Annotated in this window: 52 protein-coding genes (1 of these 52 only partly in view); 16 read left to right on the top strand and 36 right to left on the bottom strand. The window is 65.6% G+C overall.

Annotated features, from left to right (window positions below):
- The 4 genes from ACI0FO_RS11300 to ACI0FO_RS11285 all read right to left on the bottom strand — a co-directional run.
- On the bottom strand, window positions 1-499 hold the 5' portion of the coding sequence (locus ACI0FO_RS11300) for a hypothetical protein (protein ID WP_416026708.1). 194 nt of this gene lie to the left of the window's left edge; the window shows 499 of its 693 coding nt (coding positions 1-499); the start codon lies at window positions 497-499; the stop codon falls past the left edge of the window.
- 165 nt (window positions 500-664) lie between these two features.
- Complete coding sequence (locus ACI0FO_RS11295; protein ID WP_416026706.1) at window positions 665-1,114, bottom strand: DUF6389 family protein; 450 nt, start codon at window positions 1,112-1,114, stop codon at window positions 665-667.
- 12 nt (window positions 1,115-1,126) lie between these two features.
- On the bottom strand, window positions 1,127-1,777 hold the full coding sequence (locus ACI0FO_RS11290) for a hypothetical protein (protein WP_416026704.1): 651 nt from the start codon (window positions 1,775-1,777) through the stop codon (window positions 1,127-1,129).
- A complete protein-coding gene (locus ACI0FO_RS11285) occupies window positions 1,777-2,208 on the bottom strand; it encodes a hypothetical protein (RefSeq protein ID WP_416026702.1) in 432 nt (143 codons plus the stop codon). The genes ACI0FO_RS11290 and ACI0FO_RS11285 overlap by 1 nt, the downstream gene beginning before the upstream one ends.
- Window positions 2,209-2,295: 87 nt before the next feature.
- Here ACI0FO_RS11285 and ACI0FO_RS11280 point away from each other — a divergent pair, with 87 nt between their 5' ends.
- Window positions 2,296-2,910, top strand: coding sequence for an ABC transporter ATP-binding protein (locus ACI0FO_RS11280; protein ID WP_416026700.1), 615 nt, complete (start codon window positions 2,296-2,298; stop codon window positions 2,908-2,910).
- A 45-nt stretch (window positions 2,911-2,955) separates the two neighbouring features.
- On the opposite strand, the gene ACI0FO_RS11275 is transcribed toward ACI0FO_RS11280, so the two are convergent.
- Together ACI0FO_RS11275 and ACI0FO_RS11270 are read right to left on the bottom strand one after the other, a co-directional pair.
- Window positions 2,956-3,378 carry a hypothetical protein gene (locus tag ACI0FO_RS11275; protein ID WP_310035533.1) on the bottom strand — a complete coding sequence of 141 codons (423 nt, stop codon included), beginning with the start codon at window positions 3,376-3,378 and terminating at the stop codon, window positions 2,956-2,958.
- A 15-nt stretch (window positions 3,379-3,393) separates the two neighbouring features.
- Window positions 3,394-3,768 carry a glutaredoxin family protein gene (locus tag ACI0FO_RS11270; protein WP_416026697.1) on the bottom strand — a complete coding sequence of 125 codons (375 nt, stop codon included), beginning with the start codon at window positions 3,766-3,768 and terminating at the stop codon, window positions 3,394-3,396.
- A 95-nt stretch (window positions 3,769-3,863) separates the two neighbouring features.
- On the opposite strand from ACI0FO_RS11270, the gene ACI0FO_RS11265 reads away from it, so the two are divergent.
- Window positions 3,864-4,406, top strand: coding sequence for a helix-turn-helix transcriptional regulator (locus ACI0FO_RS11265; RefSeq protein ID WP_416026695.1), 543 nt, complete (start codon window positions 3,864-3,866; stop codon window positions 4,404-4,406).
- Window positions 4,403-4,819: a VOC family protein gene (locus ACI0FO_RS11260; protein ID WP_416026694.1), complete on the top strand. Its 417-nt coding sequence runs from the start codon at window positions 4,403-4,405 to the stop codon at window positions 4,817-4,819. The genes ACI0FO_RS11265 and ACI0FO_RS11260 overlap by 4 nt, the downstream gene beginning before the upstream one ends.
- A 70-nt stretch (window positions 4,820-4,889) precedes the next feature.
- On the opposite strand, the gene ACI0FO_RS11255 is transcribed toward ACI0FO_RS11260, so the two are convergent.
- From ACI0FO_RS11255 to ACI0FO_RS11230, 6 genes are all read right to left on the bottom strand, one after another.
- Window positions 4,890-6,125: an MFS transporter gene (locus ACI0FO_RS11255; protein WP_416026692.1), complete on the bottom strand. Its 1,236-nt coding sequence runs from the start codon at window positions 6,123-6,125 to the stop codon at window positions 4,890-4,892.
- 111 nt (window positions 6,126-6,236) lie between these two features.
- Entirely contained in the window at window positions 6,237-8,276 is a 2,040-nt protein-coding gene (locus ACI0FO_RS11250; protein WP_416026690.1) for an acetyl/propionyl/methylcrotonyl-CoA carboxylase subunit alpha, read from the bottom strand.
- Between the two features lie 62 nt (window positions 8,277-8,338).
- Window positions 8,339-9,946, bottom strand: a complete 1,608-nt coding sequence (locus ACI0FO_RS11245; protein ID WP_416026688.1) for a carboxyl transferase domain-containing protein — start codon at window positions 9,944-9,946, stop codon at window positions 8,339-8,341.
- Window positions 9,947-10,165: 219 nt separating this feature from the next.
- The gene (locus ACI0FO_RS11240; RefSeq protein ID WP_416026686.1) at window positions 10,166-11,347 is read right to left on the bottom strand and encodes an acetyl-CoA C-acetyltransferase; all 1,182 of its coding nucleotides are present in this window, start codon (window positions 11,345-11,347) and stop codon (window positions 10,166-10,168) included.
- Window positions 11,348-11,370: 23 nt separating this feature from the next.
- Window positions 11,371-13,335, bottom strand: a complete 1,965-nt coding sequence (gene aceK / locus ACI0FO_RS11235) for a bifunctional isocitrate dehydrogenase kinase/phosphatase (protein WP_416026684.1) — start codon at window positions 13,333-13,335, stop codon at window positions 11,371-11,373.
- A gap of 19 nt (window positions 13,336-13,354) precedes the next feature.
- Entirely contained in the window at window positions 13,355-14,533 is a 1,179-nt protein-coding gene (locus ACI0FO_RS11230; RefSeq protein ID WP_046803954.1) for an isovaleryl-CoA dehydrogenase, read from the bottom strand.
- A 248-nt stretch (window positions 14,534-14,781) separates the two neighbouring features.
- Here ACI0FO_RS11230 and ACI0FO_RS11225 point away from each other — a divergent pair, with 248 nt between their 5' ends.
- Both ACI0FO_RS11225 and ACI0FO_RS11220 read left to right on the top strand, forming a co-directional pair.
- Complete coding sequence (locus ACI0FO_RS11225) at window positions 14,782-15,960, top strand: M20 aminoacylase family protein (protein ID WP_310035546.1); 1,179 nt, start codon at window positions 14,782-14,784, stop codon at window positions 15,958-15,960.
- Between the two features lie 75 nt (window positions 15,961-16,035).
- A complete protein-coding gene (locus ACI0FO_RS11220) occupies window positions 16,036-17,007 on the top strand; it encodes a Bug family tripartite tricarboxylate transporter substrate binding protein (RefSeq protein WP_416026682.1) in 972 nt (323 codons plus the stop codon).
- A gap of 282 nt (window positions 17,008-17,289) precedes the next feature.
- Here the strand turns inward: ACI0FO_RS11220 and ACI0FO_RS11215 are convergent, their stop codons facing one another.
- Window positions 17,290-17,622 carry a YnfA family protein gene (locus tag ACI0FO_RS11215; protein WP_416026680.1) on the bottom strand — a complete coding sequence of 111 codons (333 nt, stop codon included), beginning with the start codon at window positions 17,620-17,622 and terminating at the stop codon, window positions 17,290-17,292.
- Window positions 17,623-17,632: 10 nt separating this feature from the next.
- Window positions 17,633-18,013 carry a MerR family transcriptional regulator gene (locus tag ACI0FO_RS11210; protein ID WP_006226120.1) on the bottom strand — a complete coding sequence of 127 codons (381 nt, stop codon included), beginning with the start codon at window positions 18,011-18,013 and terminating at the stop codon, window positions 17,633-17,635.
- Window positions 18,014-18,086: 73 nt separating this feature from the next.
- Between ACI0FO_RS11210 and ACI0FO_RS11205 the strand changes: the two genes are divergently transcribed.
- On the top strand, window positions 18,087-19,154 hold the full coding sequence (locus tag ACI0FO_RS11205) for an MBL fold metallo-hydrolase (protein ID WP_416026678.1): 1,068 nt from the start codon (window positions 18,087-18,089) through the stop codon (window positions 19,152-19,154).
- A gap of 391 nt (window positions 19,155-19,545) precedes the next feature.
- On the opposite strand, the gene ACI0FO_RS11200 is transcribed toward ACI0FO_RS11205, so the two are convergent.
- Window positions 19,546-20,172, bottom strand: a complete 627-nt coding sequence (locus tag ACI0FO_RS11200; protein ID WP_416026676.1) for a LysE family translocator — start codon at window positions 20,170-20,172, stop codon at window positions 19,546-19,548.
- Between the two features lie 101 nt (window positions 20,173-20,273).
- On the opposite strand from ACI0FO_RS11200, the gene ACI0FO_RS11195 reads away from it, so the two are divergent.
- Both ACI0FO_RS11195 and metC read left to right on the top strand, forming a co-directional pair.
- Window positions 20,274-21,008 carry a nitroreductase gene (locus ACI0FO_RS11195; protein ID WP_416026674.1) on the top strand — a complete coding sequence of 245 codons (735 nt, stop codon included), beginning with the start codon at window positions 20,274-20,276 and terminating at the stop codon, window positions 21,006-21,008.
- A gap of 96 nt (window positions 21,009-21,104) precedes the next feature.
- A complete protein-coding gene (gene metC, locus ACI0FO_RS11190; protein ID WP_416026672.1) occupies window positions 21,105-22,298 on the top strand; it encodes a cystathionine beta-lyase in 1,194 nt (397 codons plus the stop codon).
- Window positions 22,299-22,355: 57 nt separating this feature from the next.
- Here the strand turns inward: metC and ACI0FO_RS11185 are convergent, their stop codons facing one another.
- The 5 genes from ACI0FO_RS11185 to argS form a co-directional block, all read right to left on the bottom strand.
- Window positions 22,356-23,345: a hypothetical protein gene (locus tag ACI0FO_RS11185; RefSeq protein ID WP_416026670.1), complete on the bottom strand. Its 990-nt coding sequence runs from the start codon at window positions 23,343-23,345 to the stop codon at window positions 22,356-22,358.
- The gene (locus tag ACI0FO_RS11180) at window positions 23,324-24,541 is read right to left on the bottom strand and encodes an ABC transporter substrate-binding protein (protein WP_416026669.1); all 1,218 of its coding nucleotides are present in this window, start codon (window positions 24,539-24,541) and stop codon (window positions 23,324-23,326) included. Before ACI0FO_RS11180 ends, ACI0FO_RS11185 begins: the two co-directional genes overlap by 22 nt.
- 158 nt (window positions 24,542-24,699) lie before the next feature.
- Window positions 24,700-25,332 (bottom strand): thiol:disulfide interchange protein DsbA/DsbL, encoded by a 633-nt coding sequence (locus tag ACI0FO_RS11175; RefSeq protein ID WP_416026667.1) that lies wholly within the window; start codon window positions 25,330-25,332, stop codon window positions 24,700-24,702.
- A 91-nt stretch (window positions 25,333-25,423) separates the two neighbouring features.
- On the bottom strand, window positions 25,424-26,161 hold the full coding sequence (locus tag ACI0FO_RS11170; RefSeq protein WP_416026665.1) for an SPOR domain-containing protein: 738 nt from the start codon (window positions 26,159-26,161) through the stop codon (window positions 25,424-25,426).
- Window positions 26,162-26,170: 9 nt separating this feature from the next.
- The gene (gene argS / locus ACI0FO_RS11165) at window positions 26,171-27,856 is read right to left on the bottom strand and encodes an arginine--tRNA ligase (protein ID WP_416026663.1); all 1,686 of its coding nucleotides are present in this window, start codon (window positions 27,854-27,856) and stop codon (window positions 26,171-26,173) included.
- A 303-nt stretch (window positions 27,857-28,159) separates the two neighbouring features.
- On the opposite strand from argS, the gene ACI0FO_RS11160 reads away from it, so the two are divergent.
- A complete protein-coding gene (locus ACI0FO_RS11160) occupies window positions 28,160-28,498 on the top strand; it encodes a DUF1840 domain-containing protein (protein WP_416026661.1) in 339 nt (112 codons plus the stop codon).
- A 74-nt stretch (window positions 28,499-28,572) separates the two neighbouring features.
- Entirely contained in the window at window positions 28,573-28,890 is a 318-nt protein-coding gene (locus ACI0FO_RS11155) for a hypothetical protein (protein ID WP_054420998.1), read from the top strand.
- Window positions 28,891-28,973: 83 nt separating this feature from the next.
- Here ACI0FO_RS11155 and ACI0FO_RS11150 read toward each other — a convergent pair whose 3' ends face one another.
- The 6 genes from ACI0FO_RS11150 to ACI0FO_RS11125 form a co-directional block, all read right to left on the bottom strand.
- The gene (locus ACI0FO_RS11150) at window positions 28,974-29,774 is read right to left on the bottom strand and encodes a carbohydrate ABC transporter permease (protein ID WP_105559380.1); all 801 of its coding nucleotides are present in this window, start codon (window positions 29,772-29,774) and stop codon (window positions 28,974-28,976) included.
- Window positions 29,771-30,646, bottom strand: a complete 876-nt coding sequence (locus tag ACI0FO_RS11145; RefSeq protein ID WP_416026659.1) for a carbohydrate ABC transporter permease — start codon at window positions 30,644-30,646, stop codon at window positions 29,771-29,773. Before ACI0FO_RS11145 ends, ACI0FO_RS11150 begins: the two co-directional genes overlap by 4 nt.
- A gap of 13 nt (window positions 30,647-30,659) precedes the next feature.
- A complete protein-coding gene (locus ACI0FO_RS11140) occupies window positions 30,660-31,955 on the bottom strand; it encodes an ABC transporter substrate-binding protein (protein WP_416026657.1) in 1,296 nt (431 codons plus the stop codon).
- 62 nt (window positions 31,956-32,017) lie between these two features.
- Window positions 32,018-33,073 carry an ABC transporter ATP-binding protein gene (locus ACI0FO_RS11135; RefSeq protein WP_416026655.1) on the bottom strand — a complete coding sequence of 352 codons (1,056 nt, stop codon included), beginning with the start codon at window positions 33,071-33,073 and terminating at the stop codon, window positions 32,018-32,020.
- 135 nt (window positions 33,074-33,208) lie between these two features.
- Window positions 33,209-34,006: a phosphodiesterase gene (locus ACI0FO_RS11130; RefSeq protein ID WP_416026653.1), complete on the bottom strand. Its 798-nt coding sequence runs from the start codon at window positions 34,004-34,006 to the stop codon at window positions 33,209-33,211.
- Window positions 34,007-34,036: 30 nt separating this feature from the next.
- Window positions 34,037-35,050 carry a LacI family DNA-binding transcriptional regulator gene (locus tag ACI0FO_RS11125; protein WP_105559375.1) on the bottom strand — a complete coding sequence of 338 codons (1,014 nt, stop codon included), beginning with the start codon at window positions 35,048-35,050 and terminating at the stop codon, window positions 34,037-34,039.
- Window positions 35,051-35,372: 322 nt separating this feature from the next.
- Between ACI0FO_RS11125 and ACI0FO_RS11120 the strand changes: the two genes are divergently transcribed.
- Window positions 35,373-36,701: an amidase gene (locus ACI0FO_RS11120; RefSeq protein ID WP_416026650.1), complete on the top strand. Its 1,329-nt coding sequence runs from the start codon at window positions 35,373-35,375 to the stop codon at window positions 36,699-36,701.
- Between the two features lie 132 nt (window positions 36,702-36,833).
- Here ACI0FO_RS11120 and leuA read toward each other — a convergent pair whose 3' ends face one another.
- The 3 genes from leuA to ACI0FO_RS11105 form a co-directional block, all read right to left on the bottom strand.
- A complete protein-coding gene (gene leuA / locus ACI0FO_RS11115) occupies window positions 36,834-38,546 on the bottom strand; it encodes a 2-isopropylmalate synthase (RefSeq protein WP_416026648.1) in 1,713 nt (570 codons plus the stop codon).
- Window positions 38,547-38,940: 394 nt separating this feature from the next.
- The gene (locus ACI0FO_RS11110; RefSeq protein WP_416026647.1) at window positions 38,941-39,918 is read right to left on the bottom strand and encodes a tripartite tricarboxylate transporter substrate binding protein; all 978 of its coding nucleotides are present in this window, start codon (window positions 39,916-39,918) and stop codon (window positions 38,941-38,943) included.
- Window positions 39,919-40,100: 182 nt separating this feature from the next.
- Window positions 40,101-40,745 (bottom strand): hypothetical protein, encoded by a 645-nt coding sequence (locus ACI0FO_RS11105; protein WP_416026645.1) that lies wholly within the window; start codon window positions 40,743-40,745, stop codon window positions 40,101-40,103.
- Here ACI0FO_RS11105 and rpoN point away from each other — a divergent pair.
- The 4 genes from rpoN (at window position 40,744) to bfr (ending at window position 44,567) form a co-directional block, all read left to right on the top strand.
- Window positions 40,744-42,189: an RNA polymerase factor sigma-54 gene (rpoN, locus tag ACI0FO_RS11100; RefSeq protein WP_416026643.1), complete on the top strand. Its 1,446-nt coding sequence runs from the start codon at window positions 40,744-40,746 to the stop codon at window positions 42,187-42,189. The two genes, ACI0FO_RS11105 and rpoN, sit on opposite strands and share 2 nt — an antisense overlap.
- 123 nt (window positions 42,190-42,312) lie before the next feature.
- The gene (locus ACI0FO_RS11095; RefSeq protein WP_105559369.1) at window positions 42,313-42,594 is read left to right on the top strand and encodes a (2Fe-2S)-binding protein; all 282 of its coding nucleotides are present in this window, start codon (window positions 42,313-42,315) and stop codon (window positions 42,592-42,594) included.
- Window positions 42,595-42,799: 205 nt separating this feature from the next.
- Window positions 42,800-43,714, top strand: a complete 915-nt coding sequence (locus ACI0FO_RS11090; protein WP_416026641.1) for a DMT family transporter — start codon at window positions 42,800-42,802, stop codon at window positions 43,712-43,714.
- A gap of 376 nt (window positions 43,715-44,090) precedes the next feature.
- A complete protein-coding gene (gene bfr / locus ACI0FO_RS11085; protein WP_006216785.1) occupies window positions 44,091-44,567 on the top strand; it encodes a bacterioferritin in 477 nt (158 codons plus the stop codon).
- Window positions 44,568-44,733: 166 nt separating this feature from the next.
- On the opposite strand, the gene ACI0FO_RS11080 is transcribed toward bfr, so the two are convergent.
- The 4 genes from ACI0FO_RS11080 to ACI0FO_RS11065 form a co-directional block, all read right to left on the bottom strand.
- Complete coding sequence (locus ACI0FO_RS11080) at window positions 44,734-45,420, bottom strand: hypothetical protein (protein ID WP_416026639.1); 687 nt, start codon at window positions 45,418-45,420, stop codon at window positions 44,734-44,736.
- Window positions 45,421-45,444: 24 nt separating this feature from the next.
- Entirely contained in the window at window positions 45,445-47,052 is a 1,608-nt protein-coding gene (locus ACI0FO_RS11075; RefSeq protein WP_183016908.1) for a peptide chain release factor 3, read from the bottom strand.
- A 109-nt stretch (window positions 47,053-47,161) separates the two neighbouring features.
- Window positions 47,162-47,791, bottom strand: coding sequence for a LysE family translocator (locus ACI0FO_RS11070; protein ID WP_105559365.1), 630 nt, complete (start codon window positions 47,789-47,791; stop codon window positions 47,162-47,164).
- A 59-nt stretch (window positions 47,792-47,850) separates the two neighbouring features.
- Window positions 47,851-49,386, bottom strand: coding sequence for a DEAD/DEAH box helicase (locus ACI0FO_RS11065; protein ID WP_416026636.1), 1,536 nt, complete (start codon window positions 49,384-49,386; stop codon window positions 47,851-47,853).
- A gap of 305 nt (window positions 49,387-49,691) precedes the next feature.
- Between ACI0FO_RS11065 and ACI0FO_RS11060 the strand changes: the two genes are divergently transcribed.
- The gene (locus ACI0FO_RS11060) at window positions 49,692-51,164 is read left to right on the top strand and encodes a YdgA family protein (RefSeq protein WP_416026634.1); all 1,473 of its coding nucleotides are present in this window, start codon (window positions 49,692-49,694) and stop codon (window positions 51,162-51,164) included.
- Between the two features lie 99 nt (window positions 51,165-51,263).
- Here ACI0FO_RS11060 and ACI0FO_RS11055 read toward each other — a convergent pair whose 3' ends face one another.
- Genes ACI0FO_RS11055 through ACI0FO_RS11045 form a run of 3 tightly spaced genes read right to left on the bottom strand, consistent with a single transcriptional unit; the run spans window position 51,264 to window position 55,174 of the window.
- Window positions 51,264-52,472 carry a metal-dependent hydrolase family protein gene (locus tag ACI0FO_RS11055; RefSeq protein ID WP_416026632.1) on the bottom strand — a complete coding sequence of 403 codons (1,209 nt, stop codon included), beginning with the start codon at window positions 52,470-52,472 and terminating at the stop codon, window positions 51,264-51,266.
- 25 nt (window positions 52,473-52,497) lie between these two features.
- Window positions 52,498-54,240 (bottom strand): ABC transporter ATP-binding protein, encoded by a 1,743-nt coding sequence (locus tag ACI0FO_RS11050; protein ID WP_416026630.1) that lies wholly within the window; start codon window positions 54,238-54,240, stop codon window positions 52,498-52,500.
- 7 nt (window positions 54,241-54,247) lie between these two features.
- Window positions 54,248-55,174: an ABC transporter permease gene (locus ACI0FO_RS11045; protein ID WP_416026628.1), complete on the bottom strand. Its 927-nt coding sequence runs from the start codon at window positions 55,172-55,174 to the stop codon at window positions 54,248-54,250.
- Window positions 55,175-55,260: the final 86 nt, after the last annotated feature.

Raw genomic sequence — 55,260 nt, 5'->3', positions numbered from 1 at the left:
GCACCAGCATCAGCGGCCAACGCCGATAGGGCATGGCCGCGCGGATGCCGCGAAAGCCGTATTCGCCCGTTGTTGCGACGCGCGGCAGGCTCAGGCCATACGTCGCAAGCGCGTACAGGACGGGCACCCAGATGACCGCGGCCGAGGCGATCAACGCGCCCCAGAACCCGGTGTCGTTCGCGCCGTTCAGCAGCACATAGACCACAAACGGCAGATTGCCGGTCGCGTGCCCCAGGGCCGCGACCACGATGGCTATCGCGCCAAGCAGGACCAGATGCTTGGCCTCTGCGGTGCCGCCGTGCGCGGTCGTGTTGCGCGGGGAGTCGCCCAGGACGGCAACCCGATGCCAGGCGAAGGTCATGCGCGCGAACGCGATCAGGTTGATCAGCGTCAGCGCGACAAACAGCAGATCCGTCAGCCGGTAGAGCGGCGTGTCCGCCAAGGCGAACGGCAGCGACAGCGTGAACACGGCTAACGACCATGGTGCGGCGGCCAGCATGGCATGCCCCTGGCGTTGAATGACGCCTGCTGTCTCGGCAAGAAAGCGACCTGCCCCGAGTTGGCTCGACACAAGATTCCTTTGTTCTGAATTGACGGGTTTCGTTTTATACCCCAGCCGCGGCATCAGGCCTGGCCGGCGCGTGGGCGTGGACGCCGCGTCGTTTTAAGCCGGCAATGCGCGCGGCATCGTCGTGCCGTAGTCGTCGTCGCCATAGATCAGTCCGGGCAACGGCGATTTGCCACGCCCGACGCTTGTCCACAGTGCTTCGACCCAGTCCGCTGCCGTATCGACGATGACGTCCTGCACGACAAAGTCGGCGCCGTCCGAGGCGAACATCGGTACGGCCGGCGTTACCCCGGTGGCGGTGTGTCGCACGTCGAACAAGGTGCGATGGGCATCCACCGCCTTGTTCAACACATAAAGGTCGGGGCCTTCCAGGCTGACGACGACGGAAAACGTGCCCTCGCCGTCCTGGTCCGGGAAGATGCCAACGTGGATTTCGCGGGCCTTTGCCGGCAGGGCCGCGATCAGCGCGGCCAGGCGGGTTTGCGCGGCGTCGGAATGCTGGTCCAGCACGCGCCGCAGCGCAGCTTGATAGTCCTGCTGGTTCATGCGGCGTCGTCCTTATGGTTGCGCGGGTTCATATTTCACCAGCGGCTGGCTACCCGGGTCCTGACGGAAAAACACGATGTTCTCGAAGGGAATCGGATCGGCATCCCAGCGCCAGTACGGCTTGGTGGCACCGGAAAAGCCGCTGTAGCGATGCTCATACTGGTTGTAGCAACCGACATGCACGGGATCGCGGCCTTTGCCATGCGTTCGCAACGCGATCACCAGGTCGCCCCATTTCGGATCCTGTCCGGATTCCACCACCGACACGGGGGCGTATCGGTCATCTTCGAAACGGCTCCGAGCCGCTTGCGAGAAATGGGCACGCAGGGCTTGCTGAATTTTTTCGCGCAACGGTTCGTCGTCGGGCGACGCGTCGCCGCCCATGTCCGCGATCAGTTCTTCGGCTTGTCGGCAGAGGCTTCCCAACTCCGGGCCGATGCGCTGTTCCAGCCCGGCCGCCAAGTCGCCGCGCTGCATGTTGCCGAAGGACAAGCCGGCGATGGCGACCGCCAGCATCGCGGCGCCCGCGCCAAACGGCCACGCGGGCGTGCGTCGGCCGGCATAGCGCAACGCCGCCAAGACCAGCAGCAAATGCACCGCCACGAACAGCAGCGCGTAACCGGTCACCATCCCGTAGTGATAGAGCGTGAATCCGGCAAGCATCACTGCACCGCCTTGCCAGCCCGGCGATATAGTCTTGCGCCGCCGACACTGGCTACGATCAACGTCAGGCTTGTCAGCGTAGCGATGCAGAACAGCGGAAAGAGATCGTCGGTGATGATCCAGTTCAGTTGCTCGCCCAGGCCATACGGCCCGAACGCCCGCGCACGTTCGCGGTCTGCGCCCGCGACGATGCGGGTCCAGAAGCACGCGGCCAGTGCGCCATGCAGCCACAACGCCAGCGCATAGCGCTTGATGTAAAGCAGGCAAAGCGCGGCCAGCGCGCCCGCCCAGACGCTGATCACCGATATCCGGCTGGCGTCGAAGAGCTGCGCACCGGGCTTGGAAAGCAGCCACACCAGGGCGAAGATCGCCGCTGCACTGGCTGCGCCGATGGGCCAGGGAATCGGCGTCAGGTTGATTTTTCGGGTCATAGGTGCGACGAATATACCTGATCCGAAACGGCCAAAATCCGGACGCAGGATCTGGCCGCACGCCGCATTCGTGCGTACACTTTCGGCATGCTACGCATCGACAATCTCACCAAGCGCTACGGCGACTATCTCGTCTTCCAGGGGCTGACTCACACGTTCGGCCCGGGCTGCGTGGCGCTGTGCGAAGAAGACAGCACCGGCAAATCCAGCCTGCTTAATATCATTGCGGGCGTGGTCGCGCCGGATGCCGGAGATGTCTGGATCGACGGGCATTCGCTCATCCAGGCGCCGCAACAGGCCAAAGCCCGGCTGGCGTATGTGCCCGACAATTGCCTGGCCTTTCCGGCGATGACGGGGCGCGGGTTGTTGGAGCAAGTGGCCGCGGAAAAGCAGGTATCCGTGGACGACGCCGTGCTTGACCTGGCTTACCGGCTGGGCCTGGAGCCGCACCTGGACAAGCGTTTCGAACAGATGTCGACGGGTACGCGCCGCAAGGTATTCGTGACGGCAGCCGCCTTGGGTCATCCGGCCGTGGTGATCGCAGACGGACCCAGCAACGGCTTTGACGCACAGGGCCGTGCCGTGCTGGCCGAGGTGTTCAAGGCGTGGGCGAAAGACCGCGTGGTGCTGTTCGCCAGTCATGACCCCGAATTGGTACAGGCGTGCGAGGCCAGATCGGTCAATGTTTCCGACCTGCGCTGACTAAGCGTTGCCGCGGCCCATATAGGGCAGCAGGCCTGAAACCTGTCAGTGTGGCTTCCAGGTGAGCCCGTCTTTCGAACGGTACTCGGGCTGGCCCGAGCAGCACCCGCCTGCGCCGAACGCCTGACGCCCGATGAAGGCCGTGATAAAGCCTTTGCCTTCGGTCAGCGATTGGTTGACGCATATCGTGGGCAGCGGATAGAACTCACCTTCCAATACGAGCGTCCAGCTTACGTTCTCGCCTTCGGCCGCATCTACCTTGTAGACCTTGCAGTTATTGACGAGCAAGTGAATCGGCTTGCCGGCCAACACGCCTTTGAACTGCAGTCGCTCCGGCGTTTCGCGCGTGGCGATGGTTTCGGCGGTGAGTGTCGACCCGGGCGGCGGCGGCGGAAGCGACGGGTCGCAACCCGCCAGCACGCCGGCGGCGCATAGCGTCAATGCCAATCGGCGGGCAAGGCGCGTCATCTTGGAAAACTCCGATCAGGCTACGTTGGCGAAGCGCTTTTCAAGATAGGCGATGATCTCGCTGGACTCGTACATCCAGCGCGTACCGCCCGCCTCTTCGATACGCAGGCAAGGCACCTTGACCTTGCCGCCGCCGGCCAGCAGTTGTTCGCGCGCCTGCGGATCGGCTTTGGCGTCGTGCAGGGCCACCGGCACATTCAGACGATGCATGGCGCGCCGCGTCTTGACGCAAAACGGGCAGGCGTGGAATTGGTACAGCGCAAGCCCGGCCGCTTCCTTGTTGACGGTGGCCTGGCCTTGCGGCGAACGCTTCTGCGGACGCGGGCGGGTCAGGGCGTCGCCCGCGACGATCAATTGACCCAGGCCGACACGCAAGGCTTTAACAATCATGGATATGGACTCGAAAGGGCAAAGTAAGGCGCTCAGTCTACTCCCTGCACGTGTTCTACACTGGAACGCTCCGATTCTTGCCCGCGCCGAAAGTCATGGGATCTCGTGTCATACGACAAGCACAGCCGCCTGCGTTCCCTCCGGCCCCGGCCTTAGTCGAACCCTTGCAGGACGCCGCCCTGCTGCGCCGTTTGCTGCGCGCCAAAGACCGCATGGATGCCGCCTCGCACGAAGCCTGGCCGGTCAGCCGCCTTGCCGAGGTCAGCGGCGTTTCCGCGGCCTATTTCGCGCGCTCTTTCAAGCGGGCGTTTGGCCTTCCGCCGCACCGTTATCTGCTGACACGCCGGATCGAGCAGGCCGTCTCGTTGCTGCGCGACACCGAGCTCAGCATCACCGACATCGCCTTCTCGACCGGCTGGCAAAGCCTGGGCACGTTCGGCCGCATTTTCCATGACGTTACGGGCTCAAGCCCCAGCGCCCTGCGCGTCGAGGTCCGGGCGAAGACGGTTGAACTCGGCCGCGTTCCCGCTTGCGTGCTGAAAGCCGCGCAACGCCCTGATCTGGGCACCGCAGTTTTGGAGAAGCGCCGCCGCAGCGCCAAGGATAAATTGGCGGCATCCACCAAGGAGAAGCCATGAACGAAGGTATCAGTGTGATGGGCGTGTACGTCGACGATCAGGACGAAGCGCTTGCGTTCTACGTAGACAAATTGGGATTCCGCATCCACACGGATGTGCGCAATGGCCCGTACCGCTGGCTGACGGTCCAGAACCCGGAGCAGCCTGGGCTTCAGCTTGGCTTGTTCGCGCCGGGGCCGCCCGTCCACGACGAAGCCACCGCGAAAACCCTGCGTGCGATGGTCGCCAAAGGCGCCATGCCGCCGCTGGTGCTGTCGGTGTCTGACTGCCGCGCTACGTACGCCAAGCTGAAAGCGCTGGGGGTGGAGTTCACGCAAGAGCCTACGGACCGCTACGGCAACGTCGACGCTGGCTTTCGCGACCCGGCGGGCAGTGGCTGGAAGATGATCCAGGCGCCTCGCGGCACCGCGTAAGCCATGGATGAAGGGGAATCGACGGCATGGCGGGCGCAGCCGTTGATGCGCCCGCCATGCAACGCGCCCTTCAGGTGGGCGCCGTTTCGTTCCCGTGCAGCGTTCTGAGCTTCCTTAGTTCCGGGAACCACCGCATCCACAATCCCGCCACGGCGATCGTGCCCATGCCGCCGATCACCACCGCCGGCACGGCCCCGAACAGTTCCGCCGTCACGCCGGATTCGAACTCGCCCAGTTGGTTGGACGCGCCGATGAACAAGGTGTTCACGGCGCTGACCCGGCCCAGCATGTGGTCGGGCGTATTCAACTGCACCAGCGACGAACGCACGACGACGCTGATCGAGTCCGCGGCGCCCAGCACGACCAGCGCGCCTACCGACAGCGGAATCGAGGTCGACAGGCCGAACACGGTCGTCGCCAGCCCGAACAGGATTAGCGAACCGAACAGCAGACGCCCGACGTTTTCGCCAAGGCTCAGGCGCGCCAGCGTCAGCGACATCAGCGCCGCGCCGCAGGCGGGCGCGGCACGCAAGGCGCCCAGCGCCCACGGCCCCGCATTCAGGATGTCTTTGGCGAAGATGGGCAGCAAGGCGGTCGCCCCGCCCAGCAGCACGGCAAACAGGTCCAGTGACAAGGTGCCCAGCAGCAGCCGGCGCTGGAAGATGAAGGTGATGCCGGCGAACAGCGTGCGCCACGTGGTTGGCTCCTTGCGCGGCGGGGCACGGTCGATGACGAGCGTGGCGATGGACGCGAAGGCCGTCAGGTACAGCGCCGCCGCCACGCAATAGATCCACCCGGCCCCCAGGCTATAGCCGATGCCGCCCAGCGCGGGGCCGGCGATCTGCGCGATCTGCCCGCCGGAAGACGCCAGGGCGGTGGCGCGCGGCAGCCACTCGCGGGGCACGACAGCGGGAATCAGCGTGGACAGGGTCGGCGCTTCGAAGGCGCGCGCCGAACTCATGATGATGATGGTGGCGTAGATCAGCGTCTTGCCGCCCACGCCGTGCAGCGCCGCGATCGCCAGGACCAGCGTGGCCAGGGTCTCCAGCGCCATGCACAGGGCAACGATCTTGCGGCGGTCGTAGCGGTCGGCCACGTGGCCCACCACCAGCGTCAGCGCCGCCATGGGCAGAAACTGCGCCAGCCCGATCAGCCCCAGGTCGATCGCGCTGCCCGACAGCGCATAGATCTGCCAGCCGACCGCCACCGAGACAATCTGGAAGGCCAGCGACGCGCTGATGCGCGCGAACAGGAAATGCAGAAACGGGGGGCGGGTAAGCGGACTGGGGGAGTCGGGGGCGGGCATGGGAGCTTGCGCGGCAGGCGCGCGGACGGTGCCGGAATCCGCCATTCTAGTGACAGCCGGCTGACGCCAAACTAAAGCGCCAGCCGGCAGCAGGGGCAATCCGCCGCAGGGTTATTCGCCGATCGACACCAGTTCGGCGCCTTCGGTGACCTGGTCGCCCACGCCGTAGAACACTTCCTCGACGCGACCGTTGGCCGGCGCCGAGATCGTGTGCTCCATCTTCATGGCTTCCATGACCAGCAGGGGTTGGCCCTTTTCGACCGTGTCGCCTGCCTTGACCGAGATCGAGATGATCTTGCCGGGCATCGGCGCCGTCAGGCCGCCGCCGTGTTCGCCCTGCGTGTCCTGGGCATGCGCCAGGGGGTCGTAGAGCTCAAGCACGTGCACGCCGCCTTCGCCGAACACATGGGCGCGGTCGGCATGCAGAACGACCGTACCGGCGTTCTCATGGCCTGCCAGCGTCACGCGCAGGCCATAGGCCAGATTGGGATTGGCGCTGGCGTGCGAGCGCCACAGGAACGGCTGCGGGCCCGAGCCGGTATCCAGCGTCCAGGCGCCGCCTTGGCGGGCGACGGTCACGCGGCGCGTTTCGCCGTTGTCCACCCACTGCAGATGGCGCTGGTACTGGTTGCCCAGGCGCCAGCCGTCGCGGGCATCCCAGGGGTCGGACGGACCCTTGGCGGCGGGTTGTGCGCCGGTTTGCGCGCCGGGCTGGGCCAGGCCCTGGCGCACCAGCACGGCGGCCGAGGCCAGCGCCAGCGTGGCGGCGCTGGCGGCCTGCGGTTCCGGCAGCAGCGTGGCGCGCTGGCGTTCGATCAGGCCGGTGTCCAGGTCCGCGGCGGCAAAAGCGCTGTCCTGCATCAGGCGCGACAGGAATGCCACGTTGGTCTGCACGCCCACGGCCTGCGTCTGGGCCAGCGCCTGCAGCATGCGGGCGCGGGCCTGATCGCGGTCGGCGCCGTGCACGATCAGCTTGGCGATCATGGGGTCGTAGAACGGGGTGATCGTGTCGCCCGTGCGCACGCCGCCGTCCACGCGGATGTCGGCGTTGGCGAAGGCGGTGTGCGGGGGCAAGCCCAGGTAGGCCAGCGTGCCGATCGACGGCAGGAAGCCCTTCTCGGGGTTCTCGGCGTAGATGCGGGCCTCGATGGCGTGGCCGTTGATGCGCAGGTCTTCCTGGCGCGCCGGCAGCGGCTGGCCGGCGGCCACGCGCAGCTGCCATTCCACCAGGTCGTGGCCCGTAATCATTTCGGTGACCGGGTGCTCGACTTGCAGGCGGGTGTTCATTTCCATGAAGTAGAAGCGGCCGTCGGGCTCGGCGATGAACTCCACCGTGCCCGCGCCCACGTACCCGACGGCGCGCGCGGCGGCGACGGCGGCTTCGCCCATGGCGCGGCGGCGGTCTTCCGTCATGCCGGGGGCCGGCGCTTCTTCGATCACCTTCTGGTGGCGGCGTTGCACCGAGCAATCGCGCTCGAACAGGTAGACGCAGTTGCCGTGCGTGTCCGCGAACACCTGGATTTCGATGTGGCGCGGCTTTTGCAGATAGCGTTCGATCAGGACGCGGTCGTCGCCAAAGCTGGACGCGGCTTCACGCTGGCAGGAGGCCAACGCATCCAGGAACGCGCCCGACGATTCCACCACGCGCATGCCCTTGCCGCCGCCGCCGGCGCTGGCCTTGATCAGCACGGGGTAGCCGATGCCATCGGCCTGGGTCTTGAGGAACTGCGGGTCCTGGTTGTCGCCGTGATAGCCGGGCACCAGCGGCACGCCGGCTTTTTCCATCAGCGACTTGGCGGCCGACTTGCTGCCCATGGCGGCAATGGCGGACGCAGGCGGGCCGACAAAAGCGATGCCGGCTTTTTCAGCGGCTTCGGCAAAGGCTTCGTTTTCCGACAGGAAGCCGTAGCCGGGGTGGATCGCGCCCGCGCCGGTGTCGATCGCGGCCTGCAGGATGGCGTCGGCGCGCAAGTAGCTGGCGCGCGGTTCCGATCCGCCGATGTACACGGCCTGATCGCAGGCGGCCACATGGCGCGCGTTGGCGTCCGCGTCCGAATACACGGCGACGGTGCGCAGTCCCATGCGGCGGGCGGTGGCGGCGACGCGGCAGGCGATCTCTCCGCGGTTGGCAATCAGCAAAGTGTCGAACATGAATGTCATCCTGGCTGTAATTCTTCTTGAACTGCGGTGCTGCAAGCGGGAGGGCGGGCGCCCTACATCCGGAACACGCCGAACTTCGTGTCTTCGATCGGCGCGTTCAGCGCGGCCGACAAGGCCAGCCCCAGCACGCGGCGGGTATCCGCCGGCGCGATGATGCCGTCGTCCCACAGACGCGCCGTGGCGTAGTACGGGTGACCCTCGTGTTCGTACTGTTCGCGGATGGGCGCCTTGAAAGCGGCCTCTTCGTCAGCCGACCACTGGCCGCCGCGCGCTTCGATGCCGTCGCGCTTGACCGTGGCCAGGACGCTTGCGGCCTGTTCGCCGCCCATCACCGAGATGCGGGCGTTGGGCCACATGAACAACATGCGCGGCGAATACGCGCGGCCGCACATGCCGTAGTTGCCGGCGCCGAACGAGCCGCCGATCAGCACGGTGAACTTCGGCACGGCGGCGGTGGCCACGGCCGTCACCATCTTGGCGCCGTGGCGCGCAATGCCTTCGTTTTCGTACTTGCGGCCCACCATGAAACCGGTGATGTTCTGCAGGAACACCAGCGGGATCTTGCGCTGCGCGCACAGCTCGATGAAGTGCGCGCCTTTCTGCGCGGACTCGGAAAACAGGATGCCGTTGTTGGCGACGATGCCGACGGGCATGCCCTGGATATGGGCAAAACCCGTCACCAGCGTGGGGCCGAAGCGCGCCTTGAATTCGTCGAATTCGGAACCGTCCACGATGCGTGCGATGACTTCGCGCACGTCGTAGGGTTTGCGCGTGTCGGCAGGGATGATGCCGTTCAGTTCGCTGGGATCGAAGCGCGGCTCACGCACGGGGATCGTGGCCAGGGGCGCGGGTTTCTTGCGGTTCAGGCGGGCGACCGCGTTGCGCGCCAGTTGCAGCGCGTGCATGTCGTTGGCGGCCAGGTGGTCCACCACGCCGGACAGGCGCGTGTGCACGTCGCCGCCGCCCAGGTCTTCGGCGCTGACTTCTTCGCCGGTGGCGGCCTTCACCAGCGGCGGGCCGCCCAGGAAGATGGTGCCCTGGTTCTTCACGATGATGGATTCATCGCTCATGGCGGGCACGTAGGCGCCGCCGGCGGTGCACGACCCCATCACCACGGCAATCTGCGAAATGCCCTGCGCGGACATCTGCGCCTGGTTGTAGAAGATGCGGCCGAAGTGTTCGCGGTCGGGGAACACTTCGTCCTGCTGCGGCAGGTTGGCGCCGCCCGAGTCCACCAGATACACGCAGGGCAGATGGTTCTGCGCGGCGATCTCTTGCGCGCGCAGGTGCTTCTTGACCGTCATCGGATAGTACGTGCCGCCCTTGACCGTGGCGTCGTTGCAGACGATCACGCATTCGGTGCCCGACACGCGGCCGATGCCGGTGATGACGCCTGCGCCCGGCGCGTCGCCGTCGTACATGCCGTGCGCCGCCATGGGCGACAGTTCCAGGAACGGGCTGCCCGGATCGATCAGGTTCTCGACGCGGTCGCGTGGTAGCAGCTTGCCGCGCGCCACGTGCTTGGCGCGCGCGGCTTCACTGCCGCCCAGCGCCGTCTGCGCCAGTTTCTGATTCAGGTCATCCAGCTGCGCCTGCATGGCGCGCGCATTGTCGGTGAAGTCCTGCGACCGCGGATTGATGCGGGATTCGATGATGGGCATGGGGTTCCACCCGTCCTGCTTGATTGGAATTTGAAGGCGCTCTGGTCGAGCGGTTTGTCTCGCTGCCCGGTGGGCCGGGCATTCTTGTCGATATGGGTTTTCGTTGCGCCTTTCGCGACACGGCCCGCGACGGACCCGTCGCGTCCGGAAGCCATGCAGGAAAGGCGCAGCGAAAACCCGCTTGGAAGACGGACGCCCGTCCGTCCCCCAAACGTTTTCTTAGACCATCTCGATCGCCATCGCCACGGCTTCGCCACCGCCGATGCACAGTGTGGCTACGCCGCGCTTGCCGCCGGTCTTGCGCAGCGCGCCGACCAGCGTGGCCATCAGGCGGGCGCCCGACGCACCGATCGGGTGGCCCAGGGCGGTGGCGCCGCCGTTGACGTTGACCTTGTCGTGCGGCAGCTTGAAGTCGTTCATGGCGGCCATGGTGACCACCGCGAAGGCTTCGTTGATTTCGTACAGGTCGACGTCCTCGGCTTTCCAGCCGGTCTTGGCGAACAGGTTCTTCAGCGCGCCGACGGGGGCGGTGGTGAACCAGCCCGGCTCTTGCGAGTGCTGGCTGTGGGCCACGATGCGGGCCAGCGGTTTCACGCCGAGCTTTTCAGCGGTGGAGGCGCGCATCAGCACCATCGCGGCGGCGCCGTCGGAAATCGACGACGAGTTCGCGGCGGTGATGGTGCCGTCTTTCTTGAAAGCGGGCTTCAGCGTGGGGATTTTTTCCGGCATGGCCTTGGTGGGGGCTTCGTCGGTGTCGATCACGGTGTCGCCCTTGCGGCCGGCAACGGTCACGGGGGCGATTTCCCACTTGAAGCTGCCGTCTTCCGTGGCGGCGCGGGCGCGGCGCAGCGATTCCAGCGAGAACGCATCCTGCTGTTCACGCGTGAATTCGTATTTGGCGGCGCAGTCTTCGGCGAACACGCCCATGGCCTTGCCCTTGTCGTAGGCATCTTCCAGGCCATCCAGCGCCATGTGGTCATACACGGTGTTGTGGCCGAAGCGGTAGCCCTGGCGGGCTTTCAGCAGCAGGTACGGCGCGTTGCTCATGCTTTCCTGGCCGCCCGCTACAACTACCTGCGCGCTGCCGGCCGCCAGCAGATCGTGGCCGAACATGGCGGCCTTCAAGCCCGAACCGCACACCTTGTGGACCGTGGTGCAAGCCACGCCCAGCGGCAGGCCAGCGCCCAGCGCTGCCTGGCGCGCGGGCGCCTGGCCCTGGCCGGCTTGCAGCACGTTGCCCATGATGACTTCATCGACTTGCTCGGGCTTGATGCCGGCGCGTTCGATGGCGGCCTTGATGGCCACCGCGCCCAGCTCGTGCGCGGCCAGGCCGGACAGGCTGCCCAGCATGCCGCCCATGGGCGTGCGGGCGATGGAAACGATAACAATGGGATCTGACATGGCTAGCTCCTGTGAGGGTCGGGTCAGCGTCTGGGGATCGGCACGGCGCGGTCGCTTGAAGGGCGTGCCGATCGCAGGCGTCTGTCCGTATCGTAAGGGAAAAATTCTTCAATCCTGCCCTGCGCCACCTGGGCACGGCAGGCTTGCCACCAATCCGGTTCCAGCAGGTCGGCGTGGTGGCGCATGAAGGCGCCGCGCACGCGCGCGTCGCCTAGCAGGAAGCGGCCGAATTCTTCTGGGAATACGTCGTTCGGTCCAATGGCGTACCAGGGTTCGGAGGCCATTTCCGCTTCTTCGTTGGGGGCCGGCGGAATACGCCGGAAGTTCATTTCGGTCATGCGCTGGATTTCGTCGTAGTCATAAAAGACGACCCGGCCCAGCCGCGTGACGCCGAAGTTCTTGTAAAGCATGTCGCCAGGAAAGATATTGGCGGCCGCCAGTTGCCGGATCGCGTCGCCGTACTCGCGCACGGCGGGTTCCAGCAGCGCGTCGGACGCCTGGCGCAGATAGATGTTCAGCGGCGTCATCCGCCGTTCGATGTAGACATGGCGGATGACGACCGTGTCCCCGGTTTCCTCGATCAGGCTGGGCACCAGGCGGCGCAGTTCATCCAGCAATGCCGGGGCGAAACGGCTGCGCGGTAGCGCTACCTGCGAATACTCCCAGGTATCGGCCATGCGGCCCACGCGGTCGTGCAGCTTCACCATCTGGTACTTGCGGCGCACGGTGGCGTGGTCCATGCCGTCTTTGTCGATGCGGTCCTTGATCAGCTTGAACACGTAGGGGTAGGACGGCAGCGTGAACACGCACATCACCATGCCCTTGATGCCGGGCGCGATGTCGAACGCGTCGCGCGAGTGGGCCAGGTGATGCAGGAAGTCGCGATAGAACAGCGTCTTGCCCTGCTTCTGCAGGCCGATCATGGTGTAGAGCTCGGCCTTGGGCTTGCGCGGCAGCAGCGTCGCCAGGAAGTTCACCACGGCGGCCGGCGCTTCCATGTCCACCAGGAAATACGCGCGCGTGAAGCTGAACAGCGTGCTCAGGTCATCCGCGCCCAGCAGCAGCGCATCCAGCGTCACCTGCCCCGCCGGGTTGCGCGTCAGCGCCACGGCAAAGGGATAGACGGTGGTCTGGTTGATCAGGCGGCCGACGATATAGGCGCCCTTGTTACGAAAGAACAGCGAGCCCAGCGCATGCACCTGGCAATCGCTGGCGATGCGCCGGCCGACGTGGCGCGGCAACAGTTGGCGCAACTGCGCGACCGCGGCGCGCGCCAGCATGCGGGTGTCGCGCGGCAGGTCTTCGAAGGGCAGTGCCAAGCCGAAGTCCGCCACCATGCGGATGAGGCTTTTCTCCAGCCCGTCGGTGGCCGGGTAATACACCCGGTACGACGGCGTGCTGCTGTCCAGGTAGTCGGTCGCGACGGCCGGGCGCACGAACAGGAAATCGTTATGGAAATAGTCGCGGTGCAGCAGCCGGCACGACACCGAATTGAAGAAGGTCTCGGCGCATTCCGGCTGGCGGTGGTCGCCCAGCAGCCCCACGAATTCCTGCTTGATCTGTTGCCAATATGCGGTTTGGGCGTCGGTCAGCGCGGGTGCTTCGGCCCCATTCGCGCCGTTGTTGCCGTTGTTGCGGTTTGTGCCGTTTGTGCCATTTGTGCCGTTCCCTCCGCTTGTGCCATTCGTCCCGCCGCAGTTCTGGCCCGAGGCGCCCAGCGCGCCCTCCGGGCGGCCGCGCAGCACGCTTTCCAGCTGCGTGGCGCATTCGCGCACCCGCATGTCGTAGTACTCGATGCGTTCGCGGGACAGATGCTGGATGCCGTGCCAATCGCCCGATTCGAACAGCGCCTTGGCGCGCTGCGCGCTGTAGCGGAACAAAGCGTAGTGGCGGTCGAAGCCCGCCAGGATCAGCCGCGCGACGTCCAGCGGCGACGGCCCCGGGACGGGAGCCTGCTCGATATGCTGGACATCGGACATGCGGATCATGGCGGCGGCGTCCCGGGCGTCAGGCGGTCTCGTTGAACAGTTCGCGGCCGATCAGCATGCGGCGGATTTCGCTGGTGCCGGCGCCGATCTCGTACAGCTTGGCGTCGCGCCACAGGCGGCCCACCGGGTACTCGTTGATGTAGCCGTTGCCGCCCAGGATCTGCACGCCCTCGCCTGCCATCCACGTGGCTTTCTCGGCCGTGTACAGAATCAGCGCGGCGCAGTCCTTGCGGACCTGGCGCACGTGTTCGGCGCCCAGCTTGTCCAGGTTCTTGCCCACCTGGTAGCAAAAGGCGCGGCTGGCCTGCAGCGTGGTGTACAGGTCGGCGACCTTGCCCTGGATCAGTTGGAATTCGCCGATGGCCTGGCCGAACTGCTTACGGTCGTGGATATAGGGGACGACGACGTCCATCACGGCCTGCATGATGCCCAGCGGGCCGCCGGACAGCACGGCGCGCTCATAGTCCAGGCCGCTCATCAGTACTTTCACGCCGCCGTTGACTTGGCCCAGCACGTTTTCTTCAGGGATCTCGCAGTCCTGGAACACGAGTTCGCCCGTGTGGCTGCCGCGCATGCCCAGCTTGTCCAGCTTCTGCGCCACCGAAAAGCCTTTGAAGCCCTTTTCCACCAGGAACGCGGTGATGCCGCGCTGGTGCGCTTCAGGGTCGGTCTTGGCGTAGACGACCAGCGTGTCGGCGTCCGGGCCGTTGGTGATCCACATCTTGGTGCCGTTCAGCACGTAGCGGTCGCCTTTCTTGTCGGCGCGCAGCTTCATGCTGACCACGTCCGAACCGGCGCCCGGCTCGCTCATGGCCAAGGCGCCCACGTGTTCGCCGGAAATCAGCTTGGGCAGGTACTTGGCTTTTTGCGCCGCCGTGCCGTTGCGGTTGATCTGGTTCACGCACAGGTTGGAGTGCGCGCCGTAGGACAAGCCCACGGAGGCGCTGGCGCGCGAGATCTCTTCCATCACCACCATATGGGCCAGATAGCCCATGTTGGCGCCGCCGTATTCCTCATCGGCCGTCATGCCCAGCACGCCAAGTTCGCCGAATTTGCGCCAGAGGTCCATGGGGAACTGGTCGCTGCGATCGACTTCCGCCGCGCGGGGCGCGATCTCGGCCTGCGCGAAATTGCGCACCGCGTCGCGCAGCATGTCCAGGTCTTCGCCCAGGTCGAAGTTCAGGCCGGGAAGATTCATCGATGTCTCCGTGATAGTGGGTACTTACATTCTTATGGACGCCTGCCATCGGCGCGATGCCGCCACCGGAGGCTCATCATGCGCCGATCGCGTCTTGCTGCGCAATGATGCAGTGCAAATATTACGTTTACGTAAACGTAAATTGGAGTCGGGTTATCCCTAGGACATTGCGTCCTTGGCTGAGTGCGCGGCTGAGTAATATTCCAGCCGATCCCTTGAATCCCCGCCTTGGCGCTATGGAGTTTGCCGTGCTCGAACTATCGAATCTGGACGAAATTGTGGCGCTGCGGCGCGATATCCACATGCACCCCGAGCTTTGCTATGAAGAGCACCGGACCGCCAAGGTGGTGGCGGACACGCTGCGCGGCTGGGGCATCGAAACGCATACCGGCATCGCCAAGACCGGCGTGGTCGGCGTGATTCGCCACGGCGCGTCCGACCGGGCCATCATGCTGCGCGCCGACATGGACGCGCTGCCCATGCAGGAAGAGAACCAGTTCGAACACCGTTCGCGCCACGACGGCAAGATGCACGGCTGCGGCCACGACGGCCATACCGCCATGCTGCTGGCCGCGGCGCGGCACCTGCAAAGCGCGGGCGGTTTCGACGGCACGGTGTACCTGTGTTTCCAGCCCGCCGAGGAAGGCGGCGCGGGCGGGCGCGCCATGATCCAGGACGGACTGTTCACGCGCTTCCCGTGCGAAGCGGTGTTTGGCATGCATAACTGGCCGGGCCTGCCGGCCGGGTCGTTCGGCGTGTGCGCCGGGCCGATGATGGCGGCGGCCAACGGTTTCAAGATTACGGTGAAGGGCAAGGGCGGCCACGCCGCCGCGCCGCAGGATTGCGCCGACCCGGTGCCGGCGCTGTTCGCCATCGGCCAGTCGCTGCAAACCATCCTGACGCGCAGCAAGCGGCCGCTGGACGCCGCGGTGCTGTCCATCACGCAGGTCCAGGCGGGTGGCAGCGTCATCAACGTGATTCCGAACAGCGCCTGGCTGGGCGGGTCGGTGCGCGCCTACAGCACGGACGTGGTGGACCTGATCGAACGCCGCATGAACGAGATCGCCGGCAACATCGCCGCCGCGCACGGCTGCGAGGCCGACGTGTTCTTCGAACGCCGCTATCCCGCGCTGGTCAACACCGTGGCCGAGACCGAGTTCTGCATGGGCGTCATGCGCGACGTGGTCGGCGAAGACCGCGCGCTGACCATCGAACCCGCCATGGCGTCGGAAGATTTCGCCTTCTTGCTGCAGGAAAAGCCGGGCTGCTACGTGTTCCTGGGCAACGGCGACGGCGAACACCGCATGGCCGGCCATGGCCTGGGCCCATGCATGCTGCACAACGCCAGCTATGACTTCAATGACGCCCTGATTCCGGCGGGCGCGTCGTACTGGGTTCGCCTGGCGCAACGCTATCTGGCGGCCTGACCGCCGCGCCCGCGGGATGTGTTTCACGATTCACGCTTGACTCAACGCAGTGCCACGCAACATCACCAGGACGATATGAAAAAGAAAACAGTGCTGATCAAGGCCGCGGGGGCGGCCCTGGCAATCATGGCAAGCGGCGCGATGGCCCAAAGCTGGCCCGCCAAGCCCGTTACGCTGGTCGTGCCCTACACCGCGGGCGGCAGCGCCGACGCGATCGGGCGCCGCCTGGGCGACGTGCTGCGCAAGGAAACCGGTATTACCGTCATCGTTGAAAACAAGCCGGGCGCCGGCGCGTCGGTGGGCACGGACTTTGTCGCCCGCGCGCAGCCGGACGGCACCACGTTGCTGCTGGCCTCGACCAGCCCGCTGACGATCTTTCCGCATCTGGCCAAGACCAACTATGACCCGATGAAGGACCTGACGCCGGTGACCAGCGTGGCCGTGGCGCCGGTCGCTATCGTGGCGACCAAGGCGCTGCCGGTGAAGGACTTCGCCGGTCTGGTGGAGTACGCCCGGGCGCACCCCGAGGGTGTGCGCTACGGCACGCCGGGCCAGGGCACCGTCGCCCACATCGGCATGGCCGCCGTCACCGCGCAGACCGGCACGAAAATGCTGCACGTGCCTTACCGCGGCAACAGCCAGGCGCTGACCGACGGCCTGGGCGGCGTGGTCGAGTTGCTGGTGGTCAATAGCGACGTCGTGCTGCCGCATGTGGCCAATGGCGCGCTGCGGCCATTGGCGGTGATGGCGCCGCAACGCCTGGCCGCCTGGCCGGACGTGCCCACGATGGCCGAACTGAAGCTGCCGCAGGCGCAGTACTACTCCAACTTCGGCGTGTTCGCGCCCGCCAACCTGCCGCCGGCCGTGTCGCAACCGCTGCTGGCCGCGTTGACGAAAGCGATCGCCAGCGCCGACTTCCAAGACCTGCTGGCCAAGTCGTACCTGCAACCTGGCACGGCATCGGGCGAAGCGTTCGCCAAGCAGGTGCAGGCCGAGTTCACGAACAACGCCCGCCTCATCAAGGAAGGCAATATCAAGGCGGAGTGATCGGGATTCGCGGGCGGGTTGATGGGTGCCGCGCGGTTCGCCGCGGCCGGCTTTGATACGGTTTCTAGCGCGCTACCCCGCCTACCGCAGTCCGTCCGGAACTGGACGTAGGATGGGTGGAGCGCGAGAGTTCTTAAGCAAGAACATTGCCGCCCAGCGCGCGTAACCCATCAAGCATCGGTTGCGTTGTGGCTGATTCGGCCAAGAAATCACCGCTGCTTGATGGGTTACACGCGCTGGGCGGCAATGTCCTTGCCAGGAAGCGTTCGCGCTCCACCCATCCTACGTGCCCCTGGGCCCGAACATGATCACCAGCATGCCGGCCAGGCACAGGCCCACGCCGACCCAATCGCTGGTGCTGGGCCGCACGCCGTCCACCGCCCATAGCCACAGCAGCGCCATGCCGATGTAGACGCCGCCATAGGCAGCGTAGACGCGCCCGGATGCCGTTGGGTGCAACGTCAGCAGCCAGGCGAACAGCGCCAGGCTGGCGGCGGCGGGCGCCAGCAGCCAGATGGAATGGCCCTTGCGCAGCCATAGGTACGGCAGGTAGCAGCCGACGATTTCGGCCAGCGCGGTCAGGATGAACAGCGCGAGGGTCTGCAGGGCGCCCACGTGCCAGCCTTCAGGGCTTTTGCGCCAACAGGGCGCGGCATTCGCGCTCCTGCTGCGCGATCTCTTGCAGCGTGTCTTCGATGTCGCGGCGCTGCTGCTCCAGCGTGGCGCGGTGCTGTTCCAGTACGCTCAGGTACTGGCGCAGCTGCACCTCGGTGTCGCCGGGGCCGTCGTACATGTCGATCAGGGTCAGGATTTCAGACAGCTGCAGCCCCAGCCGCTTGCCCCGCAACGCCAGTTTCAGGCGCGTGCGGTCGCGCGGACCGAAGATGCGGTTGCGCCCCTCGCGCGCCGGGCTGACGATCCCCTGGTCTTCATAGAAGCGGATCGTGCGGGGCGTGACGTCGAACTCGCGGGAGAGTTCAGAGATGGTCCAGGTTGACGAGGGCATGCGGCGTGTGGCAGTTTACGTAAACGTAAATTATGATGACTTGACGTCAACGTCAAGCGTGGAGCGAGAGGCAATGAACCCCAACGAACAGAAACTGAACTATCCCTGGGCGGACTTCCAGCCCGAAGCCGGCCGGGCGCACATCGTGGCGGAGGGGGTGAAATGGATCCGGATGCCGCTGCCGTTCGCGCTGGATCATATCAACCTCTGGCTGCTGCGCGACAACATCGACGGCCGCGACGGCTGGACCATCGTCGACTGTGGCATCTCGCGCGATGAGGTCAAGTCGCTGTGGGAAGACGTTTTCAAGAACGAACTGGAAGGGCTGCCTGTGCTGCGCGTGCTGGTCACGCACATGCACCCCGACCATATCGGCTTGGCCCACTGGCTGTGCGAACGCTGGGACGCGCGGCTGTGGATGACAATGACGGACTTCATGGTTGCGTCGCTGTGGTCGTCGCGCCGGAACGAGGCCGGCGCCGGCCCCGGCGGCCAGTCGGCCGTCGATCACTTTGCCCGCCACGGGCTGACCGACCCGGACGCGCAAGCGCAGATCCGCCAGCGCGCCAATTATTTCCCCAATCTCGTACCCGCCGTGCCCTCGCGCTACACGCGCATCATGCACGGCGACCAAGTCCGCATCGGCGGCCGCGACTGGCGCGTGATCGTGGGCTATGGCCATGCGCCGGAGCACGCGTCCCTGCATTCGCCCGGCCTGAACGTGCTGATTTCGGGCGACATGGTGCTGCCGCGCATCTCCACCAACGTCAGCGTGTTCGACTACGAACCCGACGCCAACCCGCTGCCCCTGTACCTGCGTTCGCTGGACGGCTATGACGGCCTGCCGGACGACACCCTGGTGCTGCCCTCGCATGGTCGTCCCTTCACCGGCCTGCACGAGCGTATTGCGCAGCAGCACGAGCATCACCGTGACCGCCTGGCGGAGGTGCTGGAGGCATGCGCCGCGCAGCCGCAGTCAACGTCCGACATCGTGCCGGTGCTGTTCAAGCGCAAGCTGGATCTGCACCAGCTGACGTTCGCCATGGGCGAGGCGCTGGCGCACTTGCACGCGCTTTATTTCGAAGGCAAGCTCAAGCGCGCCACCGGCACAGACGGCATCGTGCGTTTCACGGCCGTCTGATCACAAAGCAAGCCGGGTTGCGCGCGACGAAATTCCGACGTTCTTGTTTAACGACCCTTGCGCGTCATCCGTCCACGCAACCTGCGCAGGGGGCGGGGCGTAGGATGGGTGAAGCGCGAGAGTCTGTGCGCAAGAACACCGGCCTCCAGCGCGCGCAACCCATCAAGCAGCGATTGCGTCCTGGCTGGCGTTGCCAGGCATCCACGGTTGTTTGATGAGTTGCGCGCACAACCGATCAAGCGGCGATTGCGCTGTGGTTAACGTTGCCAGGAGATCATCGTTGCTTGATGGGTTGCGCGCGTTGTATATCGAGGTTCTTGCGGCCAGACTCTCGCGCTCCACCCATCCTACGGAAAGGGCCGTCGTTTGTGCGTGGCGTGTGTCCGGTCCGTCACCGCGTCGCGGTCGCCAGGCGCACGGCCAGGCCTACGAACACCAAGGCGGCGATGCGGTTCAACCAGCGCTTGGCCGTCACCGACCGCTGCAGCAATTCGCCGAACGCACCCGAGAAGAACGCGATGGCGCCGAACACCAGCAAGGTCGACACCATGAACACGGCCCCCAGCTGCAAGGTCTGGATGCCGACCGGGCCCCGCGCCGGCGAGGTGAACTGCGGCAGGAAGGCGAAGAAGAACAGCAGCACCTTCGGGTTGGTCAGGTTCATCACGATGCCGCGGCGATACAGCGCGCCGGGCCTGAGCGGTTCGGGCGGCTTGCCGGCTTCCGATTCCACCGGCGCGCGCAGGATCTGCCACGCCAGATACGCCAGGTAGGCGGCGCCCGCCAGTTTCAGCACGGTGAATGCCATCGGCGACGCGGCGAATACCGCGGCCAGGCCGAACGCGACGGCGGCGGTGTGGCCCAGCAGGCCGGTGCACAGCCCCAGCACCACCAGCATGCCCGCCTTGCGTCCCCAGATGGCTGATTGCATCAGTACGAACAGGTTGTCGGGTCCGGGCGTCAGGGCCAGCAGGACGGCAATGCCGAAAAACGCGATCAGGGTATCGAAGGGCAGCATGGGTCTCGCCTGGAACGGGAAGGCTCCGGTCAGCCGGAGAATGGCATCATAAGGGCAAAATCCACCGGCCTTGCGTGCCGACAACCGGAGACAGACGCCCCATGACCGCTCACGCCCCGCAGGATCCGCAAGCCCGCGACGACAACGACTCCCGTCCCGACGCCGCGTTGGAAGCCTGGCTGCGAGCCCGGCACAGTTGCCGGGCTTTTCTGCCCGCGCCGGTGCCTCGCCCCACGATCGAACGCATCCTGACCCTTGCGCAGCGCACGGCGTCCTGGTGCAACTGCCAGCCCTGGCAAGTGGCGATCACCGAAGGCGCGGGCACCGAACGTCTGCGCGCGGCGCTGCAAGCGCGGGCGGAACAAGCGGCGGTCACCCCCGGCTTCACGCCCGACTTTCCCTTCCCGCGCGAGTACCGCGGCGAGTATCCGGCGCGCCGCCGCGAATCGGGCTTCCAGCTGTATGGCGCGGTGGGCGTGGAACGCGGCGACCGCGAGGCCTACCGCCGCCAGGAAATGCGCAACTTCCAATTGTTCGACGCGCCGCACGTGGCCATCATCACTACCGACGAGGCGCTGGGCGAATACGGCGCGATGGACTGCGGCGGCTACGTGGCGAATTTCCTGCTGGCGGCCCAGGCCAACGGCGTGGCGACCGTGGCGCAAGCTTCGCTTGCGATGTACCCCGAGGTGTTGCGCGACGTGCTGGGCATCGGCCCGGGCCGTCGCGTCGTCTGCGGCATTTCCTTCGGCTACGCCGACGCCACGCATCCCGCCAACGGCTACCGCACCCACCGTGCCGGCCTGTCGGACACCGTGGCGTGGGTCACGGCCTAGGGACAGCGGGCCGCGCGCCTGATATGGTTCACCCTGTCCGCCCTTGATCCCGCCTGTTCATTCCGGCCCTGTTCATTCTTAAGCAGTCCCTTGAAGATGACCACCAAACACATCGATACGGTTTTGCAGCACGCGGGCACCGCCCCGTTCCACCCCGAAACCGGCACGGCGCCGGTGCCGCTGCCGCCCATGCGCGCCAGCACGGTCCGCTTCGAAAACCTGGCCGCGCTCGAGCAGGCGCAACGCACCAAGGCGGCCGGCGGCCGCGCCACCACCTATGGCCGCATGGGCATGGACACGCATGCCGCGCTGGAAGAAGTGTTCACGCAGCTGGAAGGCGGCACGCATTGCTATCTGGCGTCGTCGGGGCTGTCGGCGATGACGATGGTCATGATGGCGTTGTGCTCGGCGGGCGACCACGCGCTGATCTCCGACTGCGTGTATGGCCCGATGCGCGAACTGGACGATGCCGTGCTCAAGCGCATGAATATCGACATCACGTATTTCGCGGCCGGCGACGACCTGGATGCGCTGGTGCAGCCGAACACGAAGCTGCTGTATGTGGAGTCGCCCGGTTCGCTGCTGTTCGAAATGCTGGACATGGGCGCGATGGCTGCGTTCGCGAAGGATCACGGGCTGGTGCTGGCCACCGACAACACCTGGGGGTCGGGCTACATCTATCGCCCGCTGACGCTGGGCGCGCAGGTGTCGGTGATCGCGGGCACTAAATACGTGGGCGGTCACTCCGATCTGATGTTGGGGGCCGTGGTCACCAACGACGAAGCCATCGCCAAGAAGCTGAACCGCACGCAGTACGCGATGGGCTATTCCATCAGCGCCGATGACGCCTGGCTGGCGCTGCGCGGCGTGCGCACCATGCCCATCCGCATGGCCCAGCACGCGCGCCATGCGTTGCAGGTGTGCGAGTTCTTCAAGAGCCGCCCCGAAACCGTGCGCCTGTTCCACCCGGCCTGGCCGGCGGATCCTGGCCATGCGTTGTGGCAGCGCGATTGCACCGGCTCCAACGGCATGCTGTCCGTGGAACTGCGCCTGTCGCCCGCGGCCGCGCGCGCCTTCGTGGATGCGCTGACGCTGTTCGGGATCGGCTTTTCCTGGGGCGGCTACGAAAGCCTGGTGCAGCTTGTGTCGCCCAATGATCTGTCCAAGCACCGCTATTGGGGGGATGGCGACAACGCGGTCGTCCGCCTGCACATCGGCCTGGAATCGCCGGAAGACATCATCGCCGACCTGACTCAGGCGTTGGAAAAGGCCGCGGCGGTACGCGAGTAACGCCGCAGCTTGCGGTGCCGGCAGGGCATGGCGCCATCGGCGCGCCGCGCCCTGCTTTCACACCGCCGCGCTTCGGATCCAGCCGCCGATGCGCCCGGCGATGTCATCGCTGTTGTCGTCCATCATCGGCATGTGGGAGTTGCCCGCAACGCCCTGGTCCGCCAGCCGCCATACCTCTACCCGCGCGCCATGCCGCGTCAGCGCTTCCGCATAATCCTGGCCGGCGGCGCACAAGCGCTGCCACAGCGGCGTGGCGTCCAGATAGTCGCCATAGACGAACAGAAACGGCTTGTCCGCCACCGCGGCGGCCACGACATCGCTAGAGAAGCCCGACGGTTCGACGCCGATCACGCCGCGCACCAGGTCCGGCCGCGCATGCAGCGCCCGGTAGGCCACTTCGCCGCCATGGCTGTGCGCCAGCACCAGGCAGGGGCCCACGCGGTCCAGCACGGCACAGAACCCGCGCAAGGCCGCGTCGTTGTTGCCCAGCCAGCGCGGCACCGCGTGGCGGATGAAGTCGTCGAACGCGCCGACGGGAAAGCGCTGCCCGGTGAACGCGCGCCGCGCCTCGAAATCCTCGGCACGCCCAAAGCGGAACAGCGACCAGCTTTCTTCCGCGTTGCGGATGATGGGCGGCTCGGGCCAGACCTGCTGGAACGGCGCCCAGCCGGCGCGGCCGCGTTCGACGTTGTCCACCACATACACCGCATGGCCCTGGCGCAGGAAATGCTGCATCCACCCCGGCCGGCCGTCCGGCGTCTGTTCCCACATGGCGCCCGTCATGCCGCCGCCGTGCAGCAGCACGACGGGCAGCGGATGGGCCAATCGGGCCGGGATGAAATACTGCACGTAGGCCTGCTCGAAGTGGTACAGGCCGTTGGGGTCGTATGCCAGCGACGCACTTTGCGTGAAAGCGATCTCGCGCTGCGGCAGGCCAGCCACGCGCACGGGCTTGCCGCCCGCGTAGAAGCTGCCAAAGTCCGCCAGCGCGACCGGCGCCTGTGCCGACGTCGAGCCGACCGGCCTCATTTCTTGACCAGCGGGCATTGGCTGTCCGATAGCGGCCAGGCCAGCGTAGCGCCGGGGATGGTGCGCACGATGTTGTAGTAGTCCCATGGTGCCTTGGACTGCGCGGGCGTCTTCACCTGCGCCAGCATCATGTCGCGCACCATCAGGCCGTCTTCGCGGATACGCGCATTCAGGCTGAACGGGTCGTCGATGGGCAGCGCCTTCATCTTCGCCATCACGGCGTCAGAATCCGCCGTGCCAGCCGCCTTCACGGCTTGCAGGTAGTGGCGCACCGAACTGTAGACGCCCGCTTGCAGGAAGGTGGGCGGGCGGCCGACGCGCGCTTCGAATTTCTTGGTGAAGGCGCGCGTGCCATCGTTCATGTCCCAATAAGCGGGCACGGTCAGATAGGTCTTCTGCGCCGCTTGCAGGCCCAGGCTGTGCACGTCGGTGATCAGCAGCAGCATGGCGGCCAACTGCTGCGCACCGCCGATGCCGAATTCCGCGGCTTGCTTGATGGCGGAAATGGTGTCGCCGCCGGCGTTCGCGATGGCGATGATCTGCGCCTTGGTGCCCTGCGCCTGGAGCAGGAAGGACGCGAAGTCGGAGGCGTTCAGCGGGTGAAACACGGTGCCCACCACTTCGCCGCCATTGGCCTTGACGACGCTTTCGGTGTCGGCGGCCAACTGCTTGCCGAACGCGTAGTCGGACGCCAGGATGAACCAGCGCTTGTTGCCTTCGTTGACGACCGCGGTGGCGGTGCCGCGCGACAGCGCATAGGTGGTGTAAGTCCATTGCACGCCGTAGGGCGAGCATTGCGCCTGCGACAGCGCGGTAGTGCCGGGGCTGGAGAACAGCACCAGCTTTTTCTTTTCGCGCGCAATGCCCTGCACGGCCAGCGCGACGGATGAATTGGGCACGTCCACCACGACATCCACGCCATCGGTGTCGTACCACTTGCGAACCATGCTGCTACCGATGTCGGGGCGATGCTGGTGGTCGCCCGATACCAGTGAAATGGGTTTGCCCAGCACCGAGCCTCCCATTTCCTCGATGGCCAGGCGGGCGGCTTCCACCGACCCCTTGCCCGTGGCGTCAGCGGTAACGCCCGCCATGTCCGTCAGAACGCCGATCTTCACGCCGTCGGCCGTGCTGGCGTGCGCGGCAAGCGCGCTGAACGCCAAGCACAGGCCAGCGCCCAATGCCGCGCGGCTGCGCAGGGATTGCTGTTTCATTTGTCTTCCACCCGTTTGATGCCGTCGTTGCGGCGAATTTTTGTGGCGAAAGTGTAGCGCCGGCGTTCAGGGGCCGGGCGCTGCTGAAACATCTTCTCCAAAAAGAAAGCGCCCCGGCCTGATGGCCGGGGCGCCTTGCCGTGAACCGTGGGCGCGGATTACTTGTTGCGCGCCATCGGGATCAGTTGGTTGACTTCCTTCAGGGCGCCTTCGTAGCTGTTGCCCGCCATGACCGGCGAGGTCATGAACTTGCCGCCCACGGCGAACGAGGGCGTGCCCTCGATGCGGTAGGCTTCGGCCAGTTGGTTGGCGCGCTGCACCTGGGTCTGCACGCTGAACGAATCGAACACCGAGTCGAACTTGGCGCGATCCACGCCTTGGGATGCGGCCCACTCGCCCATGGCCTTCTTGTCGAACAGGCGTTTGTGTTCGCCGTGGATGGCGGTGAAGAACTTGGCGTGCAGGTCCGGGCGGTCCAGGGCCAGGAACGTGTAGTACACCTGCTGCAGCGGCTTCATGCCGGCGTTGAAGGCGATCGGCACTTGCTTGAGCAGGACGTCCGACGGCGCGGTCTTGGCCCAGTCTTCAACCATGGGTTCCATGGCGGCGCAATGCGGGCAGGTGTAGGCGAAGAACTCCAGCACTTCCACCTTGCCCGGGGTGTCCGACGGCAGCGGCGGGTTGATCGACACATAGGCCGGTGTGCCTTGAGCGTGGCTTGCCTGGCTGAAGAACGCCGTGGCGGTCAGCGCGGCCGCGGCCATGATGCGGATAATCTTGGTGGACAACATGGATGAGAGGTTCCTGGGTAAAAAGTGACAGACAGGCCCGGGGCCGGATAAGTTCAATACCAAGTGCGCAATGCCTGGCCGCCGCTACGCCTTACTGGCGCACCACGGCGGTTTCAATCTTGTTCTCGCCCAGCCTGCCGCGGGCGCGGTTCATGTCGTCCAGCCGCGCGAACGGGCCCACGCGCACCCGGTTGATGGCCTTGCCGTTCACTTCGGCCTTCTGCACGGCTACTGGCAAACCCAGCAGAATGATGCGGGCCTTCAGCGATTCCGCGTCGTTTTCGCCGCGGAAAGCGCCGGCTTGCAGGTAGTACGTGCCCGTTGCCGCCGACGCGGTGGCGGCTTTGGGGGACGGGGCCGGTGCGGCTTTTGAAATCGGCGTGGGCGCCTGCGTGGGCGCCACGGCGACCTGCGCGGGGGCGGAAGACGAAGCCGACGGCTTGGCGGTTGACGGCAGCGTGGCGATCAGCGCGCCCAGGTCGTCCAGCTTGGAAGGCGTTTCGTCCGGCTTGGCCGTACCGCCCGTGCCGGCGCCTGCACCAGGCAGCGGCGCGGGGGCGGTGGCGGTCGGACCGGTGGGCGGCGCGCCCGCCGCGCCGTCGCGGCCGTACAGGCCAGCGTTGGGGTCCGGCGCCTGGCGGGGGTCGGGCAGCTTGCCCGAGTCGCCTTGGCGGCTGGCGCGGTCCACGAAGGGCACCGGCGCCTTGGTGACGTAGAACGCCACGACGGCGGCCACGATCAGGCCGATAAGCAGGCCGGCGAGCGCCCCGTACAGGGTGCTGCCGCTTTCGCCAGAGGAACGGCGGGTGGTTTTGCGCTTGGTTGCCATGTACCGATGTTACATCCGCTCGGGGGCGGATACGCCCAGCAGCTCCAGGCCGTTGGCCAGCACCTGGCGCGTCGTGGCGGCCAGGCGCAGGCGGGCCAATTTAAGGGCCACGTCGTCGATCAGCACGCGTTCGGCGGCGTACCAGGCGTGGAAATCCGAGGCGCAGTCGCGCAGCCAGAAAGCGATGTGGTGCGGCGACAGGTCCTGGGCGGCCAGGGCCACCACGTGCGGGAATTCGGCCAGGCGCTGCATCAGCGCGAATTCGGTCGGTGCGGTCAACAGGGACGCGTCGGCGGCGGCCACGTCGGCGGCCGGCATGCCGGCGTTGTTGATCATCGTGCAGATGCGCGCGTGGGCGTACTGGATGTAATAAACGGGGTTCTCGTCGCTCTTGGACAGCGCCAGATCCACGTCGAACACGAATTCGGTGTCGGCGCGGCGCTGGATCAGGAAGTAGCGCACGGCGTCGCGGCCCACCCAGTCGATCAGGTCGCGCATGGTCACGTAGCTGCCCGCGCGCTTCGAGATCTTGACCTCTTCGCCGCCGCGCATCACCTTGACCATCTTGTGCAGTATGTAGGACGGGTAGTCCTTCGGGATGCCCTCTTCCAGCGCCTGCAGGCCGGCGCGCACCCGGGCCACGGTGCCGTGGTGGTCGCTGCCCTGGATGTTCACGGCGCGGTGGAAGCCGCGTTCCCATTTGGCCTTGTGGTAAGCCACGTCCGGCACGAAGTAGGTGTAGCCGCCTTCGCTTTTGCGCATGACGCGGTCTTTGTCGTCGCCCGTGCCCAGCTCGGTGGTGCGCAGCCACAGCGCGCCGCCTTCCTCGTAGGTGTGGCCGCCGGCGACCAGCGCCTTGACGGTGGCCTCGACGCGGCCCGACGTGTACAGCGAGCTTTCCAGGTAGTAGTTGTCGAACTTCAGGCCGAACGCCTGCAAGTCCAGGTCCTGTTCGCGGCGCAGGTAGGCCACGGCGAAGACGCGGATGTCGTCCAGGCTGTCGATGTTGCCGGTGGCGGTGACGGGCTGGCCGTCGGATGCCTGGAGAGTCTTGCCGGCCTGGAAGTCGCGCGCGATGTCGGCGATGTAGTCGCCCTTGTAGCCGTCGGCCGGCCAGTCGGGGGATTCGGTCGTCAGGCCGCGGGCGCGGGCCTGCACGCTGATGGCCAGGTTTGCGATCTGGTTGCCGGCGTCGTTGTAATAGAACTCGCGGGTCACGTCCCAGCCGCTGGCGTCGTACAGGCGGCACAGGGCGTCGCCCAGGGCGGCCTGGCGGGCATGGCCCACGTGCAGCGGGCCGGTCGGGTTGGCCGACACGAATTCAACCAGGATCTTCTCGCCGGTGCGGGGGGCGCGGCCAAAGCTTGCGCCTTGTTCGGCCACGGTGCCGATGACGGCCTGGCGGGCGGCGGCGGTGACGCGCAGGTTGATGAAGCCTGGGCCGGCGATCTCAGCGCTTTCGACCAGGTCGCGCGCGCCCGGCGCGGCCAGCAACGCTTCCACGATGGCCTGGGCCAGTTCACGCGGGTTGCGGCCGGCGGGCTTGGCCAACTGCATGGCCACGTTGGTGGCGACGTCGCCGTGCGCGGCGACCTTGGGGCGCTCCAGCAGCACATTGGCCTTGGCGTCGGGAAGGCTCTGCGCAACGGCGGCCTGGATCAGGGAGATAAGCTGTTTTTGTTGCTCGGGGAGCATGGGCGTCTGGAGAAGTTCTGGGTGAGCGGCCAAGGCGAAGATCTGGCGGACGGCGTCCGGCCTGGCAAGGCCACGGGAATCCCCTGAATGATAGTTGATTTGGCGGCCGAACCGGCGCCCGGGGGGCCGGAAACCGTCCGGCAAGCGTTCAGCCGGCCGGCGGAACTGTCAATAAAATCAAACTCATAGCCGCATCGTCCCCAGGCGGGGCACCCGGTTCACGGGACTGCGCCGGGCGCCCAGTTGGCATCCCCCGGGCGTTGCGGTAGTGTATGTAACGCATTCAATGAAGGAGACTGCAACATGCTGATTACCTTTCACTCCAAGGTCGTGGCCGAAGTCCTGATGCTGTCCGACCACGCGACAGGCATCTTGCAAGCGGCCGGCAAGTCCGTCGGAGACAAGATTCCGGAACGCGGCGTATTCACCGTCGAACAGCTGGGACCCGCCATCAGCGGCATCGAAAACGCGATCGCAAACGCCGAGCCTCCCGAAGAGGAAGAGGACGAGGACAAGGCGCCCCGTTCGCCGATGGCCCGCGTGGTGGGCCTGAAGGAACGCGCCTATCCTTTGCTGGACATGATGCGGCAATCGAAGGCCGCCGGCGTCGAAGTCACCTGGGAAGCGTCGCGCGGCTGGTAATGTCGCCGGGCGGACATTCCCGCCGGCGGTTTTTGCCTACCCTTCTCGCCTGACGCCCATTCAAGGAATTTCCCATGCGTAGCGACATCACGATTGTTTTCGACCCCCGGCGTTCGCTGGACCTGACGGCCACGGTGGAAACGTCGCCGCAACGCCAAGCGCAAGCGCGCGACTGGTTCGACGGCGCCTGGGAAACCCTGGGCTGCGAACCCTTGCGCCCCAGCGGCAAGGTGCTGCTGCTGGACAAGGTGTTGGGCGTGGCCGACGCCTTGGGCTACGACACCCTGTCCACCGACGAGAAGGAAGCCCGCGAATTCGCCGAGAACCTGGCGCTGGCGCTGGAGCGGCCGCGCATCACGGTCGACCTGCCCGGCCTGACGGTGGGCTACTGACACCGCCTGGCGCTGCCCGGGCATGCGAAGGCCCCGCCATGGCGGGGCCTTTTCCATGAGGCCAGGCAAATGCTGGCCGCGCGTTACCGGATCCCGGCCCGCATGAACGATTGCACGAACTGGCGCTGGAACAGCAGGAAGGCGATCAGCAGCGGCGCGGCCGACATCAGCGTGGCGGCCGTGATGACGGACCAGTCGATGCCCTGGTCGGTCGACGAAAACACTTGCAAGCCCACCGTCAACGGCCGGGACTCGACCGAGTTGGTGATGATCAGCGGCCACAGGAAGTTGTTCCAGTGGTGGCTGACCGACACCAGGCCATAGGCCACGTAGATCGGCTTGGCCAGCGGCACATACACCTTCCACAGGATCTGCATGGCGTTGGCGCCTTCCATGCGCGCCGCCTCCTCGAGTTCGCGGGGCACCGTCTTGAACGTCTGGCGCAGCAGGAAGATGCCGAAGGCCGATGCGAAATACGGCAGGCCGATCGCGAATACCGTGTCGCGGATGCCCAATTGGCTCATCGACCGGTAGTTCTCCACCAGCAGCACGTCCGGCATGATCATCAGCTGCAGCAGCACCAGCATGAAGACAAAGTCGCGGCCGCGGAACTCGAAGCGCGCGAACGCGTAGCCCGCCAGCGTCGACAGCACCAGTTGGGCCGCCAGCACCATCGTGACCAGCAGGAAGGTGTTCAGGAAGTAGCGCGGAAACGGCGCGGCCTGCCAGGCCCGCGCGAAGTTGTCCAACGTCAGCGGGGCAAACAGGTCGAAGCGGGTTGCATAGGCCGGCGGGTGGAAAGCCGCCCACATGGCATAGGCCAGCGGCAGGATCCACAAGAGGCCAAGCGCCCACGCGCCCAGGGTATCTAGCTTGTCTTTCATTGATAGTGCGTCCTGCGGTCCAGCCAGCGGAACTTGATCAGCGCGGTCAGCGCCAGCACCACCAGCAACACGACGGTCAGCGTGGCGGCGTAAGCCGTGTCCCAGAAACTGAAACCCACCTGGTAGATGTAATACAGCAGCAAGGTGCTGGCATTGTCCGGCCCGCCGCGCGTCATGACGACCACGTGGTCCACCAGCCGGAACGCGTTGATCAGCGCGTTGATCAGCACGAAGAGCGTGGTCGGCATCAGCAGCGGCCACAGGATGCGGCGGAAGTACTGCCAGCGCGACGCCCCTTCCAGCATGGCGGCTTCGCGCAGCGACGGCGACACGGTCTGCAGGGCGGCCAGATAGAAGATCATGAAGAAACCGGATTCTTTCCACACCGTCACCAGCATCAGCGCCGGCAACGCCGTGTCGCGGCTGCCCAGCCAGTTCGGGCCGGGCGAACCGAACCAGCCCATCACCTGGGCGATCAGCCCGTACTGCGGCGTGTAGAAGAACAGCCAGATGTTGGCCACCGCCACCATCGGCAGCACCGTCGGCGTGAAGTACGCCATGCGCAGAAAGCCACGGCCGCGCAGATTACGGTTTACCCACAGCGCCATGATCAGCGCGATGCCGATCGATGTGGGGATCGTGCCCAACGCAAACCACAGGTTGTTCCACAGCGACTGCCAGAACACCGGATCGTCACGCATGACGGCATAGTTTTCCAGGCCCACGAAGCGCGCCGGACGCGCGCCCTTGGGCGTGGAAAAGAAGCTATGCCAAAGCGTGGCCAGCGCCGGGTAGTGCGTGAAGGCGGCAAGCAGCACGATGGCTGGCAGCAACAGCAGCCAGCCATAAAGGGCGTTTAAAGAGCGGCTCATCGTGCTTGTCGATTTACTTGTAGGACCGCAGGATGCGATCGGCCTCGCGTTGCGCGTCGGTCAGCGCTTGCTGCGGCGTCTTCGAACCCGTCAACGCCGCTTGCAGCGCGTCGTTCAAGGTCTTGGTGACGCGCTGGTTTTCATGCGTGGAGAATTCCGCCACGCTGACTTCCAGCTGGTCGCGCGCAACCGCGGCGGCCGGCACTTCCTGCGCGTACTTTTTCATCTTCTCGGTCTGCCAGGCGGCCGGCGTGACCGCGACATAGCCCGTGGCGATGCTCCAGTCGGCGGCACGCTCCGGCGTCGTGACCCATTGCGCGAACTTCAGCGCGGCCTGCTGCTGCGCTGGCGTGCCGCTCTTGAAGATGTAGAAGTTGCCGCCGCCGGTCGGGCTGCCGCCCCGCTTTTGCTGCGGCATCATGGCCACGCCGAAGGGGAAGTCGGCGTTCTTGCGGATGTTGGTCAGGTTGCCGGTGGTGGTCCAGACCATCGCCGCCTTCTTCTCCAGGAAGTCCTTCGGCGTGGTGCCCCAGTCGATCGTGCCGGTCGGCATGATCTTGTGCTTGGCCGACAGGTCGCGCCAGAACTGGGCGGCTTCCACCACGGCGGGCTTGTCCAGGTAGACCTCGTTGCCAGCCTCGTTCATCAGGATGGCGCCGTTGGGCGTGGTCAGAGCCTGGAACAGCCAGTACGCGAAGGCGCCGCCCGACGGGATCTCGATGCCCCACTGCGTGGTGTTGCCCGAGGCGTCCTGTTTGGTCAGCTTCTTGCCGTACTCGACCAGCTCGGCCCAGGTGGCCGGGGCGCGCTCGGGATCCAGGCCGGCCGCCTTGAACAGGTCCTTGTTGTAGTACATGACGATGGTCGAACGCTGGAACGGCACGCCCCAGGTGTGGCCGCCGGTGCGGCTGTTCTGCATGAAGGCGTCGTAGAAGCTGCCCAGCCACTTCTTGTCGGCATCGCTTTTCGCCAGCGAATCGATCGAGACGATGGCGTCTTCGTCGATCAGCGTGAACATGTCGGTGGACAGCAGCACGGCCAACTGCGGCGGCGTGCCGCCCTTAAGCGCCGTCAGCGCCTTGGCGATCGAGTCCTGGTATGAACCGGCGTAGATCGGCTTGATCTTGATGTCGGGATTTTCCTTCTGGAAATCCGCGACCATGTCGTCGACGATCTTGGTGATCGGGCCGCCGACCGCGACGGGGTAATAGAACTCGACTTCCACGGGTTTGTTCTGCGCCTGCACAGGCAGCGAGAGGCAGGCGGCGGCCAGGCTGGCGGCCAGGGTCTTCAGTACGATGCGTCGCATGGTGGTTTCCTTTTCTGTGTAAGGGGCAGCAAGCCGAAGGCGCGGCGTGAGGGCCATTTTTCTTAGCGCCCGACGGTGTTGATCACCGCCGAATCGGCGGCAAAGAAATGCTGTTGCCCGTCCTGCCAGGACAGGTTCAGGGCCTCGCCGGCGCGGGCGCGCAAATGGCCGCCCACTCGCACGGCCACGCCGCTGGTGTCGCCGACGCGGCAGACCACGATGGAATCCGCGCCGAAGTACTCAACGCTTTCGACGACGGCCGGAATCCCGGCGCTGTCGATGCGGATGTGTTCCGGACGCACGCCCAGCTTGACGGCGCCGGCCGGCGCGTTCGCGATCGCAGGGCCTTGGGTGCCGGCGATGACCGCGGCGCCGTTCGCGGCGCCAAGCCCGATCAGATTCATGGGAGGCGTGCCGATGAAGCGGGCCGCGAATTCGCTGGCCGGACGCGCGTACAGGCCGTCGGGCGTGTCATGCTGCTCGATTTGGCCGCCGCGCAGCAGCACGACCTGATCGGCCATGCTCATGGCTTCGGTCTGGTCGTGTGTCACGTAGACCATCGTGATGCCCAGGTCTTGTTGCAGGGCACGGATCTCGCGGCGCATTTCGTGGCGCAGTTGCGCGTCCAGGTTGGAAAGCGGTTCATCCATCAGGCATACCGGCGCTTCGGAGATCACCGCGCGCCCCAGCGCCACGCGCTGCTGCTGTCCGCCCGACAATTGCGACGGCTTGCGGTCAAGCAGATGGCCCAGGCCCAGCAGGCCAGCCACGCGTTGCAGGCGGCGGTCGAAGTCGCGCGCCGGTTCCTTGCGCACGCGCAGCCCGAACAAAATGTTCTCGCGCACCGACAGGTGCGGAAACAGCGCATACGACTGGAACACCATCGAGATACGGCGCTTGGCGGGCGGCAGCCCGGTCACGTCTCGGTCGCCGATGCGGATCGTGCCCGACGTGGGCGTGTCCAGTCCGGCGATCATGCGCAGGGTGGTCGACTTGCCGCAGCCCGACGGACCCAGCAGCACCGTGAAGCTGCCTGCCGGCACGGTGAAGCTGACGCCGTGTATCGCGGCGGCGCCGCCATACTGTTTGGTGAGGTTATCCAGAACGATGGATGACATGCTGTCTCGACGATCTAATAGTTAGATCCGCATTGTTGCCTGTTATGAAAACCTTTTCATTGTGCAGCGCAAACATGACGGATTCGTGGCATTGCCCGGGGCGGTCAGGCCCCGGCCTACGGGTCGGCAAACGACTCAGGCAAAAGGATAAGGGCCGGGGTATTCCCCGATGACGGCGTGGTGCGTGACCAGGTTCTTGCCTTGCCACCAATGCAGCTGGTAGCCCGGCGGTTCCATGATGTATTGCAAGGTTGGGCGCGGCCCCAGTTCCAGCGCCAGCTGGTGCGCGGTGCCGGGGCAGGTGGACGCGATCGTGCCGCCGAAACGCTGGAAGATGGTGCGGTGCAAATGGCCGCACAGCACGCGTTCCACGTTCGGAAACCGCGACACGATGCGTTCCAGTTCCGGCGCGCCAGCCAGCAGCCCGATGGCGTCCATGTGTTCGATGCCGGTCAGGAAGGGCGGGTGGTGCATCAACACCAACGTGGCCCGGCCAGGCTGCTCGGCCAGACGCGCGGCCAGCCAGTCCAGGCGGTCCTGGCATAGCTCGCCATGGCTCTTCATCGGCACCACCGTGTCCAGCGCCAGCATGCGCAGCGGGTAGGTTTCGACGGCGTACTGGATGAACGGGCCGTCGCCTTGCAAGTACCCGTGGTCGGGAAACGCGGCGCGCAATTGCGCGCGGTCGTCGTGGTTGCCAGGCAAGAGGAAGTACGGGATTTCCAGCGCTTGCAGGTGGTCGCGCAGCGCCTGGTATTCGTGCGGACGGCCCAGGTCGGTGAGGTCGCCGGTAATCAGCACGCAATCGGGGCGCGGCGTCAGGGCGTTCAGCGCGCGCACGGCGGGGCCCAGGAAGGCCGCCGGATCGATGATGCCGTAGGCCTTGTCGCCCGGGGTGCGCATGTGCAGGTCGGTGATTTGTGCGATGAGCATGATGCGGATCAGGAGTCAGGATGGGAAGGGTCAGCGGCGCACGGATGCCGCCGTGCCGCCGACCACGATGCAATGCGGCAAGCGGTTCGACTGCGGCGGCTGGCCGTGGATCTGCGCCAACAAGTTCGAGCAGGCCGTCTGGCCGATGCCATCGCTGGGTTGGGCGACCGTCGTCAGCGGCGGCGTCAGCAAGGCGCCGAAACGCATGCCGTCAAAGCCGCATACCGAGATGTCGGCGGGCACGGACAGGCCCAGCGCCACCAGGTCGGCGATGACGGCGGTGGCCAGCAGGTCGTTGGAGCAGAACAGCGCGGTAGGCGCTTGCTTGCCGCGCAACGCGCTTTTCAGCGCGTCGGCGTCGCTGCCGGTGTGGGAACTCATGGCGATATGCTGCACCGCTTCCAGCCCCAGCTTCTTGGCGCAGGCGCGCGCGCCCGCCAGGCGGCGTCGCGCACGGTCCGACGCGGTCAGCGGGCCCGTCACCAGCGCAATGCGGCGATGGCCCAGGGCCGCCAGGTGCGCGACCATGTCGCTGGCGGCGGCGCGGTTGTCGACCGATGCGAACGGGTGCGTGCCCGATTCGTTGTAGACCAGCACGTAGGGCATGCCGGCGCTGTCCAGATCGTCCAGCGTGGCGCTTTTGTTTACGTCTGCCACCGTCAGGATAAGCCCGTCGACCTGATGGTCCATCAGCCCCTGCACGGCGGCGGACTCCACTGCGGGGTCGTAGCCGGTGGCGGTCAGCATGACGCTGTAACCGGATTCGCGGGCGCGGCGTTCCGCGCCTTCGAAACACTCGGCGAACACCGGATTCGATAGCGTTGGCAGAATCAGCCCGATGGTGCGAGTGCTGCCCGACCGCAGGCTGCGGCCCACGCGGTTCGGTCGGAAACCGGCACGCTTGGCCACGTTGCGAATGTGCGCCAGCGTATCGGGATGAACGATGTCCGGCTGGTTGAACGCGCGCGAAACCGTCGCCGGAGAGACCCCGGCCTTGCGGGCCACTTCAATAATCGAAAAGCGGGGCGACGGACGCGTTGCCATATCTTTATTGCTGTCGGTTTACTGAAAACGATTTCATCTTACAAGACAAATATGACCTTTGTATTGCACGGGTTTGCGCTATGCTGGTAACGACGCAACAACAGAAAGCCATGGCGCGGCGCAGTCCGTTTACCCGGGAAAACACGGTGTTTTCGGTGTTTTTCCCAATTGACGAGGCGCGCACAATGGCTGGGATCGGTCCGCTGGATGCCGTGGCGAAATCGCCGCGCGGCCGGCAAGGACAGACCCCTCGGTCAAGGGGACCGGGTGCGGAGTTCAGCTGTCTTGCGTGGCGCAAGACACCGGTAAAGAGGAAAGGATCATGCCTACTGCGTTAAACAGACTTGGCGCGCTTGAAGCCGCGCGCAAGCTGCAACGGCGCGAATTAACCGCGGTGCAATTGGTGCGGGCGTGTTTCGCCCGCATCGAGCAACGCGAGAACACCATCCATGCCTGGACGGCCTTGCAGAAGCAGGCGGCCCTGGATCATGCGGCCGTGCTGGACGGCGGCGCGCTGCGCGGCCCGCTGCACGGCCTGCCCATCGGCGTCAAAGACCTGTTCGATACCTTCGACCTGCCCACCCGCTACGGTTCCCCCATCTACGAACGCCACCGCCCTGGCCTGGACGCCGCCTCCGTTGCGTTGTGCCGCGGCGCGGGCGCGGTCGTGGTCGGCAAGACCGTCACCACCGAATTCGCCACCTATCAGGCGGGCCCTACGCGCAACCCGCGCAACGAGGCCTACACGCCGGGCGGTTCGTCCAGCGGCTCGGCCGCCGCGGTGGCCGACGACATGGTGCCTTTCGCGCTGGGTTCGCAGACGGCGGGATCGATCATCCGGCCTGCGTCGTACTGCGGCATCGTGGGCTTCAAGCCTACGTTCGGCGCGGTGCCGCGCGCGGGCGTGAAAAGCCTGGCCGAATCGCTGGACACGGTTGGCGGCTTTGCGCGTTCGGTGCCGGACGTCGCGCTGTTCGCCTCGGTGATGATGCGCGACCCCCGCATGCTGGACCTGGCCTATGAAGGCAAGCCACGCATCGGCATGTGCCGCACGCTGCAGTGGCGCCACGCGCAGGCCGAAACCAAGGAAGCCTTCGCCCAAGCCGCCGCCACGCTATCGCGCGCGGGCGCCGTGGTTCAAGAGGTGCCGCTGCCGTCGCAGGACTGCATGCTGGTGCAACTGCATGCTGACATCATGGCGTTCGAAGCCTCGCAGTCGCTCGCCTACGAACGCCTGGAACACGCCAGCCAGCTCAGCCCGAAGATCCAGGCGGTGCTGGAAGCCGGCGCGCAGATCTCGGCCGAAGAACATATCAAGAATCTGGCTCGCGCCGAGGAATCACGCGCGCGCGTGAACGGCTGGTTCCAGGATTTCGACGTGCTGCTGGCGCCCAGCGCCGCGGGCGAAGCGCCCTTCGCCGACCTGGGCACGGGTGATCCGCAGTTTTCGCGCGCCTGGACCTTGTTCGGCTTGCCGTGCTTGAACCTGCCTTTCGCGACGGGCCCTCAAGGCCTGCCCGTGGGATTGCAGGTGATCGGGCAGCGCTATGACGACCATCGCACCTTGGCGGTCGCCGCCTGGATGCACGAGCGCCTGCTGGCTGCCAACACGCCCGATATCGGCGCGTCCGACATGTGGCCTCGCGGCTGAAAACAGAAAGCCCACCAGGTACGGTGGGCTTTTTTTTGGCCGGGCCACGCGGAAAAGCGGTGTGTCTTCCGGGGCGCGCAAGCCCATGTTTCGGGCTTGCGGCGGGCGCTTTAGGTTATGCGGGCATGCGGATCACGCGGCCTCGGCGGCTTCCTGCTCGGCTGCCGTCACGGCGCCCGCGTTGATGTGGCGGTTGACGGCGCTCAGCACGGCCTGGAACGAGGCCGTCACGATGTCGCGGTCGATGCCCACGCCGAAGCCCGTGCTGGATTCGCCAACGCGCAATTCCACATACGAGGCGGCGCGCGTGCCGGTGCCGGTGCCGATGGCATGCTCGTGGTAGTCCATGATGCGCACGGGCACGTCCAGCGCGGCCACGAAGGCCGAGATGGCGCCGTCGCCCTTGCCCGTCACGATGCGGCGTTCGCCGTTGTATTCAAGTTCGGCTTCGATGCTGAAGTGCTGGCCTTCGCCGGCCGACGGGTTGCCATCGATGCGGTGGCGGATCAGCTTCCACGGGGCCTTCTGTTCAAGGTACTCGCGGTTGAAGATGGTGTGGACGTCGTCGGCGGTGACTTCGCGGCCGGTCTCGTCCGTCACGCGCTGGATGGCGCGGCTGAATTCGATTTGCAGGCGGCGCGGCAAGACCAGGCCGTGTTCCTGCTCAAGCAGGTACGACACGCCGCCCTTGCCTGATTGGCTGTTCACGCGGATCACCGCGTCGTAGCTGCGGCCGAGATCGGCGGGGTCGATGGGAAGGTAAGGCACTTCCCAGACCGCGTCGGCCTGTTGCAGCGCGAAGCCCTTCTTGATGGCGTCCTGGTGCGAACCCGAGAACGCGGTGAAGACCAGGTCGCCGGCGTAGGGGTGGCGCGGGTGCACCGGCAACTGGTTGCAGTATTCGGCGCAGCGGCGCACTTCGTCGATGTCCGAGAAGTCCAGCCCCGGATGCACGCCTTGCGTGTAGAGGTTCAGGGCAAGCGTGACGAGGTCGACGTTGCCGGTGCGCTCGCCGCTGCCGAACAGGCAGCCTTCGATGCGGTCGGCGCCGGCCATCACGGCGAATTCGGCGGCGGCGACAGCGGTGCCGCGGTCGTTATGCGGGTGCACGCTCAGCACGATGCTGTCGCGGCGCGCCAGGTTCTTGTGCATCCATTCGATTTGGTCGGCATACAGGTTGGGGCTGGTGGCCTCGATCGTGGCGGGCAGGTTCAGCACCATCTTGTGGTCGGGCGTCGGCTGCCAGACGTCGGCCACGGCATCCGAGACTTCCAGCGCGAATTCGGGTTCAGTCGTGCTGAACACTTCGGGCGAGTACTCGTAGCTCCATTTGGTTTCCGGACGCTGCGCGGTGTATTGCTTGATCAGGCGCGTGCCGGTGGTGGCGATGCCCTTGATCTCTTCCTTGGACATGTTGAACACGACCTTGCGGAAGGCCGGCGCGCAGGCGTTGTACATGTGGACAATGGCTTGCTTGGCGCCCGCAGCGGCTTCCACCGTGCGGCTGATCAGGTCTTCGCGCGACTGGGTCAGCACGATGATGGTGACGTCATCCGGAATGCGTTTTTCGTCGATGAGCTTGCGGACGAAGTCGAAATCGGTCTGCGAGGCAGACGGGAAGCCCACTTCGATTTCCTTGAAACCGATCTTCACGAGCTGTTCGAAGAAGCGGACTTTGCGCTCGACGCTCATCGGCTCGATCAACGCCTGGTTGCCGTCGCGCAAGTCCGTGCTCATCCAGATCGGCGCCTTGGTGATGCGGCGGCTGGGCCAGGTGCGTTCGGAGAAGTCGCGGGTAAAGGGCGCGAAGGGGACGTATTTGGTAGCGGGGTTGGCAAGCATCATGACTACACCTCGATCGGTTTCTTTTGAATCCCGGGAGCACTACTCTCGGCGGCATTTGTGACCGGATGACGGTCTTGTGCCAGGGTTTGCCGTGATTGACCGGCAGGATTCACAAATAAAAGGGGGAAATCGCGTGTGGCAAACGTGGCTGCCGAGCTACCACGGGGACACTAGGCCCGGCAACCGATCGGTAGGTATAGCGATAGCGCGGCAAACGAGGAGGAGCGAGCGCGCAGGCCGGCAACCGGAGCGGCGGAGCGTCCGGTGGCAATCGCGAGGGAGGTGCGGTGTGCGGCCATAGGTTGCTAGTCAAACATACTTTGCGCTGGAGCGCAAACGAAAACGTGCTGGAAAACGGGGGGCGGATCGCCCCGCCGTGTTCTTTATCGCAGATTCATTGGGTTTGCATGTGGCCGTTTTTCACGACTTTACCGAGACGTTCGCGTTCGCTTGCCGCGAACTCCACGAAGCTGGCGCGCGAGCCGCCGCCCGGTTCGATGCTGCTCTGGCTCAATGCATCCCTCACTTCCTTGGACTGCAGGGATTGCTCGACTGCCGCGTTCATCTTGTCCAGCACCTCGGCCGGCGTGCCGGCGGGCGCGAACAAGCCGGCCCAGTGGCCGATGCGGATCGCCGGAAAGCCGGCTTCCGCGGTGGTGGGGATGTCTGGCGCACTGGCCATGCGCTTGTCCCACGTCGTCGCCAGCGCTTTGAGCTTGCCGCTCTGGATCAGCGGCAGCGTCACGATGCTGGCCTCGGAAGTGGCGTCGACCTGGTTGCCGATCACGGCGGTCACGCCTTCCGAGCCACTCTTATATGCGATCGGCTCGATCGGCAGGCCCGTGGCCTCCTTCATCATCTCGGCCACGAAATGCGGGGTGCTGCCGTTGCCGGCGGTGGAGAAGGTGATGCGGTCGGTCTTGGCCTGTTTGGCGCGCTGGACGAAGTCCTTGAGGTCTTTGGCCGGATTAGAAGGGTTGGCCACGATGACCGACGGGGTGATCGACAGCAACGCGACGGGCGTCAATGCCTCGTCCTTGTAGGGCTGGTCCGCGCGGATCAGGCTGTTGGTGACGGTGCCGTTGCTGCCGACCAGATAGGTGTAGCCGTCGGCCTCGCTGCGCGCTACATGGGCGGCGCCCACGACGCCGCCCGCGCCAGGACGGTTTTCAACGATGACCGTCTGGTGCAGGGTCGCGCCCACTGCTTTCGCGATGATGCGCGCGACCAGGTCATTGGCGCCGCCCGCGCTGAAGGGAGCGACGAACGTGATGGGTTTATCGGGCCAGGCGGCCAGCGCCGGCACGGCGGCAAATGCGGCCGAGCAGGCCACCAGCAAGCCAGCGGCATAGCGGACGGGGGGGCGAAACATGGGTACGACTCCAGGGGCTGGCCGCGCATCCGGCAGGTCTCGGCTGCCGGTAGTGTTTTATTTGTGTGCGCGGCTGCGGTTGCGCGAGCCTGGAGCGGCAGTATAGGGCGGGCCGGCTGGCAAGCGACTGAAACAAACAGGCCGCCCGTGGGCGGCCTGGAATCAGGGAACGTGCGTGGCGCTTAGCGGGCGGGCCCGATGCGGGGTTCGACGTAGCGGTCGCCGCGAGGTTCGCTACGGGGCGCGGCCAGGGGTTCCCGGCGGCCGTCGTCGCGCGGATCGCGGCTTGGGCGGGCGGCGGAACCTTCCAGGATCTGCGCCTGTTCGGCCACCATGGCGATCTTGCCGCTGCGATTGTGGCGAATTTCAGACAATGCGCGGCGCAGATCGCCTACCGTGAAGGGCTCTTGGCGGTCGCCCCAGGTCCAGCGCAGCACGCCCAGCGATTCTTCCGACAGGTTCGGCGCCAGATCGGCCAGCACATCGGTGCCGACCGGCGTGGCCGCGCCTGAGACCAAGCTGGCCGAGAACCAGGCCTTGACCGAGAAAAAGACGATCAGCGACCAGATGCCGGTCACGACCCACCAGATGTACGGGTTCACCTTCTGCACCATGTCCATGGTCGGCTGGCCCAGGGAATGCAGGAAGTCGTAGTTCATGCGTTTGCCGAAGTCGAGTATCCAGGAGGCAACCAGATACCAGAGGACGAGGGCGACAGCGATGACTATCGCGCGCACAACGAGTCGGGGAAGCGCCAATTTGAGCAGGGTTTGGCCGATAAGTCGGCTGTCCTGGCGAACGCTTGCGGGCGAAGTCAGATTCATCATGCAAAATATTGTACCTATGACCCGCCCAATTTTAGAACTGCGACCTGGCCAGCATCTGACGCTGACCCCACAGCTACAACAATCGATACGATTGTTGCAGTTGTCTACGCTCGACCTGGAGGCCGAGATCTCGCAAGTACTCGCGGACAATCCCCTGCTGGAGCGTGAAGACGATACCCCCGCGGCCGAGGCGCAAGCCGAATCCGAACGCGAATCTTCCGTGCAGGACGACGAGCCCGCCGTGGAGCGCGAGACGCCGGTGGACGAAATGCCCGGATCGGGCGGGGTTTACTCAGATGACGATTCCGGCCCGCCCGAGACCGCGCGGCCGGATACCTTGCGCGAACACTTGCTGGGGCAGTTGATGCTGACCCGGGCGGCACCCCGCGACGTCGTGCTGGCGACACTGCTGATCGACGAGCTGGACGAAAACGGCTACCTGGGATCGCCGCTGGAAGAGATCCTGGGCTGGCTGCCCGCCGATACCGAACCCGATATCGACGAACTTCGCGCGGCGCTGTCCCTGCTGCAATCATTCGACCCGCCGGGCATCGGCGGGCGCGACATGGCCGAATGCCTGGTGTTGCAATTGCGCAACCCCGATCTGACCCGCCTGCCGGAAGCGGCCGATGCTGCCGTCCTGGCATGTGCCCGCCAGATCTGCGCGCAGCACCTGCCCTTGCTGGCCACCGGCAACGCCGCCCGCCTCTGTGCCGCGGTGGGCTGCGACGACGCGACCTTCCGCGCGGCCCACTCCCTTATCTTGCGGTTGGAGCCGCGCCCAGGGCGTGCCTGGACAGTGCCGGCGGCCGACTACGCGGTGCCGGACGTCATCGTGCGCAAGACGCGGCGGGGATGGCAGGTCACGCTAAACAGCGCCGCCGTGCCGCGCCTGCAGATCAACGGCCTGTATGCGCAGATGCTGGGCAACCAGAAAGAGTCCGCCCATGCCGGCCTGCAATCCCAGTTGCAGCAGGCCAAATGGATGATCCGCAACGTCGAACAGCGTTTCGACACCATCCTGCGGGTGGCCCAGGCCATCGTCGAGCGCCAGACCGCCTTTTTCAGCCAGGGGCCCGCCGCCATGCGGCCACTGATCCTGAAGGACATCGCGGGCGAGCTCGGTTTGCACGAATCGACCATTTCACGCGCCACGACGCAGAAGTACATGCTCACTCCGTTTGGCACGCTGGAGCTTAAGCGCTTCTTCGGCGCGGGCGTATCCACCGACGGCGGCGACGCCACGTCGGCCACGGCGGTGCAGACCTTCATCCGCCAGATGGTCGCGGAAGAGAACCGCGCCAAACCCTTGTCCGACAGCCAGATCATGCAAAAACTGGCCGATCAGGGGATAGTGATTGCCCGCCGGACGGTGGCAAAGTACCGCGAAGCGCTGCGGATAGCCCCCGCGACGCTGCGCAAGGCGCAAGCCTCGGCGCGCTGAAATAAGGGACGAATCTTCGGGAATTCGTCCTTTGTTTCAAGGGCTTGCGCGACAAAAGTCCGTTGCAAATTTGTTGATGCGAGGGGCTTGTCATTCGCTTGATAATTTTCGATAATCATTCGCATGTACATTTGCGTATGTAATGCCATCACCGAACGCCAAGTCCGCGCCAGCGTGGACGGGGGCGCGACGACGCTGTCCGACCTGCAATTCGAGCTGGGCGTGGCCACGTGCTGCGGCTGCTGCGCGGCAACCGCCGCCGAATACCTGCCGGGCGGCCGCTGCTCCAGCGTGTGCGACGTCCGTTCCATTGCCGTTCCGGTCAATGCGCCTGCCGCGCTGGTGGAGTCGGGTGCCGCTGCCAACCACAGCAGCTTCCCCATCCCGCTGGTTGCCGCAGGTTAAGCATTAGCCGTCTCTTCCGGCTCGCTGCCGTCTTGCAGCGGGCCGCGTCGTTTTCTTCCCGCAATATCCCCCTGTTTGACTGAATTCCCCCGGCCCGTGCCGCCGCTTGCTGGCGCCGCGGAAGACGGGTTGCGCCCGGTGGACGGGGCGCGCAGAATGCCTGCTCCACGCGGCATGCGTGGCGTCCCGCTCTCATGGAACCCCGATGAAGGCCTCCCCGCCCGCCGTTTCCGCCACCCCGACCGCAAACGGCGCGCCGGGAATCAGTTGGGTGCCGATCGCCGCCTTCTGCTTCCTGTGGAGTTCGGCCTTCGCGGCGGCCAAGATCGCGGTGCGGGACTGTCCGCCGTTGACGCTGCTGACCATCCGCTTCCTGATCGCCGGGGCCTTGATGCTCGGAATCGCCGCTGCCGGGCGGCAAGGGAAATGGCCCAGCGGTCGCGACCTGGCGTCGTTGATCCTGCTGGGTGTGCTGAACAACGCGCTGTACCTGGGCCTGAGCTGGACGGGGATGACCACGGTGTCGTCCGCGTTCACCGCCGTGCTGATCAGCACGAACCCCTTGCTGATCGGTGTGCTGGCCGGACCGGTGCTGGGTGAGCGCCTCTCGTGGCGCAAGCTGGCGGGGCTGTGCCTGGGACTGGCTGGCGTGGCGTTGGTGCTTAGGTCGCGGTTGAGCGGCATGCAGGAAGACATGCACGGTACCTTGCTGGTGACGGGCGGCCTGGTGGCGCTGGTGGCCGGCACCTTGCTCTACAAGCTCTTGAAACCGACGGCGGGGCTGTGGGCGTCGACGGGTATCCAGTCGCTGGCCGGCGCCGTCGCCCTGCTGCCGTTCGCGCTGACGAGCGAGAGCCTGGGCGATGCGCGCCTGACCGCCAGCCTGGCATGGAGCATGGCCTACATGATCGTCGCCGTGTCGATGGGCGGCTACTACCTGTGGTTCATGATCCTTGGCCGCGCCAGCGCCACGTCGGCCAGCGCGCTGCATTTCCTGATGCCGCCGCTGGGCTTGTTGTTCGGATGGGTCGTGCTGCGCGAACCCGTGTCATGGCTGGATCTGCTGGGCATCGTGCCCATCGCATTCGGTATCTGGTTGACCACGCGCAAAGCCGCCTGAGCCGCGCGCCACCACAATCGCGTTTCCGGTTGTCGATATGCAACGTTGCGCCGTTGCGAGATTCCGGGCCGGTTTTGACCGGTGGCCGTTGCTTGCCGACACGGGCGGCGCGCCCATAACGCCGCAGATTCGCCCACATCGTTTGCGTGCGGGCCGCATAGCGCCTGTCTTGTGCCTGCAAGCCATCAAGTACGCATACTCATTCTCATTGGCTTGTCGCTTTCTTGTAGCGGTTCTAAAGCGGTTTACCAAATGCAGCGCAAGGCTAGGCGCGGCCCTCCGGCAGATGGTAGTCTGCCGGGGTTGCGTACGCGCGGCATCGTGCGCTCCTTTGTCGCGATGCATTTGCGTCGCGCCTGACTGCAAGGAGTCCATTATGAAAGGCGACAAAACCGTCATCCAGTTCCTGAACAAGCAACTGACCAACGAACTGACGGCCATCAACCAATATTTCCTGCATGCCCGCATGCTGAACCATTGGGGCTTTGACAAGCTAGGCAAGCACGAGTACGAAGAATCCATCGGTGAAATGAAGCACGCTGATCGCCTGATCGCGCGCATCTTCATGCTGGACGGCCTGCCCAACCTGCAAGACCTGCACAAGCTGCTGATCGGTGAAGACGTGCCCGAACTGCTGGCCTGTGACCTGAAGCTTGAACAAGCGGCGCATGCCACCGTCGTGGAAGCTATCGCGTATTGCGAATCGGTGCGCGACTACGTCTCGCGCGATCTGTTCCAGGACATCCTGGACGACACCGAAGAGCACATCGACTACCTGGAAACGCAGATCGACCTGATCGACAAGGTCGGTATCCAGAACTACCTGCAAAGCCAGATGTCCGTGCCCGAATAAGCCTTCCGGCCAAAGCAATGGCGCCCGTCGGGGCGCCATTTTTTTTGGCCACATAGCGTGCGCAGCGTGGGGGACTCTTTTGCCGCAGGGCCGCCCCAAGGCAAAAGCGCCCCCTTGGGGGGCAGCAAGCGCATAGCGCGCAGCGTGGGGGCCTCTTGTCCTTTTCTTATTGAGGACGGGCCGGGCATTCGGCCATCGTGCCCCATGCGCGGTTCGGCCCGCAGTACTTGTTGCGAGCGGCCCACGAGCACGACGGGCGGTCGAAGAAGCCTTGCGAGGCGCATTGCGCCAGTTCGCGCTTAAGGGCGTCTTGCCAGCCGGGGGCGCCGGGGCTGAGGGCCGTATTGGGCGGCGGCGGGGGCGCCTGCACCATTTGCGGCGTGCCGTAGCCGCTGGCCTGCGTCTGGCCGCCGTTGATGGCGGTGGACGTACCAGGCACCTGCAGATCAAGCGTGCTGACATCGGAGGTGCCCGACGGCAGCGGCACTTCGGAGGACGCTGCGATTTCGCGGGCTTGTTCCGGCGTGATGCGTTCGCGCGAGAGCTTCACGGCAGGATCGCTGACGGTGTCGAATAGCGACACCGTGTTGACTTGCCATTCGCGGTCCGCCGGCTTGTCGGGCACGCCAAGGGTGCCGTCGATGCGGGGTTGCGGAGGCTGCGCCACGTAGGGACGCCCATTGGCGTCCAGGACAGGTTGCTGCGAAGCCGCGGCGTCCTGCCCAGGAGCCGGTGCGGCGGGCGGCGCATGCGCCACCAGCCAGTCACCCAATTGAATTCCGCCCCAGGCCGACGCGCCAAGCGCGATCAGGAGCGTTGCGAATAATAAACGCCAAGACATTGCTACCCTCATCTGCCGTGCGGGACCCGAACGGGTCTACGCCTTGTCCCCGAATACCTTGCCGCCGTGTTCGCGCATTGCATGGAATTTCACTTCGGGATACAGATCCTCGGCTACGCGCAACTGCGCAGGGGAACTGATCAAAAACGCCGCCGCATCGACCACATCATAGGCGATATGAGCCGCATTGGCATCCATGAACTTGCGCAACGCCTTGGGGTTTTCAGACGTAATCCAACGTGCCATTGTGTAGCGCGAAGGCAGCATCCGGGCATCCGCGCCGTACTCCGTCTTGAGGCGGTGGGCGACCACTTCGAACTGCAATTGGCCGATTGCGCCCAGCAGCAGCGAACCGCCGGCGGCTTCGGGGCGGAACACCTGGATGGCGCCCTCTTCGCCCAGTTGGGTCAGGCCGGTGCGCAGTTGCTTGGTGCGCAGCGGGTCCTTCACTTCGACTGCCTGGAAGAGTTCGGGGGCGAAGAAAGGCAGCCCCGTGAATTGCAGCGTTTCGCCTTCGGTCAGCACGTCGCCCAGTTGCAGCACGCCGTGGTTGGGAATCCCGATCACGTCGCCGGCATAGGCCTCGTCCAGCAGCTCGCGCCGCTGGGACAGGAAAGACACCACGTTATTGGGCCGCATTTCCTTGTTGGTGCGGGCCACCTTCAAGCGCATGCCGCGTTCGAAGCGGCCCGAGCTGACGCGCACGAAGGCGACGCGGTCGCGGTGCGCCGGGTCCATGTTGGCCTGTACCTTGAACACCACGCCGGTGAACTTGGGTTCTTCGGGCAGCACTTCGCGTTGCAGCGCCATGCGGGGGCCTGGAGGCGGCGCATGGTCGACCAGCGCGTCCAGCACTTCCTGCACGCCGAAGTTGTTGATAGCCGAGCCGAAGAACACGGGGGTCTGCTTGCCGGCCAGGAACTGTTCGCGGTCGAAGGCGGGTGCCGCTTCGTTGATGAGTTCGATCTCGCCGCTGGCCTGCTCGAAAGCCGAGCCGTAACGGCGGGCGATTTCGGGGTTGGCCAGGCCTTCGATGACGTCGTCGTTGTCCGAACGACGCTCTTGGCCCGGACGGAACACGCGCATGCGGTCGCGGCGGATATCGAACACGCCGCCGAACGCCTTGCCCATGCCGACCGGCCACGAGAACGGCACGGCGTCCATGCCCAGGTGGCCTTCGATTTCCGACAGCAGTTCCAGCGGCTCGCGCACTTCGCGGTCCATCTTGTTGATGAACGTGATGATGGGCGTGTTGCGCGCGCGGCAGACCTGCAGCAGGCGGATGGTTTGCGGTTCGACGCCGTTGGCGGCGTCGATCACCATCAGTGCGGCATCCACCGCCGTCAGCACCCGGTAGGTATCTTCGGAGAAGTCCTGGTGGCCCGGGGTGTCGAGCAGGTTGATGACGCAGTCGCGGTATTCCATCTGCATCACCGAGGACGCCACGGAAATGCCGCGTTGCTTTTCGATTTCCATCCAGTCGGACGAGGCGTGGCGGGATGCTTTGCGCGCCTTGACGCTGCCGGCGATCTGGATCGCGCCTGCGAACAGCAACAGCTTTTCGGTCAGCGTGGTCTTGCCCGCGTCAGGGTGGGAAATGATCGCGAACGTTCGGCGCCGCGCAACTTCTTGAGGGATATTCATGGTCGGGGGATTGTACTTAACGCCGCTTGTTAGGCCGGCGCGGTCCGGCTTCTTGCATGAAAAGCGCGGGGCACGCGCCGTTGCCGGCGCGTGCCCCGCGCATGAAGATTCAGGAATGGCGGCGGAACGACGCCAGGAATACGCCGGCCAGGATGAACAACGACCCGAAGGTGCGGTTCATCCAGCGGATGTGCTTGGCGTCGCGCAACAGGCGCAGCACGCGCGCCGCCAGCAGCGTATACACGCCCATGGCGACCAGATCGGTGAAGGCCAGCGTGCCGGCCAGCGCCGCGTACTGCGGTGTCAGCGCCAGCGCCGGGTCCACGAATTGCGGCACCACGGCCAGCAGGAACACCGTGCCCTTGGGGTTCATGGTGTTGATCAGGAACCCGCGCATGACGAGTTCCCGGATCGACGCCTGCTTGGGATCGCCCGCATCCACCGCGACAGGTGCGGCATCGGTGCGGATCTGGCGCACACCCAGGTAGATCAGGTAGGCCACGCCCAGGTACTTGACCACATTGAAGGCCATTTCGGACGTAGCCAGCACCGCGCCCAACCCCACGGCCACGACGACAAACTGGAACAGGATGCCCATGATGAGGCCGGCCGTGTTCCAGTAGCCGCGCGCGAAGCCGTACTTCAAGCCAGAGGACATCGCGGAGATCGCGCCCGCCCCGGGTGAGAACGAAATGGCCCAGGAGGCCAGGAAGAACGTCAACCAGGTGGATAAGGGCATGATGGCGCGGGTCCTTGGATCGCAGGGTTCGGGGTGTCGGTGATATTACCTGCTTGCTGTTACTTGCCCAGCAACGCCGCGCGCGGGCCGCCTGCGGGGCGCCCCTGAGCCGGGCGGGAAGCTGCCCCTTCCGGACGGCGTTGGCTTTGCTGCGGGCGGCTTTCACCGCGGCCGGCGTGGGCCGGACGATCAGCAGGCTTGCCGTCGCGCGGGCCGCCATTGGCGCGGCCTTCGCCGCCGGCACGGGCCGGCGCGGGGGCACGGCCGCCAGCAGCTGCGCGGGGCTGGCCTTGCGCGGGGCGCGAACGGCCGGCACCGGCATTGCCGCCACCGTTGCCGCGGCCGGCGTTGCCGCCACGGCCACCGCCGCCATTGCGATTGCCGCCGCGCGGGCTGCGCGCGTCTTCATCGCGTTCCTGGCGTTCGAACGCGGCGGCGCTGGTGGGCGACGGCGTCCAGCCTTCGACGGGCTTGCGCTCGATCGTCTTCTTGATCAGGCGCTCGATGTCTTTCAGCAGCTTGATTTCGCTGCTGTCGACCAGCGAGACCGCGGCGCCGGTGGCGCCTGCGCGCCCCGTGCGGCCGATGCGGTGCACGTAGTCTTCCGGCACGTTGGGCAGTTCGAAGTTCACGACTTGGGGCAACTGGTCGATGTCCAGGCCGCGGGCCGCGATGTCGGTCGCGACCAGCACGGTCACGGTGCTGTCCTTGAAGCCGGCCAGCGCGCGGGTGCGGGCGGATTGGCTCTTGTTGCCGTGGATCGCGGCGGCGGTCAGGCCGTCCTTGACCAGCTTTTCAGCCAGGCGGTTGGCGCCGTGCTTGGTGCGGGTGAACACCAGCACCTGGTGCCAGCCGCTTTCGCGGATGATGTGGCTGATCAGGTCGCGCTTGTGATGCTGTTCCACCATGTGCACCGTCTGGGTGACCAGTTCGGTGGCGGTGTTGCGCGGGGTGACCGAGACTTCGCCCGGGTTGTTCAGGACGCCGCGCGCCAGCGTGCGGATTTCGTCGGAGAACGTGGCCGAGAACAGCAGGTTCTGACGTTGCTTGGGCAGCAGCGCAAGGATCTTGCGGATGTCGCGGATGAAGCCCATGTCGAGCATGCGGTCGGCTTCGTCCAGCACCAGGATTTCCACGCCCGACAGGTCGACCGTCTTCTGGCCGCAGTGGTCCAGCAGGCGGCCGGGGGTGGCCACCAGGATGTCCAGCGGCTTGCGCAGCGCGGAGATCTGGGGGTTGATATTGACGCCGCCGAACATCACCATGGACGTCAGCGAGGTGTACTTGCCGTAGGTCTGCACCGATTCCGCGACCTGCGCGGTCAATTCGCGCGTCGGGGTCAGGATCAGGCAGCGCGGGCGGCCAGGCTTGCGCAGTTCCGGCTTCTGCTGCATCAGCAGGTGCAGGATCGGCAGCGTGAAGCCGGCGGTCTTGCCGGTGCCGGTCTGTGCGGCGGCCAGCAGGTCGCCGCCTTTCAGCACTTGCGGAATGGCTTGGGCTTGAATGGGGGTGGGTGCGGTGTAGCCGGTATCGGCAATAGCGCGCAACAGGGAATCAGCCAGCCCGAGGTCGGCAAAAGGGGAAGAGGTAGTCAAAACAACTCCAGCGGCAGCCCGTCGCTCAAGTTGAGAGACTCCAATCCAGGCGGACGAATAAGGAGAAAAGGGAAGCGCCCTGATGGGCGAAGCTTGGCAGCGAAGGGCCTAGCGGACGTGTGCAGATTGGCAAAGCACACAGGGCGATTGTAGCTGATGTGGCAGTGCAGCACCGGGGGTTTTTTTGCTGGGACGGTATCACCGCGTAACATATTGCATCGCCTATGCACGAAATAAGTGTTTTCCCTAGGCATCACTCCCTATAATCCGTGCGCTTATATCCATTTGAAGAATAAAGGATCGCTATGAAGAAGTCGGCATTAGTGGGTGTCGTTGTTGTCCTGGGCGCGGTGTGGACCGGCACGGCCTGGTACACGGGCCAGAAGGCCGAGGACTTCGTCAATCAATCGATCACGAACGCCAACGACAGCCTGAAGACCCTGAGCGACAAGTGGGGCATCGGCTCCAAGGTCGAGCTGGTGTCGTTCGAGCGTGGCGTCTTCTCGTCCACCGCGCGCTACCGCGTGAAGTTCACCCTGCCCGCCGCCGACGGCAAGCCGGCCGAAGACCGCGACGTGCTGTTCGTCGAGCACCTGAGCCACGGTCCCCTGCCCCTGTCCAACCTGAAGACCGGCGCCTTCATGCCGGCCATGGTGGCCAGCGACTTCGCTTTGGAAGAGACCCCGGCCGTCAAGGAATGGTTCGCCGCCGCCAAGGGCGCCACGCCGCTGACCGGCCACTACAGCGTCAGCTACGCCAAGAACATCACGGGCAAGTTCAATCTGGCGCCGGTGGAAGTGACCAAGGGCGACACGGGCCTTAGCTTCTCGGGCATGACGGGCAACGTCGAATACGCCACGGGCACCGATCATGGCGTGTTCGACCTGAAGACGGACAAGCTGGTGCTGTCCGGCCAATCGGAAAACAGCGACATCGTCAGCATGGCCATGCAAGGCATCACGCTGACCAGCGACATGACCCCGGCTTCCAACGACATGTACGTGGGCAGCCAAAAGCTGACGTTCAAGGATTGGACGATCACGTCGAAGGAAAAGCCGCCCGTCCAGTTCAAGGACACGACGATTGCCGTGGACGTGACGGAAGCCAATTCGCAGATGGGCGCCAAGATGGCCCTGGACTTTGGCATGATCAACGTGCAGGCCAAGGACATGGCCGGCATGAAGCTGGCCATCGACGTGCAAAAGCTGGACTCCAAGGCGTTCAAGGCGCTGAATGACGTCTACGAAGCCGCTTCGCGCCGCATGATGCAAAGCAAGGGTGAAGAGCAGACGCCGCAGTTCACGCCGGAAGAGCAGCAGGTCCTGAAGACCAACGTCGGGCTGTTGCTGGCTGGCAACCCGACCCTGGCGGTGTCGCCGCTGGAAGTCCGCACGGCCAACGGCACGTCCACGTTCAACCTGAACCTGGATCTGACCAAGCCGGCCTCGATGGACGGTGAATTCGCCGATACGCTGACGCAGGCGGTGCGCAAGCTGGACGCCAAGGTGGTGCTGTCCAAGGGCAACCTGAGCGACTTGATGGCCATCGAACCGCAGATGCGTGGCGTGCCGGCCGAGCAAGCCGCCCAGACCGCCAAGGGCCAGGCCGAAATGGTCGGCACCATGGCGGCCGCGATGGGCGTGGCCAAGGTCGAGAACAACAACATCGTCTCGTACCTGAACTACGCCGACGGCCAAGTCGACTTCAACGGCAAGAAGATGCCGGTCGAGCAGTTCCTGATGATGGTCATGAGCGGCGCGATGGGTGGCGCGCGCTAAGGCGCGGGCCGTCAATCCACGCAGCAGAAAAATGCCGCCGCGCCGATGGGCGCGGCGGCATTTTTTTCGCTGGGCCGTCCCGAGATAGAAAAGCGGTTGCTAGAACGGCAACGCGCCCGCCGCCAGTTCTCCGTTGCGCAGCACCGCCACATGGAAGCGCTTGTCGGCCGCTTTCAGGATGTCTTCCGTGGGGTCGCCCTGCACCAGCAGCAGGTCGGCGATCTTGCCCTCGGCGATGATGCCGTGCTGGTCCAGGCCCATCAGGTCATGGCCGCGCGACGTGCCGGCGATCAGCGCGTCCATCGGCGTCATGCCGAATTCGACCATGTAGGCCAGTTCCATGGCGTTTTCGCCGTGCAGGTTGAATGGCGTGCCGGCGTCCGTGCCCATCGCGATCCGGCCGCCGGCCTTGTAGTACATCTGGAATGATTCGCGGTGGCGCTGTTCAACCGCCCGCGCCTTTTCCACGGCGTAGGCGGGAATGCCGTTGTCGGCGTTGGCGATGATGTTGCGCACGGCGGCGATGGTGGGCACCAGATACGTCTGGGCCTCCAGCATTTCGCGCAGGCAGTCGTCATCCATGAAGATGCCGTGCTCGATCGAATCGATGCCGGCGCGCACCGCGTTCAGGATGCCTTGCGTGCCTTGCGCGTGGCTGGCAGTGCTTTTGCGGAAGCGCTTGGCTTCATGCACGCCCGCCTTCATTTCGTCGAAGCTGTAGTGCGCATCCATCGGGCTGACGCCGGGCGTCATGACGCCGCCGGTCGCCATGATCTTCACCAGGTCGCAGCCCGCATGTACCTGTTCGCGCACGGCTTTGATCACGTCTTCACAGCCGTCGGCGACGCGGCCGATGCGATTGCCGTGCCCGCCCGTCATGCAGATGATGCGGCCCGACGCCTTGATGGTGGGACCGGGGAACACGCCGCGCGCGATCGCGTCGCGCACGCCGAATTCCAGATAGTCCTTGCCGCCGCAGTCGCGCAGCGCCGTGATACCGCCGCGCAAGCTGGCCTGGGCGTTTTCCAGCGCGGTCAGCGTGATCTGGGCGGGGCCTTGCTTGCTTAGCTGCGCGTTGGGGTCGGCGCCGCCGGTGTAGACCAGGTGAACATGGCAATCCGCCAGGCTGGGCATCAGCGTCATGCCTGTCGTGTTGACCCGCGCGCCGGCGTAGCCCTCGAATTCACCCACCGGCGCCACGCGCGCCACCCGCTGGCCGTCGACCAGTACGCCGTGGTTTTGCAGCGTCTTGCCCTCGCCGTCGAATACCTGTCCGCCGATGAAGAGGGTCTGTCGTGTGGCTGTCATGTCTTGCTCCGGGTGCGCTCGGGCGTCAACCTTCCACCACGTCCAGTCCCTCGCGGGACATGGATTGCAGGCGGGGCATCAATCCAAGCAGGTGTTGGCTATAGGGGTGTTGCGGATGGTCGAACAGGCTTTCGGTTTCGGCCACTTCCAGCAGTTCGCCGTAGCGCATCACGCCGACGCGGTCGCACATCTGGCGGATCACTGGCAGGTCATGGCTGATGAACAGCATGGTCAGCCCCAACTCTTCCTGCAGGTCTTTCAGCAGGTTCAGGATCTGCGCCTGGATGGACACGTCTAGCGCGGACGTGGGTTCGTCGCAGATCAGGAAACGCGGACGCGTGGCCAGCGCGCGGGCGATGCAGATGCGCTGGCGCTGCCCGCCCGAGAATTCGTGCGGAAAGCGCTCGGCGGCCCGGTCGCCCAGGCCCACCACGTCCAGCAGATCGGCCACGATGCGGCGCGCTTCGGCTTCGCTTGCGGCCAGCTTGTGGAAGCGGATGGGTTCGGCCACGATGTCCAGCACGCGCATGCGCGGGTTGAGCGACGAGAACGGATCCTGGAAGATCATCTGGATCTGGCGCCGGAACGGGTTCAGCTGCTTTTCCCCCTTGAGCGCGGTCAGGTCGGTGCCGCCGAACGTGACCGAGCCTTCCGAAGGCGTGTACAGCCCCGAGATCAGCCGCGCCACGGTGGACTTGCCGGAACCGGATTCGCCCACCAGTCCGAAGACTTCGCCTTCACCGATCGAAAAGTTCACGCGCTTGACGGCGTCCAGCGTGCGCTGGTTGCGTTTGAAGAGCGCGCTCTTAAGCACGAATCGCATGGAAAGGTCGCGCACCTGCACCAGTGGCCCGCCGGTGTTTGTGCTTGTGTTCGCACCGAAGTCGCGCCGTTGGCCCAGCCAGTGCGTGGCCAGGTCGAGCGGCTGCGACGGCGTCTTCACGTCTTCGATGTAGGTGACGAGCGGAAAGCGCCTGAGCTTGATGTCGGGGCGCGGCACGGCCGAGATCAGGCTGCGGGTGTAGGGGTGGTCGGGATCGCCCAGGATCTTGGCGGTGGGGCCTTGTTCCACGAGCTTGCCGTGGTACAGCACCGCCACGCGGTCGGTCACGTCCGCGATCACGCCCATGTCGTGCGTGATGATGATCATGCCGACCTGTTCTTCGCGGCACAGCTTTTTCAAGAGCGCGAGGATCTGCGCCTGGATGGAGACGTCCAGCGCGGTGGTGGGCTCGTCGGCGATGATCACCTCGGGTTCGCAGCACAGCGCCAGCGCGATCACCACGCGTTGCCGCATGCCGCCCGAGAACTGGTGCGGGTATTGCTGCACGCGCAGTTCGGGCTGGTCGATGCCGACCTGTACCAGCAACTGCACTGCGCGCTTTTTGGCTTCGGCATGCGACAGGTTCAGATGCACCTGCATGGTCTCGACCAACTGGCTTTCCACCGTCTGCAAGGGGTCCAGCGACGTCAGCGGATCCTGGAAGATCATGCCGATGCGGCGTCCGCGTACCTTGCGTTTCTGCGCCGGTGTCAGCGTGTCGATGCGTTCGCCGTTCAGCAGCACCGAGCCGCCGGCCAGGCGCCCAGGCGCTTCCAGCAAGCCGATCACTGCGTTGCCGATGGTGGATTTGCCCGCGCCGGATTCGCCCACCACGCCCAGGATTTCGCCTTTTTCCAGCGACAGCGATACGCCGTCCACCGCCACCAGCGTGCCGCGGCGGCTGGGGAATTCAATACGGATGTCTTCAATGTTCAACAGGGCCATGACGTCCTCAGCGCAGCTTGGGGTTGAGCGCGTCGCGCAGCCAGTCGCCCAGCAGATTGACCGATAGCACCAGCGCCACCAGCGCAATGCCGGGGAAGATCGATATCCACCACATGCCCGAAAACAGGTAGCTGTTGCCAATGCGGATGAGCGTGCCCAGCGACGGCGACGTGACCGGCACGCCAACGCCCAGGAACGACAGCGTGGCCTCGGTGATGATGGCGATCGCCAGGTGGATGGTGGCGATGACCAGCACGGGGCCCATGACGTTGGGCAGGATATGGCGGCGCAGGATGGTGATGGGGCCGATGCCGATGAGGCGCGCGGCCTGCACGTATTCCTTGTTGCGTTCGACCAGCGTGGAACCGCGCACGGTGCGGGCGTATTGCACCCAGCCCGAAATGCCGATGGCGAAGATCAGCACGTACAACGCCAGCTGGTCGTGCATGTCGCGTGGCAAGAGGCCGCGCGCCACGCCGTCGATCAGCAGCGCGACCAGGATGGCGGGAAACGACAGCTGCACGTCCGCGATGCGCATGATGAAGCTGTCGATGCGGCCGCCGGCGTAGCCGCTGATGAGACCGAGCGTGACGCCCAGCACCATCGAGAACAGCACTGAAGCGAAACCCACCAGCAACGACACGCGCGAGCCGTACAGCACGGCCGACAGGATGTCGCGGCCCTGATCGTCGGTGCCCAGCACGAAGTCGGGGCTGCCGCCTTCTTCCCATGCCGGCGGCGTGTTGGCGTCCATGATGCTCAACGAGGCGAGGTCGAAGGGGTTGTGCGGCGCGATGATGGGCGCGAACAGTGCACCCAGCAGGATGGCCAGCGTCACGGCCGCCGCGATCATGGCGCCGGGCGACCGCTTGAAGCTGTGCCAGAGGTCGCTGTCGGCGGCGCGCGCAAACAATGGGGCGATGCGAGCAATCATGTGATTTCCTTTTTTACCGCTGGGCCGTCCCAAGGTAAAAAGCGCCCCCTCGGGGGGCAGCAAGCCGAAGGCGCGGCGTGGGGGCT

Origin of the sequence: Achromobacter marplatensis (genome assembly GCF_049060505.1) — a bacterium.
Taxonomy (GTDB): Bacteria; Pseudomonadota; Gammaproteobacteria; order Burkholderiales; family Burkholderiaceae_B; genus Achromobacter; species Achromobacter marplatensis_A.
The sequence above is the reverse complement of the archived record's forward strand: the minus strand, read 5'-3'. Positions and strand labels throughout refer to the sequence as shown.

Excerpts from the sequence above, each read along its gene's own strand:
- ACI0FO_RS11295 (WP_416026706.1), bottom strand. The coding sequence starts at position 1,114 with ATGAACCAGCAGGACTATCAAGCTGCGCTGCGGCGCGTGCTGGACCAG.
- ACI0FO_RS11290 (WP_416026704.1), bottom strand. The coding sequence starts at position 1,777 with ATGCTTGCCGGATTCACGCTCTATCACTACGGGATGGTGACCGGTTAC.
- ACI0FO_RS11285 (WP_416026702.1), bottom strand. The coding sequence starts at position 2,208 with ATGACCCGAAAAATCAACCTGACGCCGATTCCCTGGCCCATCGGCGCA.
- ACI0FO_RS11280 (WP_416026700.1), top strand. The coding sequence starts at position 2,296 with ATGCTACGCATCGACAATCTCACCAAGCGCTACGGCGACTATCTCGTC.
- ACI0FO_RS11275 (WP_310035533.1), bottom strand. The coding sequence starts at position 3,378 with ATGACGCGCCTTGCCCGCCGATTGGCATTGACGCTATGCGCCGCCGGC.
- ACI0FO_RS11270 (WP_416026697.1), bottom strand. The coding sequence starts at position 3,768 with ATGATTGTTAAAGCCTTGCGTGTCGGCCTGGGTCAATTGATCGTCGCG.
- ACI0FO_RS11265 (WP_416026695.1), top strand. The coding sequence starts at position 3,864 with ATGGGATCTCGTGTCATACGACAAGCACAGCCGCCTGCGTTCCCTCCG.
- ACI0FO_RS11260 (WP_416026694.1), top strand. The coding sequence starts at position 4,403 with ATGAACGAAGGTATCAGTGTGATGGGCGTGTACGTCGACGATCAGGAC.
- ACI0FO_RS11255 (WP_416026692.1), bottom strand. The coding sequence starts at position 6,125 with ATGCCCGCCCCCGACTCCCCCAGTCCGCTTACCCGCCCCCCGTTTCTG.
- ACI0FO_RS11250 (WP_416026690.1), bottom strand. The coding sequence starts at position 8,276 with ATGTTCGACACTTTGCTGATTGCCAACCGCGGAGAGATCGCCTGCCGC.
- ACI0FO_RS11245 (WP_416026688.1), bottom strand. The coding sequence starts at position 9,946 with ATGCCCATCATCGAATCCCGCATCAATCCGCGGTCGCAGGACTTCACC.
- ACI0FO_RS11240 (WP_416026686.1), bottom strand. The coding sequence starts at position 11,347 with ATGTCAGATCCCATTGTTATCGTTTCCATCGCCCGCACGCCCATGGGC.
- aceK (WP_416026684.1), bottom strand. The coding sequence starts at position 13,335 with ATGATCCGCATGTCCGATGTCCAGCATATCGAGCAGGCTCCCGTCCCG.
- ACI0FO_RS11230 (WP_046803954.1), bottom strand. The coding sequence starts at position 14,533 with ATGAATCTTCCCGGCCTGAACTTCGACCTGGGCGAAGACCTGGACATG.
- ACI0FO_RS11220 (WP_416026682.1), top strand. The coding sequence starts at position 16,036 with ATGAAAAAGAAAACAGTGCTGATCAAGGCCGCGGGGGCGGCCCTGGCA.
- ACI0FO_RS11210 (WP_006226120.1), bottom strand. The coding sequence starts at position 18,013 with ATGCCCTCGTCAACCTGGACCATCTCTGAACTCTCCCGCGAGTTCGAC.
- ACI0FO_RS11205 (WP_416026678.1), top strand. The coding sequence starts at position 18,087 with ATGAACCCCAACGAACAGAAACTGAACTATCCCTGGGCGGACTTCCAG.
- ACI0FO_RS11200 (WP_416026676.1), bottom strand. The coding sequence starts at position 20,172 with ATGCTGCCCTTCGATACCCTGATCGCGTTTTTCGGCATTGCCGTCCTG.
- ACI0FO_RS11195 (WP_416026674.1), top strand. The coding sequence starts at position 20,274 with ATGACCGCTCACGCCCCGCAGGATCCGCAAGCCCGCGACGACAACGAC.
- metC (WP_416026672.1), top strand. The coding sequence starts at position 21,105 with ATGACCACCAAACACATCGATACGGTTTTGCAGCACGCGGGCACCGCC.
- ACI0FO_RS11185 (WP_416026670.1), bottom strand. The coding sequence starts at position 23,345 with ATGCCCGCTGGTCAAGAAATGAGGCCGGTCGGCTCGACGTCGGCACAG.
- ACI0FO_RS11180 (WP_416026669.1), bottom strand. The coding sequence starts at position 24,541 with ATGAAACAGCAATCCCTGCGCAGCCGCGCGGCATTGGGCGCTGGCCTG.
- ACI0FO_RS11175 (WP_416026667.1), bottom strand. The coding sequence starts at position 25,332 with ATGTTGTCCACCAAGATTATCCGCATCATGGCCGCGGCCGCGCTGACC.
- ACI0FO_RS11170 (WP_416026665.1), bottom strand. The coding sequence starts at position 26,161 with ATGGCAACCAAGCGCAAAACCACCCGCCGTTCCTCTGGCGAAAGCGGC.
- argS (WP_416026663.1), bottom strand. The coding sequence starts at position 27,856 with ATGCTCCCCGAGCAACAAAAACAGCTTATCTCCCTGATCCAGGCCGCC.
- ACI0FO_RS11160 (WP_416026661.1), top strand. The coding sequence starts at position 28,160 with ATGCTGATTACCTTTCACTCCAAGGTCGTGGCCGAAGTCCTGATGCTG.
- ACI0FO_RS11155 (WP_054420998.1), top strand. The coding sequence starts at position 28,573 with ATGCGTAGCGACATCACGATTGTTTTCGACCCCCGGCGTTCGCTGGAC.
- ACI0FO_RS11150 (WP_105559380.1), bottom strand. The coding sequence starts at position 29,774 with ATGAAAGACAAGCTAGATACCCTGGGCGCGTGGGCGCTTGGCCTCTTG.
- ACI0FO_RS11145 (WP_416026659.1), bottom strand. The coding sequence starts at position 30,646 with ATGAGCCGCTCTTTAAACGCCCTTTATGGCTGGCTGCTGTTGCTGCCA.
- ACI0FO_RS11140 (WP_416026657.1), bottom strand. The coding sequence starts at position 31,955 with ATGCGACGCATCGTACTGAAGACCCTGGCCGCCAGCCTGGCCGCCGCC.
- ACI0FO_RS11135 (WP_416026655.1), bottom strand. The coding sequence starts at position 33,073 with ATGTCATCCATCGTTCTGGATAACCTCACCAAACAGTATGGCGGCGCC.
- ACI0FO_RS11130 (WP_416026653.1), bottom strand. The coding sequence starts at position 34,006 with ATGCTCATCGCACAAATCACCGACCTGCACATGCGCACCCCGGGCGAC.
- ACI0FO_RS11125 (WP_105559375.1), bottom strand. The coding sequence starts at position 35,050 with ATGGCAACGCGTCCGTCGCCCCGCTTTTCGATTATTGAAGTGGCCCGC.
- ACI0FO_RS11120 (WP_416026650.1), top strand. The coding sequence starts at position 35,373 with ATGCCTACTGCGTTAAACAGACTTGGCGCGCTTGAAGCCGCGCGCAAG.
- leuA (WP_416026648.1), bottom strand. The coding sequence starts at position 38,546 with ATGATGCTTGCCAACCCCGCTACCAAATACGTCCCCTTCGCGCCCTTT.
- ACI0FO_RS11110 (WP_416026647.1), bottom strand. The coding sequence starts at position 39,918 with ATGTTTCGCCCCCCCGTCCGCTATGCCGCTGGCTTGCTGGTGGCCTGC.
- rpoN (WP_416026643.1), top strand. The coding sequence starts at position 40,744 with ATGCAAAATATTGTACCTATGACCCGCCCAATTTTAGAACTGCGACCT.
- ACI0FO_RS11105 (WP_416026645.1), bottom strand. The coding sequence starts at position 40,745 with ATGATGAATCTGACTTCGCCCGCAAGCGTTCGCCAGGACAGCCGACTT.
- ACI0FO_RS11095 (WP_105559369.1), top strand. The coding sequence starts at position 42,313 with ATGTACATTTGCGTATGTAATGCCATCACCGAACGCCAAGTCCGCGCC.
- ACI0FO_RS11090 (WP_416026641.1), top strand. The coding sequence starts at position 42,800 with ATGAAGGCCTCCCCGCCCGCCGTTTCCGCCACCCCGACCGCAAACGGC.
- bfr (WP_006216785.1), top strand. The coding sequence starts at position 44,091 with ATGAAAGGCGACAAAACCGTCATCCAGTTCCTGAACAAGCAACTGACC.
- ACI0FO_RS11080 (WP_416026639.1), bottom strand. The coding sequence starts at position 45,420 with ATGAGGGTAGCAATGTCTTGGCGTTTATTATTCGCAACGCTCCTGATC.
- ACI0FO_RS11075 (WP_183016908.1), bottom strand. The coding sequence starts at position 47,052 with ATGAATATCCCTCAAGAAGTTGCGCGGCGCCGAACGTTCGCGATCATT.
- ACI0FO_RS11070 (WP_105559365.1), bottom strand. The coding sequence starts at position 47,791 with ATGCCCTTATCCACCTGGTTGACGTTCTTCCTGGCCTCCTGGGCCATT.
- ACI0FO_RS11060 (WP_416026634.1), top strand. The coding sequence starts at position 49,692 with ATGAAGAAGTCGGCATTAGTGGGTGTCGTTGTTGTCCTGGGCGCGGTG.
- ACI0FO_RS11055 (WP_416026632.1), bottom strand. The coding sequence starts at position 52,472 with ATGACAGCCACACGACAGACCCTCTTCATCGGCGGACAGGTATTCGAC.
- ACI0FO_RS11050 (WP_416026630.1), bottom strand. The coding sequence starts at position 54,240 with ATGGCCCTGTTGAACATTGAAGACATCCGTATTGAATTCCCCAGCCGC.
- ACI0FO_RS11045 (WP_416026628.1), bottom strand. The coding sequence starts at position 55,174 with ATGATTGCTCGCATCGCCCCATTGTTTGCGCGCGCCGCCGACAGCGAC.